The following is a 57,671-nucleotide window of genomic DNA, read 5'->3' as shown; positions in this document are numbered from 1 at the left end:
TTCAAAATATTCTTTATTTTGTAGATTAAAAGCTTTATTTTCTTTATAAAGCAAATCACAAATACTTGAAAAATCTTGATTTAAAAAAATATGATATTTTTCAAAAACAAAGCGTCCTAGCATAGGATTATTGTCTGTTTGTAGTTTTAAAATATGCTCTTTTTTTTCTTCATCACTTAAACTAGAAGCAAGAAAATCCAAAGCTTTTAAAAATTCTTTTTCTTCTTTTACATTTTCTCCAAGCTCAAACAAACAACCCAAAAGCTCTAAATTTTCCTTATATTTTCTTAATTTAAGATAAACAATTTTTAAAAGTTTTAAGGCTTGTATATTTCTTGGACGCAGTTTTAAAGCTTGCAATAAAACTTCCTTTGCGCGCTCTAAAAACCCTGCTTTAAAATATACTTTTGCCAATGCAAAAAAGATAAATTCACGCTCTTGCTTATCCTTACTTTTTTCAAGGGCGATAAGATAAATTTGCGTGGCTTTTTCAAATTCACCACTTTTGGTAAAAATTTCGGCCAAAAAACTCAAATTTCCAAAACTCAAACCCTCATTTCTTAACAAATCTTTGTGGATATTATCCATCTCAAATTTCTTAATAAATTTTTCAAGCTTTTGTTCTTCATCTTTGCTCGCAAATACTTTCCAAATATAATTTGCCACAGCTACAACGAAGATTAAAACAGTTAAAATTATAAGTCCCACTAAGGGATCTCTGTATTCTACGAAGAAAAAATCCATCATCCTGCTCTAAAAATTTTATGCCAAATTATAGCTAAATCTTTGTATAATTTTATTTAAGGTTTTAAAATGATAACTAAAGAAAGTATAGAAAATTTATCCCAAAGACTTAATATTGTTGATATTATTGAAAATTATATAGAAGTAAAAAAACAAGGTTCAAGCTTTGTTTGCGTGTGTCCTTTTCACGCGGATAAAAATCCTTCTATGCATATAAATCCCACAAAAGGATTTTATCATTGTTTTGCGTGTAAAGCAGGCGGAGATGCTTTTAAATTTGTAATGGATTACGAAAAATTAAGCTTTACTGATGCGGTTGAAAAAATTGCAAATCTTTGTAATTTTACTCTAAGTTACACCAAAGAAAAAAATGAAAATAAAAAAGAATTAAGAACTATACTGCCTAGCTTAAATGCTTATTTTAAATCCAATCTCAAACACCATAAAGAAGCTTTGGATTATCTGTATAAAAGAACGCTAAATGATCAAGATATAGCCAAATTTGAATTAGGTTTTGCAGGCTCAAGCGAAGACAGCATAAGATTGTTTCATAACGAAAAAATCCTTTTAGAAGATGCTATGAGTGTGGGTGCTTTAAAAAAGGATAAAAATAATGAATTTTATGCAAGTTTTATATGGCGTATCACTTTTCCAATTTATGATCATAAAGACTTATTGGTAGGTTTTGGGGGACGCACTTTAAATCCTAATGTTGCAGCAAAATATGTGAATTCTCCTCAAAATATATTATTTGATAAAAGTAGAATTTTTTATGCTTTTAATATAGCTAAAGAAAATATAGCCAAAAAAAAAGAAATGATAGTATGTGAAGGCTATATGGATGCTATAGCTTTTCATAAAGCAGGTTTTAACAATGCTGTAGCAGTGCTTGGAACAGCATTAACTGAAAATCATCTGCCTTTAATCCACCGTTATGAAGCTAAAGTGATTTTATGTTTTGATAATGATGAAGCGGGATTAAATGCGGCCACTCGTTCAGCCTTTTTACTTAGTACTCATAAAATAGATGGTAAAGTAGCCCTTTTAGAAGGCGGAAAAGATCCTGCCGAACTTGTTGCTAATAATCAAAGTGCGAAACTTCACACCCTACTTGAAAAAGGGATGGATTTAGGGGAGTTTTACATTAGACGCATACTTTCAAGCTTTTCTTTAAATTCCGCCCTAGATAAACAAAAAGCTCTTGAAAATATACAAAAATACACCTTTAGCCTTGAACCCTTAGTAGCTAGTTCTTATGTAGGTTTGGTTTCAAAACTTTTAGGAGTAGATGAAAAACTCATCGTTCTTACTTCAAATCGAAAACCAAGTAAAACTATCAATTTTAACACCTCTTTCCAACAAACGCAAAATCATAATCCTAAATCCCACATCACCGAGCTTGAACTCTTAAATTATTTAAAAAACAATCCTAACATGCACGAGCTTTTTATAAAAATTAGCGATATTAGATGTTTTAAACATAAAGTATTATTAGAAAAAATTTTAGAACACAAAAGCTATGAAGATAGTGATATAAGAGAATTTGAGAGTAAAAATTTTAGTAAAGATTTAAGTCAAATTGAGTTTTTATGGGGAATTTGTAAGGTTAATTTAGCCTTTTTAAATCATATTAATATCACAAATTCTTATCTTGCTTTAAAAAAACAAATTTTTACCCTTATAGAAAAAAATTTTGTCCTTCTTAGTAAAAATTTAAACGATCATGAACTTGTAGAATTTTTAAAAGAGAATTTGTTTTTACTGAAAAATGAAAAAGATGAAGAGAAACTAGAAGCTTTATTTAAAAATTTGCATAGATTTTTTTCTGCTAAAAATTTGGATATTAAAATTTTAAAAAATAATTCTGAAAATGATTACAATGAAGAACCCTTTTAAGCTTCATTTAGAAAAATAACGAAAAAACTATCCGATTTACCTTTTTTTAAACACAATCACGCTAAAGTATAGAAAAATTTATTAAGGATATATTATGATGCCTTTTAGCGATGAAGAGCTTATAAATCCTGTAAAAGCAAGTTTAGATAAAAGTATGCCTATGTTAGAACGCGATGGAGGCGGTCTTGAATTTTTAGGGATTAAAAATGGTGTGGTTTATGTTCATTTAATTGGGGCTTGCAAAGGATGCGCTTCAAGTGGAACGACATTAAAATACGGACTTGAAAGACAACTTAAAATCGATATACATCCAGAAATTACTATAGTTAATCTAAACGGTGGAGCTGAAGATTTTGCAAAACTATAAAAAACTTGGAATCGAGCATTTTTTACGCAAAGACTTTAAAACAGCAAAAATATATTTTTCTTTAGCTTATGAAAAACGCAAAAACAAACGCTTGTTTCATTTTATCACTCTTTGTGATCTAGCTTTAAAATCTCCAAAAGAAGCGTTATTACTTTTTGAATTTTATTTAGAACATTATCAAATTAAAAATATCGATAAAGATTTAGAAGAAATTTTAAGCACTATAGAGCTTAAAAATGAAAAAAATACCGATGAAACAGAAAATGAAATTCAAGAAGCTCATACTTTAAACTACAAAGATTTTCTAAAAAGTGAAGAGCAAATCGGCTTTAAAAAGAGTTTTGAAAATATTATACATAGCACAAAATTAGTCATTGATAACCGTGATGATTTTTTAGATTTTTTAGAAAAATTACTTGATAATGGCTATAAAGATATGACTTTAAACTATATAGAAAGCGTTATGCCGCACTTTTGGGCAAACGAACGCTTTATAAAACTCCAAGAAAAACTTATAGGATTTAAAAGTGAAATTAAAGCTTGATCAGTCTTTTATTACCGACAATACCTTAGAATGCGAAAAAGATTGCTATTTTTTAAAAACTGCACAAAATATGAATTTTGCTAGTGATGCCTTAGAAAAAGGTGCAAAAATCATTGATGTAGAAGAATGCAAAAAACTTTTAAAAATCGATGAAAATATCAAAATCATAGGAATTACAGGAACCAATGGCAAAACCACCACCGCAGCGGCTATTTATTCGATTTTACTTGACTTAGGTTTTAAATGTGGACTTTGTGGCACTCGTGGAGCTTTTATCAACGATGAGCAAATTGATGAAAAGTCTTTAACCACTTCGCCTATTTTAAAAACTTTAGAATACTTACAACTTGCCACACAAAAAAAATGTGATTTTTTTATTATGGAAGTTAGCTCGCATGCTTTGGTGCAAAATCGCATCGAAGGCTTGAAATTTGCAGCCAAAATTTTTACTAACATTACTCAAGATCATTTGGATTTTCATGGCAATTTTGAAAACTATAAAGCAGCAAAAGAGCTCTTTTTTACCGATGAGAGTTTAAAATTTATCAACAAAGATACTTTAATGATTAAATTTAATGTGCGCAATGCTTTTACTTATGGCATAGAAAATCCTTCTTTGTATCAAGTTAAAGCTTATTCTTTAGAAGATGGTATCAGTGCTATTGTAGCATTAAAAGATCAAAGTTTTCATATTGACTCGCCCCTACTAGGACTTTTCAATCTTTATAATCTTCTAGCCGCTAGTGCTTGTGTTAATGAACTTGTAAAGCCGAATTTAAAAGACTTAGAAAAAGCTATCAGTGGCTTTGGCGGGGTTTGTGGTAGGGTTGAGCAAGTGGCTAATGGCGTAATCGTGGATTTTGCTCACACTCCTGATGGCATTGAAAAAGTACTTGATACACTCAAAAATAAAAAACTCATAGTAGTTTTTGGAGCAGGTGGAGATAGAGATAAAACCAAACGACCTTTAATGGGAAAAATCGTTGAGCATTTTGCAAAAATAGCCATTATCACAAGTGATAACCCGCGTAGCGAAGAACCTAAAGATATCATGAATGAAATTCTATCAGGCTTTCAAAACCCTGATAAAGCTTTGATGATAGAAGATAGAAAAGAAGCTATAAATAAAGCTTTAAAACTTAAAGAAAAAGACGATTTAGTAGTTATTTTAGGCAAGGGTGATGAAAATACCCAAGAAATCAAAGGGATAAAACACCCCTTTAGCGACAAAGCGATTGTGAATGAAATTTTAAAAAATCAAGGATAATAAATGTTTGAAAATATGGATTTTTCTAAGATGGGAGAACTTTTAAATCAAGTTCAAGAAAAAGCAAAAAATATAGAATTAGAGTTAGCCAATCGAGAATTTAGTGCTAAAAGTGGGGCAGGACTTGTGAAAGTCAGTGCTAATGGCAAGGGTGAGATTATCGATGTTAGCATTGATGGTTCTTTACTTGAAGATAAAGAATCTTTACAAATTTTACTCATTTCTGCTATAAATGATGTTTTAGCTATGGTAGCACAAAATCGATCAAGCTTGGCCAGTGATGTTTTAGGAGGATTTGGGAAATTATGAAATTTTTGTTTTTTTTAGTAACCTTTTTAATATCCCTAAGTGCAATCGAGCGTCCTAAATTTGAAGATTTTGCTGCAGGCTACGAAAGAAATAAAGCCAGTATGCTTAATTATGAAGGAATGCCTGCTTTTGCCTTGAGTGAAAATTTACTTGCGGTTTTAAAACAACCTAATGTCAAACTCAATAAATATGTAAAATATGATCCATTTTTAAATCTTTATCTTGTAAGAACTGATTTTAGCTTAATCCCTACACCTATGGGAGATGAAGAAAAACTTACACGCAATGATTGGATAGGAATTTGGGATCCTAATAGAGCTTATATAGGTCACATTAAATATCTTGCGCAAAATATTGATGAAAAAGATCAGCTTGATTTTTCTACCAAAGTGGGGCTTTTAGGCACTCCTTGCTGCGAAATGATGGGAATTGCTCTTAATAATAGCTCCTTTATAGGAAATCGTTACTTAAAGCATTTTATGAAATATAACGATGTATATTGGGGCGATATAGGGGTTGATTTTGCGGTGCGTGAAAATAAAATTTATGTGAATAATGTTCGAAAAAGTGGGCAATTTCTAATCAACGATGAAATCATAAGCGTAGATGGAACACTAGTTAAAGATATAAGAAAGCTAAATGAAAAAATTCTCTTTGCAGATCGTGGAAGCACACTTTATTTTCAAGTATTGCGAGATAATGTGGATTTAAATATTTCTACTGAAGTTTTTGCCAAAGATTTAAGCAAATTTAATCTCCCAAGCAATAAACCAAAACCAAAACCAACCAATTTTAGAAGCAATATAGGTCTAAGTGTAAATTCAAGTCTTATAGTTACAAAAGTAGACGCAGGCTCTAAAGCTGCTTTAGCAGGATTTATGGTAGGGGATAAAATTTTGCGCGCAAACAATGTGACACTAAAAGATTTTAAAGAACTTCAAACCCTACTTGGTACAGGAAATGATTTTAATATTTTAATCGAACGCAAAAGTGATAAACTTCCTTTATTGGGATTAAACAATGATTTAGGAGGAGTTCATTCAGGTGGAGATGGAAAATTTCAATTTTTCATAAGGCTTGTAAAGTGAAAGAACTCTTTATCAAACATTTAGAAAATCATCTACCAAAAGTTCAAAGCTTCCATCCTTTTTTTAATGAAGCTTTGGCAAAGATGCTAAAAGCAGGTGGAAAACACTTTCGTGCTCAATTACTCTTAGGAGTTGTTCAAAATAAAGCACCTCATCTTATCCCCAATGCTCTAAACGCGGCTTTGGCCTTAGAATTTATCCATACTTACTCGCTCATACACGATGATTTACCTGCTATGGATAATGCAGATTTAAGACGCGGAACGCCTACTTTGCATAAAAGCTATGATGAAACTACAGCTATTTTAGTAGGCGATGCTTTAAATACCGAAGCTTTTTTACTTCTATCTAATTTAAATTTAAAAGAAAGCATTAAAATTAATCTGATTAGAACTCTAGCTTTTAATGCAGGAATCAATGGTATGATTTTGGGTCAGGCTATTGATTGTTATTTTGAAGATAAAAAATTAAATTTAGAAGAACTTGAGTTTTTACACACACATAAAACCGCAAAACTTATAGCAGCGGCTTTAAAAATGGGCTGCGAAATTTGCGAACTCGATGAAAAAGAAAGCGAAAAAATTTATCAAATAGGTCTAAAACTTGGACTTATTTTTCAAATCAATGATGATATCATCGATGAAACAATGAGCGAAGAAGAAAGTGGAAAGCCAAGCAAACATGATGAGCATAAAAATTCTTTTGTGAATTTATTAGGACTTGAAAAGGCTATTCAAAGTAAGGAAAATTTGATTAATGAGTGTAAAAATGATCTTGGTGATCTTGATGCTAATTTAGCACACATGATTAAAAGTTTAATGATTAAATATTTATAAAGGTTACAAATGGATCTATCGATATTACAAGAACAAGCAAATACTTTAAGATTTTTAAGTGCCGATATGGTGCAAAAGGCTAATTCAGGCCACCCAGGTGCACCCTTGGGAATGGCTGATATTTTAACGGTTTTAAGTTATCATCTTTCTCATAATCCTAAAAACCCAACTTGGCTAAACCGCGATAGGCTTGTGTTTTCAGGCGGACATGCCAGTGCTTTGCTTTATAGCTTTTTGCATTTAAGTGGTTATGATTTAAGTTTAGATGATATTAAAAATTTCCGCCAACTTCATTCAAAAACTCCAGGCCATCCTGAAATTTCAACTCAAGGAGTAGAGATTGCTACAGGCCCATTAGGACAAGGTATAGCTAATGCTGTAGGCTTTGCTATGGCAGCTAAAAAAGCTCAAAACTTACTAGGAAAAGAATTAATCAATCACAAGGTTTATTGTCTTTGTGGAGATGGGGATTTACAAGAAGGAATTTCTTATGAAGCGTGTTCTTTAGCAGGACTTCATAAACTTGATAATTTAATCATCATCTATGATAGCAATGAAATTTCTATCGAAGGAGATGTAAGCTTAGCCTTTAATGAAGATGTAAAAATGCGTTTTGAGTCACAAGGCTTTGAAGTTTTAAGTATCGATGGACACGATTATGAAGCAATTGATAAGGCTCTAAAACAAGCTAAAAAAGCCAACAAACCTTGCCTTATCATCGCAAAAACAACCATAGCAAAAGGCGCAGGAGAGCTTGAAGGAAGTCACAAAAGCCACGGCGCACCTTTGGGTGAAGAGGTTATTAAAAAAGCCAAAGAAAAAGCAGGATTTGATCCAAATTTAAATTTTTATATACCTAAAGCAGCAAAAATTCGCTTCGAAAGTGCTGTAGAACTTGGAGATTTAGAAGAAGCTAAATGGAAAGATAAGCTCGAAAAATCAGAAAAAAAAGAACTCTTAGAAAAACTTTTAAATCCTGATTTTAGCAAGATAAATTATCCTGATTTTAAAGGCAAGGATTTAGCTACAAGAGATAGTAATGGAGAAATTTTAAATGCTCTAGCTAAAGATTTGGAAGGATTTTTAGGCGGAAGTGCGGACTTAGCCCCATCTAATAAAACCGAACTTTATGGAATGGGTGATTTTGCGGAAGGAAAAAATATTCATTTTGGTATCAGAGAACACGCTATGGCTGCGATCAATAATGCCTTTGCAAGATATGGAATTTTCTTACCTTTTTCAGCAACATTTTTTATCTTTAGCGAATATTTAAAACCCGCAGCTAGGATAGCAGCTTTAATGAAAGTCAAACATTTTTTCATTTTCACACATGATAGCATAGGCGTTGGCGAAGATGGACCAACTCATCAACCTATCGAACAACTCAGCACTTTTAGAGCTATGCCAAATTTCTTAACCTTTAGACCAGCTGATGGAGTGGAAAATGTTAAAGCTTGGCAAATAGCTTTAAATGCAGATATTCCAAGTGCTTTTGTACTTTCACGCCAAAAGCTTAAGGCTTTAAATGAACCTGTTTTTGGTGATGTAAAAAACGGGGCGTATTTACTTAAAGAAAGTAAAGATGCTAAATTTACGCTTTTAGCAAGCGGAAGTGAGGTTTCTCTTTGCTTAGAAAGTGCAAATGAATTAGAAAAACAAGGCTTTGCTTGTAATGTAATCTCCATGCCTTGTTTTGAACTCTTTGAAAAGCAAGATAAAGCTTATAAAGATAGGCTTTTACAGGGTGAAGTTATAGGGGTTGAAGCAGCACATTCTAATGAGCTTTATAAATTCTGCGATAGGGTTTATGGCATAGAAAGTTTTGGAGAAAGTGGTAAAGATAAAGATGTATTTGAGCATTTTGGTTTTAGCGTTCCACAAATTTTAAATTTCATTCTCGATAAGTAAAATGGAGGCAAATTTCAAATTTCAAAAAGAAGAAAATAAAGTTTTTATTTTTGGAATTTGGGATAAAACGAGTGTGTCTAAGATTAAAATCAAAGATCTATTGAGCCAAATTTCTCAAACAAATTGTATTTTTGATTTTAGTCAATTAAATGAAATCGATATGGCTGGAGTGAGATTTTTTCTTGCTCTAGAGCATGATTTGAAAAAAAACGATATCTTGATTTTAAAACAAGGATTAAACACACGCTTTAAAAGCCTTTTTGAGCTTTGTGAAAAAAACTATCAAAGAATTAATGAAAAACAAGAGAAAAAATTCAATTTTACAGACTTTTTTATTTCTTTAGGAATTTTAAGTTTTGATCTTTTAAAGATTTTGCAAAAATTTATTAACTTTACGGGTGCTTTTTTTACCAGTCTTTTTTTATGTATAAAAAATCCTAAAAATTTCCGCTTTATATCTTTTTTATATCATATTGAAAATTCAGCTTTTAAAGCCTTGCCTATTGTTATTTTAACCGCTCTTTTAGTCGGGGTTGTGCTTGCATATCAAGCTGCTTATCAGCTTGCACAATTTGGAGCTAATATTTTCATAGTAGATTTAGTAGGAATTTCAGCCACTAGAGAACTTGCTCCTTTAATCGCCGCGATAGTCATAGCAGGTAGAAGTGCAAGCTCTTATACGGCACAAATTGGGGTCATGAAAATCACAGATGAGATCAATGCTATGAATACCATGGGCTTTCGCTCTTTTGAATTCATCATCATTCCGCGGGTCATGGCTTTAGTTATTGCCATGCCTTTAATCGTTGCTCTAAGTGATGCGATCAGTATATTAGGAGGAATGGTAGTAGCAAAAATAAATCTTGATATATCCTTTGGAGAATTTTTAAGGCGCTTTAGGGAAGCTGTGGAAATGAAACATATCATTATAGGGCTTGCAAAAGCTCCTATTTTTGGTTTTTTAATAGGACTTATTGCTTGTTTTCGGGGATTTGAGGTTAAAAATACCACTCAAAGTATAGGAATTTATACTACAAAAAGTGTTGTAAATGCTATATTTTGGGTAATAGCATTTGATGCTTTATTTTCTGTGGTTTTAACTATAATGGAAGTTTAAATGATTATAAAAGCGCAAAATATTATCACCCGATTTGGAAATAAAGTTGTCCATGATGGAGTCAGTTTTGAAATTAACAAAAACGAAATTTTTGGGATTTTAGGAGGAAGTGGAAATGGCAAGTCTGTACTCTTAAAACAAATGCTAATGCTTGAACATTTTGATGAGGGAGAATACGAAATTTTAGGCTTTAAGCTAAAAAACATTAGCGAGGAAGATGCTTTAGCGCTGCGTAAAAAATGGGGTGTAGTATTTCAGTTTTCTGCACTCTTTAGCTTTTTTAGCGTTTATGAAAATATAGCTATCCCTCTTAAAGAATATACGAATTTAGATTCCATTGCTATAAAAGAACTGGTATTGATGAAACTCAAAATGGTCGGTTTAAATGAAGCTGTTTTAAAACAGCTTCCAAGCGAGCTAAGTGGCGGAATGCAAAAAAGAGTTGCTATTGCTAGGGCTTTGGCTCTTGATAGTAAATTACTTTTTTTAGACGAGCCTACTTCTGGACTTGATCCGCATAGTAGTCGTGAATTTGATGATTTGATACTAGAACTTAAACAAAGCTTTGATCTTAATATTGTTTTAGTAACACACGATAAAGAAAGTATGAAAAATCTGCTCGAGCGTTTTATCATCTTAGAAGATAAAAAAGTTGCCTTTTGTGGAAATTATGAGGAGCTAAGGGCGCAAAATGAAAGATTGTTTAAAAGATTTATGGAGTAAAAGTGGAAAATAAAGCAAATTATTTTTTTGTAGGGCTTTTTGTTTTTGGAGTTTTTTTTGCTAGTATTGGTTTCATGCTTTGGCTTGGAGGATACTCAAAAGAAGAAAGTTTTGAATACTATGAAATTCATACACAAGAATCTGTTGCAGGCCTTGGAATCAAAGCTCCTGTAAGGCTTTTAGGAGTAGAGATAGGAAATGTGGAAAATATCAGTATTTATGATAAAGAAAATTTAGGGGTAAATATTTTAATTAAAATCAAAAAAGGAACCCCTATAAAAGAAGATACTTTTGCAACTTTGCAATTTCAAGGCATTACAGGACTTAAATTTGTACAACTTCAAGGAGGTTCTAAAAACAGTCCAAAACTTCAAGTAAAAGGTAAAGAAGAATTTCCCGTGATTCAATTTAAAGAAGGTTTTTTTGCTGCTATAGATAGACAAAGCGAGCACATCTTTTCTTTGATAAAAAGAGCAGATGATAAATCAAAAGAGCTTTTTAGTGATAAAAATATAAAAAATTTAGAAATACTTTTAGATAATTTAGCACAACTAAGCACCACTTTAAATAAAGATTCTAAAACATTAAATCACAATATCGCAAACACTAGCTTAAAACTTGGAGAAATGGCAGAGAATGTAAGCTTAAGTGCAAAAGGTTTTAATGCAAGTTTAAAGGATATCCAAGAAGGAGCTTTAGCGCTTAGCTCTTTTGCAAAAAAAGCCAATGTTAAACTTGATTCTTACGATGACTTACGACTTTCCTTAGCAGAAAATTTAGAACTTTTGAAAAAAGTGCTTATAGAAAGCAATATCTTGATACAAAATCTACAAAAAAGTCCATCGGATTTAATTTTTAAAGAAACTAAACCCAAACTAGGACCAGGAGAAAAACAATGAAAAAATTCATATACATTACTATCTTAGCCTTTATATTTAATGGATGTTCAATTCCAACTAGCACTCTTGATAAAACGCAAAGCTTTATACTTAAAAATGATGAACTTCCTCTTCAAGCCAATTTTATTAAAAGCGATAAAATTCTTAAAATTCAAAATGCGTCCTTGCCTTTATATCTTCATTCAAGATCAATTATTTATGTGCAAAAAGGTATAAGCAAGGCTTATGCGTATCATTTTTGGGCAGATTTACCCAATAATCTTTATCAATCCTTGCTGCTATCCAAATTTGAACAAAGTCAAATCTTTAAAGCCCTGCTTTCCCAAGGAAGCTCTGTGGGAAGTGATTATATACTTGAAAGCAGGATAGATTCTTTTGAACAAGTGGTTGATGAAAATGAAAATTATGTAAGCATTTCTATTAGTATAAATTTCATCGACGCAAAAGAAAGTAAAATCATCGCTCATCGCCTGTTTTCAATCAAAGAAAGGGTTAAAAAAATAGATATTTTTGATGTCTATCAATCCTTTGAAAAAGCTTTAAATTCTCTAGGAAATGAAATAGTTTTATGGATCAATGCCACACTTGATGAAAAATAGGAACACTTTTTGCTTTTTAAACCTTTAGCAATATTTTTTGAAAGGTGTAAAATGAAAAATGAATTGGATGTTTTTAAAAAGCACTTGGGTGAAATACAAGGCGTAAGTGAGTTTAAAGCTACACAAATTTGCTCACAAATAAATGATGCAAATGATTTTATCGGTGCTCTGCAAATACTTGATTTAACGCTTAAAAAAATTGAAAAAAGTATCACAGAAAGACTTGATGAACAAAACGATGATTTACAAAAAAGAACCTTAGATGCAACAAGTTCTCAACTTATCCAAAACTGCTCTTTTATGGGTACAGCACTTTTTGGAAATATTTTTAATGTATATGTAGGTCAAAAACTTTTTGAATTTGAAATTTCAAATCCTCTTTTAGTTTTAGAAAAAGCAGGGTATGAAGGAGTTTTAGCTTATATTCAAGATAAAAGGGATGAAATTAAAGATATTTTATGCGAATTATCAAGTGCTATTACCATGGGAATAAGCATGGATAATATGAATTTTTCTGACTCTGCAACAAACTTTAAAAATCTTTTCAGATAAGAGTTAAAACTCTTATCGCTTTAAACATACTCATTAAAATTAATCTTAAGAGGTTTTCATATTTTAGCTTAAAGAGATATTCCGCTCTTTTTCAAGCTAGGTTGAAAAAAAGGGGGAGGGAAGCAACCTAGCCTGTGAGATCTTTGAAGATCTCTTTAAACTAAAATATTACATTATGTTTTAGTTTAATTTATAGGAATAATCATTTTTAAAATAATATTTTAATTTAAAATTACTTAAATATTTATAAAAAAATAATTTAGTAACTTAAATTATTGAAAAATTTTTGTAAAAATTTCCCAATTTTTACAAATAAAACTCTTATAAGCTAGATAAAATTTCTGCGCGCCCATTAATAATAGCCACACAATGCTCATAATGAGCACTATTAAGCTCATCCACACTTCCTGCACCCCATTTTCCATTAAAATGCTTTGGAGTTCCATCCTTTTGGCATATCATAGGTTCTATACAAAAAACCATTCCATTTTTAATTTTTGGACCACTTTTTGCGCTTGCGCCTTTTTCTAAATAATTTAAAATTTCAGGTTCTCCATGAGGTTTGCGTCCTATACCATGGCCACAATATCCACGAAGCGGAACAAAACCTCTTAAATCTATAAATTCTCCCAAAGCTGCAGAAAGCTCTTTAAAACGCATACCCTCACGAATAATATCTATAGCATGATATAAAGCGTCTTTAGCACAAGAAATCAAAGCCTCATCTGTGGATGAAATTTTACCTATAGCTATAGTGCGCGCTGCATCACCATAATATCCATCAATCAAACTTCCCACATCAAGTCCTAAAATATCACCCTCTTTGATGATTTTTTCATCAGGAATTCCATGGATACAAACCTGATTTAAAGAAGTGCAAATTGCACCAGGAAAACCATAAAGCCCTTTAAATGAAGGTTTTGCTCCAAGACTTAAGATAAAATCTTCCGCCATCTTATCGATTTGCTTAAGACTCATACCCGCTTTAATCTCGTTTTCTAAAAAATCCAAAGTCTTAGCGACGATTTGATTTGCTACTCTTAATTTTTCTATTTCTGCTGGTTTTTTTAATTCTATCATTGTATTTCCTTATAAATTTAGCCAAATTTTAGCAGTATTTTCTAAAGACTTGACATCACTTGAAGCATAAAAATGTAATTTTGCTTTCTCTTCTTTTAACAAAAGTTTTTGCCTTTGTTTTAAAAACTCTACTATAGCATCTCCTGAATGAATAAGCTTTGTCTTTGAACCAAAATAAACACTCAAGGAATTTGCTAGCAAAGGAAAATGAGTACAAGCAAGTATCAAAGCATCAGGAGTTTCAATCCCTTTAAAATAATACCGCATAGCACTTTGCAACAACTCTCCTTCAAAAATACCCTCTTCAACCATAGGCACAAAAAGACCCGTAGCTAAAGCGTCTACATTATTAAAACCTTGTTTTTGCAAACGATTTTGATATTCTTTTGACTGAATTGTTGCCTTTGTGGCAATAACTAAAATTTTTTTATTTTTATCTAACAAGGCTTTTTTAGTAGCCTCAACACCCGCATCAATAACCCCATAAATAGGAAAATCAGCTTTTAATCTTAAGGCATCTAAAGCATAAGCACTAGCAGTATTGCACGCAATAATAAGCATATCGATATTAAATTTTGAAAAAAAATCCAAAGCCTCAAGACAAAATTTGACTATAGTATCTTTATCTTTAACCCCATAAGGAACGCGGGCAGTATCTCCATAATAAATAATTTCGTCAAAAAGTCTTGCCTCATAAAGTGATTTTAAAACACTAAGTCCACCTACACCACTATCAAAAACGCCTATTTTCATCTTAATATCTTCTAGCACCTATATATCGATTTTTCCAATAAGAACTATTTAAATCCACTTCTCTTACTCCACCCTTTGTAGAAAGATGGATAAATTTACCCTTACTCATATAAATTCCCACATGCATACCATTTGGTCCTCTACCTGTTTTAAAAAAAACAAGATCTCCTGTTTTTAGTTTTGATTTAGAAACTTTTATACCCGAGCGTAGTTGCTTTGTTGTAGTGCGTGGTATGCGTGTATTAAACTGAGCTAGGGTGCTTTGAGCAAAACCCGAACAATCGGCTCCTTTTTTTGTTGTTCCGCCTAAAACATAAGGAGTTTTTTTCCATTCATTAGCAATCATTCTTAATCTTGTTTCTTTATCAACATTATAATTTGTTGGGGTATGACTTGCATTTTGAGCTAAACTGCATCCACCTATATAAAAAGCAATCACAACAAGAAAGAAAATAACAAATCTCATAAATTTCCTTAAGGACGCGTGGTAAAAAATTTAAGATAAATAAAACCCCAAATCCCAGAACAAAATGAAGCAATCAAAATAGCAAGATTATCTGCATAATTAAAAATATCGCTAACTTCATACGCCAAGCCATCGATAAACAAACTCATTGTAAAACCAATTCCTGTAAGTATACAAACCCCATAAAGTTGTTTCAAATTTGAACCTTGGGGCAAGGCTGCAAATTTAAAGCGGATTGCCAAATAAGAAAACAAAAATACACCCACTTGTTTACCCACAAAAAGCCCCAAGAAAATACCTATACTTACACCTGAAAAAATTGCTCCTATATCGATATTGGATAAATTTACTCCAGCGTTAGCAAAAGCAAATAAAGGCAAGATAACAAAAGCGAGCCAAAATTTTAGACTTTCATAGATTTCTTCTAAAAATGCTTCTCCATTTTTAGTTTGCATCGGTATAAAAAATGCTGTAATAATTCCAGCTAAAGTTGCATGCACACCACTTTTTAAAACACTAATCCAAAGAATAACTGAGCAAATAAAATAAAAAGACTTTCTTGTTATTCCTAAAATATTTAAAATCAACATCATAAAAATAGCAATACCCACAACTACGAAAGCAGCCACAGAAAGCTTGGTTGTATAAAAAATCGCAATAATTAAAATAGCACCCACATCATCAAAAATAGCCAAAGAAAGTAAGAAAATTTTTAAACTTGATGGAATATGTTTGCCACACATCATCAAAATAGCTAAAGCAAATGCAGTATCTGTAGCCGTTGGAATAGCCCATCCTTTTAAAGTGTAAGCATCGCCTATATTGACTATAGCAAATATTAAAGCAGGTATAAGTATACCACCCAATGCCCCCATAAAAGGCAAAACAATATTTTTAGGATTTTTAAAATCTCCGTGCAAAAATTCCTTCTTAAGCTCAAGCCCTATAGCAAAGAAAAATATAGATATAAGCCCATCATTTATCCAAAGTAAAAAAGGCTTGTTAAGCTCAAATTCACCTACACTAAATCCGACTTTTAAATTTAGAAATTCTCGATAATGTTCGCTAAAAGACCCGTTTTGCACAAGCAAAGCAAGCAAAGTGCAAACTATAAGTAAAACGCCGCCAAAAGCCTCATTTAAAACTAAAGTTCTTAATTTATGTACTATATTATTCATTTAATAATCTTAAGATAAATAAAACCAACAATGGCACTTAAAAAACTAGCTACTAAAATAGCAAGTTTATCCGCATATTCAAAAATATCACTATTTTTATAAGCCAAACCATCAATAAACAAGCTCATCGTAAAACCGATGCCTGTTAAAATACATATACCATAAAATTTTCCATATTTAATATTTTCAGGTAATTTTGCAAGCTTTAATTTTATAGCCAAATAACAAAATCCAAAAACCCCTAGTTGTTTTCCTAAAAATAGTCCTAAAATAATCCCAAGACTTACAGGAGAAAATACTGAACCAAGATGCATATCTCTTAAATCAATACCCGCATTTGCAAAAGCAAATAAAGGCAAAATAAAATAAACCACCCAAGGGTTTAAATCCTTATGTACTTCATGAAGATAGGGTTTTTTATTTTTAGTATCAAGAGGGATAAATAAAGCTATGATTACACCCGCTAAAGTTGCATGCACTCCACTTTTAAGCATAGCTATCCACAACACAACACCTACCAACACGTACAAAGAAAGATGGGTGATGTGATAATAATTTAACAAAAGCAGAGCAAATATACAAAACAAACAAATAATAATTGCTAAAGCTGAAAGCTGATCTGTATAAAACAAAGCAATAATAACAATAGCACCCAAATCATCAAAAATAGCTAAAGAAAGTAAAAACAGCTTAAGACTAGAAGGAATTCTATTTCCTAAAAGCATTAAAATACCTACTGCAAATGCTATATCTGTAGCTGTTGGGATAGCCCATCCTTTCATAGCAAATTCATGAGAATAATTAATAGCAGAAAAAATCAAAGCAGGGACAATCATACCTCCCAAAGCTCCAAATATAGGTAAAGAAACCGATCTTATATTTTTAAGTTGTCCGCGTAAAATTTCATATTTTAATTCAAGTCCTATACAAAGGAAAAAAATAGCAATCAAACCATCATTTATCCATAAATCCAAAGATTTAGCAATCTGAAAATGATCAAATCCTATAGTAAAATTAGCATGAAAAAAATCTGTATAAATAACGCTTAAGGAAGAATTTTTAAAAAGTAAAGCCAAGAGAGTAAAAAATATGAGCAAAATGCCTGGAAAAGTTTCACTTAAAATTATTTTCTTTACAGCTTGCATTTACGCCCCTTGATTATAAAATTCAATATGTTAATTATTATAACCAAAAAATATTAAAGAAATGATTATTTTAACAAGATATATCCTTATTTAGGGTGTAAAGCACACCCTAAATTTAAAGATACTTAAGCGTAAATATCTAAACCGCTAGAGCTAGAAGTTTGCAAAGCAGAAGCCCCCGATGCACTCTCCATACCTTTGATAAGCTCATTCATCAACACTTCATTTGTATCCATTGATTTTTTCAAAACTGAAGTATTTACCGCTGTTAATAAATTAGCATTACTCATAGTTGCGTCTGAAATCATAACACCCTCCTAAGTATAATTTATGTATGAAGACTTAAGTAGTATCGGAAAAAATTTTAAACACTTAACCCTTTAAATTCGATAAAAATAATTTTTATTTTTGTTTAATATGGTTTGTATTATACTTCTATCAATATTGATAATAAATATTATTTTTTATATTTTTTAAGGAAATGTATGAAATTTTTTAAAATTTTGTTTTTTTTCTCTATGCTCTTTCTAGCAAATTCTGTTTTTGCTAGAGTTGATGATTATGTAGCAGAAGCTAATACTATTAAAAATATATTAGAAGAGAGTATAAAAAGCTATGAAAAGGGCGATAATTTAAAGGCTAAAAAACTTAGCGAAGATGCTTATTTTCAACACTTTGAAAATATGGAAGGTTCCATTGGAAGAAATATAGGCAAAAAAGCCATCACCATGGAAAGAAAATTTACAAATTTGCGTCGCTTGTATAAAGATAAAGCGCCCATAGAGCAAATTGATGCTTTAATTGAAAGTCTTTATTATGATTTAGATGAAGTTGCACCGATTTTGCAAAATGGTTATCGCTTACAAGCAGAAGCAAGTGATATAAATTACGATAAAGCAGCAGCTGAAAAATCAAGCATACAAGCCAATGCCAAGCGTGAAGCAGAAGCAGAAGCTTTGATTGCCCAAATGATGGGTATTGATAAAAATGATTTAGCAAAAACTAATTCTTCTTCTAGTACCCAAAACGAAACTATAAATGATAGTATAAATAATGATTTACAAGCGGCTGCGGCTATGGATGCAAGATTGCAATTTGTATTAGATAATATATCTACTAAATTCTCTCAAGCAGCCAATGCTTTTAAAAATAAAGATTATCAAACAAGTAAAGATTTTTTAAATGATGCTTTATTTAATGATTATCGCAATACCAAAGTTGAAGTTTTGATCAACAAATTCACCAAAGCAGGTAATGATCAAAAAATCCAACAAGCCATACGAACTCTCATACGCCAAATCAACAACGCAAATATTGATGAAAAAAACCTAAGAAATGATTTAGATTCGATAGAAGAACAGCTTTTTGATATCTTTTTGCAAATTCCAAATTCGGAGCTTTCAAATTTGAAAATCGAAGGGTTTGATGATGAAACAAAGGGTAAAGATTACACCAAGGTTTCTAATGATATCAAACTTGCTTTAGATGAAATTTTAAAAAATTATGATGGCTTTAGTGCTTCTATAGTAGATGATTTACAAGGAATTTATCTAGATATTTTTGAAGCAAGCGGTATGGAAAATAAAATCGGTGCTGTAGATAGCGGCTTAAAACTTAAAATCGAAAGTTTATTTTCCAAAAGCGTAGCTCTTATCAAAGCAAGTACAGATAAAAAAGAGCTTGAAGCTACCTTTAATGACTTAGAACAACTCATAGCCAGCAGCGTGGATAAAATTCAAGATTCTACTCCTTATTCGCTGTTTATATGGGCTTTAGGTATTATTTTGCGTGAAGGCTTGGAAGCTTTGATTATCGTTGTAGCCATTGTTTCTTATCTTGTGCAAAGTGGTAATAAAAATCGTCTAAATATCGCCTATAGTGCTCTTTTTACAGGAGTGATTTTAAGTTTTATTACCGCTTTTGGAGTTTCTTGGCTATTTAAAGAAAATGCAGGTCAAAGTAGAGAGCTTATAGAAGGTATTACCATGCTTATAGCCGTATTACTACTCTTTTATGTGGGCTTTTGGCTACTTTCAAACGCACAAAATAAAAAATGGACAAGCTTTATCAAACAAGGTGCTATAGATGCTATATCAAATAATAGCGCAAAAACCCTTTGGATTACCGTATTTTTAGCTGTTTATAGAGAAGGTGCAGAAACTGTGCTTTTTTATCAAGCCTTGCTTTTTGATGCTAAAACAAGCACTGATTTTGGTGCTGTTTTTGGCGGACTTGGACTTGGAATTTTAATACTTATTGTTTTATATTTTCTTTTAAAAGCAGGAGCCATTCGCATACCTGTAAAACAATTTTTCTATATCACTTCTTACATTATTTTTTACATGGTTTTTGTTTTTACAGGCAAAGGCATAGCCGAACTCATAGAAGGAAAAGTCATCATTCCTAGTCTTATACCTATGAATTTTGAACCGATTTTATGGCTTGGAATTTATCCTTACTATGAGACTTTAATCCCTCAATTTACAGTTTTAATTATGCTAATTATTGGCATTTTAATAACAAAACAAATTTCAAAAAAAGGAGTAAAATCATGATAAAAAAAGTTTTATCAGTAGTTGCTGCAGCTGCGGTTATTAGTACAAATTTATTTGCAGGCGAAGTGCCAATTGGCGATCCAAAAGAACTTAATGGCATGGAAATAGCCGCTGTTTATTTACAACCTATTGAAATGGAGCCAAGAGGTATTGATTTAGCTGCATCTTTAGCAGATATTCACCTAGAAGCTGACATTCACGCACTTAAAAACAATCCAAATGGTTTTCCAGAAGGTTTTTGGATGCCTTATTTAACTATAGCTTATGAACTTAAAAATACCGACACAGGTGCGATTAAACGCGGAACTTTGATGCCTATGGTGGCTGATGATGGTCCTCACTATGGTGCAAATATTGCTATGGAAAAAGATAAAAAAGGTGGCTTTGGCGTAGGAAATTATGAACTTACTTTTTATATCTCAAATCCAGAAAAACAAGGTTTTGGACGCCATGTTGATGAAGAAACAGGCGTGGGTAAGTGGTTTGAGCCTTTTAAGGTTGATTATAAATTCAAATACACAGGCACACCAAAATGATTTTACACTCGGATTTTCCGAGTGTTTAAATATTTTTATTTTTATTGAAAAATTAAAATAACAATGTTTAAAGAGTAAATTATGAGTATATATTTTGTGCATTTTCTTTCTAGTATCTTGCCCTTAAGCATTTTAATGGCTTTTATTACGCCCGATAAAAGATATATTTTTAAAAGCTTTTTAGCTCTTTTTTTAGGCTTTTTATTTGGATATTTTGCTTTTTTTATTGCAGCACAATTTCTAAAAACTGAGAATTTGATATTTAATTTCAATTTTATTTTTATAGCCTGTTTGCTTTTGAGTTTTGTGTTTTATTTTTGGCAAAAAATAGAAATTTTAAGTTTTATTTTACTAGGAATTTTGAGTTTTTGCATAGCTTTGCATTATTATAATTTAACTCAAGATTTTCCTATATTTAATGGTGTTTTAATCGATAGCGAAGCCATTTCTTCTTTAGGTTTTATTGCTTTAGCTTTATTAATTTGTATTTTAATTTTCTTCTTTTTAAAGTGGCAAAAGAATATCAACAAAAAAGCAAGTTTTATACTTTTTTTAATCCTTATTTTTATAGAAGGAGATAAGGTTTTAGCAAATATATTGCTTACACTGATGCGAAATTCTTTCATAGAAACTCATACTTTTTTAGTAAGTTTTGTTGGAAAAAGTAATTATTTTGGTGTTTTTGGAATTTATGTTTATTTATTTTTCATCATTTTTTTAGCATTTTTAAGTTTGCAAATTCGCAAAAAAAATATTGTAAAAAAGCAAATTTTAGATATTGTTTACCGCAAAAATGAAGCAAAAAATACTCTCATAAATCGCTATTTTTCTAGTGTTTTTATCTCTTGTATTTTGAGTTTTTGTATCATCTTATACTTTTTTATGGTAAGTTCTAAACCCTTAAGCATAGACGAGCCTACAGAACTTTTACCTGATAAAAATGGCAAATTTATCTTTGATGTAGCGCTTTTAAGAGATAACAAACTTCATCGTTTTGCTTATATAAGCGAGCAAGGCAAAGTGATAAGGTTTTTCCTCATCAATAAAAGAGAAGATAGGGATTCTCCTGTGGCTGTTTTTGATGCTTGTGCTATTTGTGGGGATATGGGTTATATTAAAAAAGAAGGGGAATTAATTTGCATTTCGTGCAATGTGCGAATTTTTCTACCGAGTGTAGGAAAAACAGGGGGTTGCAATCCTATCCCATTAAAATACGATTATGATGGTGAAAAAATCACCATAGATGTTAAAGATGTTGTAGCAGGATCTAATTATTTTAGTCAAATTAAAGATATACAAGTGCAAGATCCTGTTTCAAAAGATAAGATCATTAACACTCAAGCACCTTTTTCTTACAGCTATAAAGGTATAACTTATTATTTTTCAAATGAAAAAAACTATGAGGAATTTAAGAAAGATCCTATGAAATATGTAGAAGATACAGAAGCTTTATTTTTAATCCAAAGGAGAAATAATGCTAGTTAAAATGATAACTCATTCTATCTTTAGAAATAAAATTCAAAAATTTCTAGCTTTTCTTACTTGTTTTTTGGCTACGCTTTTGCTATGTACAATGTTAAATATCACTCTAAGTATAGGCGATGAAGTAACTAAGCAACTTAAAAGTTATGGATCTAATATACTGGTTTTGCCTAAAGGCTCAAGCCTTAGCATAGAAATAGGCAATGAGCTTTACGAACCTTTAAAAAATAAAAACTATTTAGAAGAAAAAAATTTATATATGCTAAAAGATATTTATTGGCGAAACAATATCACAGCCTTTGCTCCTTTTTTAGAAGGAAAGATAGAAATAAAAAGCAATAATTCCTCAAAAAAAATACTCCTTTATGGTACTTATTTTCAAAAAGCGATTGAAATAAAAGATGATGATGATTTTATCACAGGTATTAAAAGTCTTTATCCTTATTTGAAAGTGCAAGGCAAATGGGCTAAAGATGACAGCAATGAAATCATGCTAGGCGAAGATTTTGCTAAAAATAACGATCTTAAAATCAATGACACGATACAACTCATAGGAGAGAATAAAATTTCAAAAGAAGTAAAAATTGTAGGAATTTTACTCCACGCCAATCCTAAAATGTCAAACAAAATCATCACTCCTTTAAATTTAGCTCAAGAATTATTAGAAAAAAAAGGCTTATATGCAAGTGCTGAAGTAAGAGCTTTTACCATACCTGAATCAGCCCTTTCTGAAAAGGTACGCCGAATGGGCGAGGAAAAACTCGATCAAATAGAATACGATAAATGGTATTGCTCAGCTTATGTAGGATCAATTGCTAGTCAAATTAGCGATGGCTTGCCAGGAGCGGATGCAAAAGCACTCAATGCCATAAGCGATGCACAAAGTTTGGTTGTTAAAAAAATTCAGTCTTTGATGGCTATTACTTGTATTATTTGTCTTATTGTTGCAAGTATTGCTATATCAAGTTTAATGAGTTCTGAAATTCACCGCAGAAAAAAAGAAATAGGGCTTTTAAAAGTACTGGGGGCAAATACATTTCAAATTTACTTACTTTTTGCAGGTGAAAATTTGATCATAGCTTTAGTTTCTGCTGTATTTGGATTTATTTTTGGCATAGGACTTTCAGAGCTTATCAGCCTTGGAATTTTTGGATATTTTATAAACATTGCTTTTATAGCCTTGCCTTTAAGTCTTGTATTTGCAGGTTTGATAGCTATACTTGGATGCTTGCTTCCTATAAAAAATATTGCAAATCTTTCTCCCGCAGGAGTTCTTTATGGTAGATAAGTTTTTTTTAAATGAGCTTTTTAAAAGCATTGCTTTTTCTTATCAAAGACTTTTTATTATTGTCTTAAGTGTTTTTATAGGAGCACTAACTTGCTCGGCTTTTTTAAATATTTATTTTGATATTGATACAAAGCTTTCTAAAGAATTAAAAGCTTATGGAGCAAATGTTATCATCGAGCCTAAAAATGATAAAGAACTTATCTTAAATCAAGACTATGAAGAAGGAAAAAAGAATTTAAAAGCTAGAGCCTTAACTCCTTTTTTGTATACATTTTTAAATTTGGGTAGCACTAGTGGAGTAGTTTTGGGTACAGATTTTAGAGCCTTAAAGATAACTAAGCCTTTTATAGAAGTTAAAGAAGGGAGCTTTTCTCTAAGTGATTTTGATGAAAATTCAGCTTTTTTGGGTATTAATTTATCCAAACAACTAGGACTTAAAGTAGGCAATGAACTTCAAATTTACAACCCAGAAAATGGCAAAACTACCAAGCTTACGATAAAAGGCATACTCTTAAGTAATGATGAATTAGACAGCATAGTTTTAGCGCCTTTAAGCGTAGTACAAAATTTAAGCGATACCTTTGGAATTCAGTATGCTAATGCGGTTGTTTATGGGAATTTTGATGAGATAAATACAAAAACAAAAAATATTAGCAATGAAAGCATTAATGCAAAACCTATTTCATCAGTATCTTTAAGCGAAGGCCTAGTTTTAGACAAAATAAAAGCTTTAATGTTTTTAATCATACTTGTTGTCTTAATCATAGTCACAACAAGTGTAAACACCACTCTAAGCTCGATTATATTTTCGCGTAAAAAAGAAATTGCCTTGCGTTTAGCCTTGGGTGCTAAAAAAAGTGAAATTTTCAAGCTTTTTGCTTGTGAATATTTTATCATTAGTCTTTTTGCTAGCATTATAGGAGCTTTTTGTGGGATATTTTTAGCAAATATATTTGGATATTTGATTTTTAATGCAAGTATAGATTTTAGATTTAAGGCTATATTTATGGCTTTAATTGTTTCTTTGTTTTTTGCTTTTTTAGCTGCCTTTTTTCCTATAAAAAAAGCATTAAAAATCAATGTCTGTGAAAATTTGAAAGGTGAATAATGAAAGAACTTATACAAATTAAAAATTTAAGCAAAAAATTTGGTAAAGTAAAAGCACTGGATAATATAAATTTAAATATTTACAAAGGAGAATGGCTTGCCATCATGGGTCCTTCTGGAAGTGGAAAATCAACGCTTTTAAATATATTATCTCTTATGGATGATCCAAGCAGTGGTAAATACATTTTAGATAATGAAGATTTAGAACAAATAAATGAAGAGCAAAAAATCACTTTGCGCCGAGAAAAAATCGGGCTTATTTTTCAGCAATTTCATCTCATTCCTTATCTTAGTGCCTTAGAAAATGTTATGCTTTCGCAATACTATCATTCTAGCGTAGATGAAGAGGATGCAAAAGCTATACTTGAAAAAGTAGGGCTTTCACATCGCCTTAGCCATTTACCAAGCCAACTAAGCGGTGGAGAGCAACAAAGAGTTTGTATAGCAAGAGCATTGATTAACAATCCTGAAATTTTACTTGCTGACGAGCCTACAGGGAATTTGGATGAAGCCAATGAAAAAATCGTTCTTGAAACCTTGCAAAAATTAAAAAATGAGGGTAAAACCATAGTCTTGATCACACACAATCCCGAATTAGCAAAATTTGCAGATCGCACCCTTATCTTGCAACATGGAATTTTAAAATGAAAAAAGTATTTTTATTTTTCATAAGTCTTTTTTTGCTCAATGCCTGCTCTTTTGACACAAATCAAGACCAAGGTAAAATTGGCCAAATAGGAGCTGAAATTTCAGCCAAAGATACTTTAGGAAAGGCTGTTAAACTAGCTGATGATAAAAGCAATATAAAAGTCTTAGTTTTCTTTCAAAATGGATGTCCTTCTTGTTTGCAAGAGCTGCCTTCTTTGGATAAATTTATACAAGAACACCCAAATAAAATCAGCGTTTATGCTATAAATTCGGTAGATAAAGTTGAAGTCGTTCAGGTTTTGGCCGAACAATTAAATTTTAAAAATATCAAAGTTTTAACCGATGATCTTAAAATCACCAATGATCGCTACGCTGTATTTGCAACTCCAACCACCATCATACTTAAAGATGGGATTATAAAAGAAAGAATTTTAGGAGAAAAACCATGGCAAACTTTCGAATCCAAACTTATCTCTTTGCTTTAATTGTAGCTTTATTTTTTATAGCTTGCGATAGTGGAGAAAATTTTAAAGCTTTAAATAGCAATAAAATTTATAATTTCTCTTATAATGGTTTTGAAAAAAGTTTAAAATTAGACGATCAAACACAAAATTTTGCATTAGTATTTTTTACTAAAGATTGTGGGGTTTGTAAAGAGCAAATTCCTATTTTGCAAGATTTAGCTAAAAATTATGATTTTAATATTTTTATAGTACTAGGCGATGCTAAAGATGCAAAGGATGCTAAAGCTTGGGCAGATGAAAAGGGTTTGTCGCATCTGGCTTTATTTTATGAAAAAAAAGCAGCCAAATATCTCTCAGGTGCAGTTGGAGAAATATACGGAGTACCTGTACTTAGCTTTTTTAAAGAAGGCAAGATAGATGAAAAATTCATAGGCTTAACGCCTTATGGTGTGCTTGAAAATGAGATTAAAAAGTTAAAAATTTAATTTTGCTATAAATCAAGATTATAATTAAAATATCTCGAGGTGATTATTTTATCACCTTTTTTTCACGCTTTTCTCTTAATTTTTTAATCTCTTCTAAAAGCATAAATTTAAGCTCTTTAAGTCCAGTTTTTTCAAGGCTTGATACTTTGATTAAAAAGCTTTGTGGATTATCAATACTTTTTAAATATTCTTCTAAATTCGCTATATTTTGGGCGATCTGCTCGGCAAAATCTTCACCCAAATTCACACTATCACTTTTTGAAATCATTATGCCAAACTCACGTCCAAAAAGCTCATTTGAAAATTTCTCAAGCTCTTTTCTTAACACTATAAATTGCTCTTTTAAAGGCATTTCTCTCATAGGATCTAGTACAAAAAGTAAAAAGCTAGTCCTTTCTATATGTTTTAAAAATGCAAGCCCTAAGCCTTTGCCCCCACTTGCACCTTCGATAATCCCTGGAATATCAGCCATCACAAAAGAATTATACTCATCCACATCTACAAGCCCTAGTTTTGGTGTGAGCGTGGTAAATTCATAATTTGCGATTTCAGGCTTTGCATTTGAAACTACACTTATAAGGGTGGATTTTCCCACATTTGGAAAGCCTACAAGTCCTACATCGGCGATAAGCTTAAGCTCAAGTCTTACTAAACGACTTTCGCCTTTAATGCCTGGCTGTGCATAATCAGGGCGCTGATTGGTTGCATGTTTAAAATGCGTATTTCCAAGCCCTCCTTTGCCACCTTTTAGAAAAAGTTCTCTTTGCCCCTCTTTTGTAAGATCTAATAAAACTTCATTAGTCTGCGCATCAATAACTTGCGTTCCCTCAGGGACAATAAGTTCTAAATTTTCACCCTTTTTTCCATTTTTGTTGCGTCCCATTCCACCTGCGCCATTTTGCGCGCGAAGCTCTCTTTTACCTTTAAAATTTACAAGTGTATGTGTATTATTATCGCAAACGAAGATGATATCCCCGCCATTTCCTCCATCGCCACCATCAGGCCCGCCAAGAGGAACATGCTTTTCACGACGAAAACTCACCGCGCCTTTGCCACCATCGCCCGAAGCTAAAGTAATCTTAACACTATCAATAAACATTATAATTGCCTTTGATTTTAAATTTATAAAGCTAAATTAGAATAAATTATAGAAGTTAAATTTATAAATTTAAAGTTTCTAAGGCGTAAAAACGCCCTAAAAACTTATGCAGGATATACAGAAACTTTTTTTCTGTCTTTGTCTTTTCTTTCAAATTTCACAAAACCATCAATTAAAGCAAAGATAGTGTGATCTTTTCCTATGCCTACATTATTTCCTGCATGAGTTGCAGTTCCTCTTTGGCGAATAATGATATTTCCTGCTCTAACAAATTCACCACCAAATTTTTTAACACCTAAGCGACGACCTATAGAATCGCGGTTATTTTGAGTTGAACCCTGACCTTTCTTGTGTGCCATTCTTTACTCCTTAAGCTTTAATATCTTTTACTACAACGCGAGTGAATTGTCTTCTAAAACCGCGTTTAAGTTTAGAATCTTTTCTGCGTCTTTTTTTATAAATCACAACTTTTTTATCTTTTCCGTGATTAATCACTTCCAAAACAACTTTTGCACCTGCTACGAAAGGCGCACCTACCTTTAATTCTTTATCATTGATAGCAAGAACTTCACCTACTTCAATACTTGCTTTGCTTTCAGCTTCAAAGTGATCTAGCTTTAACTCATCGCCAACGCTAACTTTATACTGCTTTCCGCTGTGTTTAATAATAGCATACATTGCTTTTTCCTTAATAATTTGGTAAGTACCACAAAGCACCGAAATTCGGATTTAAAAGCTTTAATGGCTAGAAAAGTTTTAATTTTACAAAAATTTTCTTTAATATTTGATGAATTTAAGAAAGACTTTAGAGTTTAAAATAAACCCTAAAGCAATTTAAAAGCCAAGATTGACCCCGCCATTTTCATGAAGTTTATAAGTATTTTCTTTCCCTTCTTGTTTGTTATCTTCTTCTAAAGTATCAAAAAATAATGATTTTTCCATTTCTCTTTGCATAAATAACGCAATGTTTTCCCAATTTTTTTGCTCTTTTTTGCTGTCGCCAGATAAAGTAAAAGTTGTATTGAAGGTTTTAGAAAAAACAAGCTCTCTTGTAGGATAAAATATAAGCTTATAGGCTATATTTATACTTACTTTTGTATTATTTTGATAGCTTATCTTACTTTGTTTTGCTTGAGTAATATCTAAAATCTCAAATTCTAAAATATAATCAGCACCCAAAACATTGCCTAATTTATAGCTTTCTTCGCTAGAACCATCTTCGCTTTTTATAATTTTATTTTCATCTTTAAAATCATGCTCTCTTTCCAAAAGAGTAAAATTCTCATCCTGTGAAAAAGCATCATACAAAGCTCTTTTTAAATATGATTCTTCTTTGTTTTTATCGTTTAAAATTACTAATTTAGGTTTATTATCGTTTTGATACAAAGATTTAAAAGCTGAAATTTCAACTTGCCAAAGCGTTCCGTTTTGATCAATTTTATCTACTTTATAAGTATCGATATAACCCTTACTTACATTTTGAAGGACACTTTTAGATTTTTGTGAAATTTGTCCTAAATGAGAGAAGCTTAAATCAATACTTTGAAGCTCTTGTCTTAAATTGACATTAGAAACTCCTTTAAATTGTGATAAAGCGTCTATTAAAGCATTATTTAAAGCTTCTTCCTTGCTTTCTCCTGTTCCATTACCTTGCACCACTTTTTGAAATTTATTTCTTTGGTGTGGCAAGGTTTTAAGACTCTGAACAGGATCTAAAGAACTTAAATTAACATCCTCTAGCGGAACATAATCATAAATAATAACATCATCTTGCGCCCACATAAAACTCAAGATGGTTAAAAATAAAAAGATTTTTTTCATTACCAAGTTACCGATTTACTTGAGCCTGTTTTATCAATCGTTCTTTCATCTTCCCAATAAGCAAGTCCTGAATTTAAATCCGTAACGCTTAGATAAAAGAAATACTCTGCTTGTATATCGCCATTCTTAAGCTTGACATTGTCTTGGCGGATCTTTCCGCTGATTGAAAAATCAGGTGCAACCAAAGTTCCTTTGCTAGAAATGGTGTTTTGATTAAATTCATCATTATCTCTTAATTCTCTTACTGCTTCACTCATTTCATCCCTAGCTCCACCCGCTGCAACAGCTGTTGTTAGGACAAATTTACCTGATTTTCTAAGCGCTATAGTGATCTTACTAATGAGCTTATCTGTATCAATGCGTTGGGGAGTATCATTGATAATTTTACCTATAGCAATAACCTTTCTTTGACCTGGTTGAATATTGGCAAAAGCAGGATCGCTTAACATACTATCTATCATAATTTGAGCAGTTTTTTCAAAATCTTCCCTATCAAGTCCTAAGGTTAAAGCATCACCTTGTTTTTTTTGACTTGCATAACCATCAGTATAAACAGGCGCTCCACAAGCTGCAAAAAATACTGCGAAAAATGCGCTAAAGATTATAAAAATATTTTTTTTCATTATTTCTCCTTTTTTTGTAATTATACTCTTTTAGTTTTCAATTTTGTAAACCCTAGCGGGAAATTGAGAAGCAAAAGAACGCACTACAATCAATACATTTTTATCAATATCCACTTCACTAGAATAAATTTTTTGATTTTTATCATCATAAATTTGTACCGATCCATCATTTTCAATCATCATAATTTGTATATTTTTAGGTAAAAAATTCCAAAATCTTAAATCACTTCTTGTGGTTGCAATGCTAAAAATATTTGTAGCAAGACTTAAAATTCCACTCTCATCATTTTTAGCCACAGCCATATTTAAACTTGTTTTTAAAGTGCTTGAGATTAAAGATTTGATGATGATTGAAGTCAAATTGGCTTTAAATTCACTCGCAACAATTTGATCAAAATCAAAAGCATTAGAAGTTGTAAATTTCTGATGATTGTTTGCAATATTTAAATTTTCATAAGAAGCATTACGCTTTTTTAAAATAGGTAAAGCAACACTAGCAGTCGTAATATAATCATCAAAGATAAATGGCAAGGTTAGATTAAATTCATCCAAAGCAGGACTTAATCCATTTTCATATATTATAAAAATATATTTTTTTAATTTTTTTGGATTTAAACTGCTTGAATATTGATCAAAAATCTTAAATTCTTTTTCTATTTCTTTATTTAAATTCAGCACATAAACTTCTTTAAGTAAATCCGCTGCTTTTTTATAATCATAATCCATAAAGAAAAATATAGATGAAATATAAGTTACATAAGGATTGGTATAATCTTTTTGTGCATTAAAGTCTTTAAAAAGATTTTCATATTGTTTTGAAACAATTTTTATATTATTATCGATATTTTGCCTTAATTTTTCTTCCTTGCTAGCCTCTTGATATGCTTTTTTAATTTCGGAAGCAAAATACTCTTTTGCCTTTTCTTGTCTCATCAATGCGCGGTTAAATTCCACCCTAGCATTAACAAAATCTCCCAAACTCATAAAATTTAAACCCTTATAAACATTAAGCATGGTTCTTTCATACCAAGCACCTTGATAATCATTTACACCCTCATTTATCAAAGTAGATGCAAGTGCTCTTGTGCTTTTCTTGGATAAACTTTGCAAATCCACATCGTATTTATAAGAATCTTCAACCTTATCAAAAATAGAATTACTTAAGTTAAAATCCTTACAATCTCTTGCGATATAACCTGTATTTAAACCTGTAAAAATCACATCTTTATTTTGACTGATCTTTTCTTGTTGCTCTTGAAAAAATTGCTTATTGCAAGTTTGAGAGAATAAATTTTGTTGATAGAATACATTTTGTTCTTGATGAGTAGAGCATGCTGAAAAAATTATCGCTAAAATAGAAAAAACAATTGTTTTATATTTCATTATAATTCCAAAAATAAAAATTATAATTTTAATATATCATAAAATTGATAATAGCCCAAAAAAGGGCTATTACATTAACATAGGAGCGATTACAAAGCCTAAAGCTACAGCAATTGCAATAGCTAAAACTCCTGGTACAAAGAAAGAGTGATTAAATATAAATTTACCAATTCTAGTCGTTCCTGTATCATCCATTTGCACAGCACCAAGTAAGGTTGGATAAGTTGGAAGCACAAAAAGTGCCGAAACTGCTGCAAAACAAGCTACAAGCATATAAGAATCCTGTGGATTTGTTGCGCTAATTCCTAAAGCAGTAACGATTACAGGCACAATAGCCTTTGCAGTTGCTGCTTGAGAATATAAAAGCATGCTTGCAAAGAAAAATGCAACTGCTAACATAGCAGGGGTTTGTTTAACCCAGTCGCCTGCTACTTCTTTAATAGAAGCTTCGTGTCCAGCAACAAAAGTATTTCCAAGCCATGCTACACCAAAAACGCAAACACAAGCAGTCATACCACTTTTAAATACACTGGTATCAAGAATTTTACCTGGTTCAACTTTACAAAGCCAAGTGATCAAAGTTGCTGCAGTAAGTAAAAAGCTCATAATAGCTGCATCTCTTGGAACCACAACAGGATCAATCCATTTAATATTGCTTGAAATTGCGGTTGCATAAAGTACAACTGCCAAAACAGTGATCAAAAAAATTCCTACTGAAAGTTTAGCACCTGGTTTATCTTCACCATGTAAAATAGCTCCTGCATCTTTAACAAGTCCTGCTTTTAAGCGTTCTTGATAAACGCTATCTTTGCTTAAATCCATAGGAGTGATTAAACTCACTATAAAAGCTGTAAGCATACAAGCTATAAAAGTTGTACTGATCCAAATTCCAATTAAAGTTGGATAATTCCATCCTAGTGGTTCTAAAACCCCGCTCATATAAACCACAGCTGCACTCACAGGAGAAGCAGTGATTCCAATTTGCGAAGAAACAACCATTAATGAAAGTGGAACACTAGGTTTTATATTTTGAGATTTTGCAACATCAACTACAACAGGCATTAAAGAAAATACTGCATTTCCTGTTCCTGCTAAGATAGTAAGCAACCATCCGCAAGCTGGAGCAAGATAATTAATAAATTTAGGCTTGGATCTTAAAATTTTTTCTGTAACCCTAACCATATAATCAAGCCCACCAGCTTGTTGCATCGCAGAAATAGCTGCAATAGCTGCAGCTATGATTAAAATTACATCCCAAGGAATATTTCCTGGTTTCATTCCCAAAACAAGTCCTAAAACAACAACACCAAGTCCTCCTGCATAGCCTATAGCAATACCACCTAGACGAATACCAATAAAAATCGCCCCAAGAAGAACGATTACTTGCAAAATTATCATTATATCCATATTAAATCCTAAAATGCTATTTTTTAGCTTCCATATGTGGATTTAACATATTTGCAGGAGTTAAAATTTCATCAATTTGCTCCTTGCTTAAAAGTCCTCTTTCAAGTGCGATATCAGCTACTCTCTTACCTGTACTCATAGCCTCTTTAGCAATACTGGCTGAATTTTCATAACCTATATAAGGATTTAAAGCAGTTACGATCCCTACTGAGTTATAAACAAAATCAGAACAAATTTTTTCATTAGCACTAATACCATCTATACATTTATCTGCTAAAGTATGCATTGCTTTTTCAAGCATAACAATAGAATTAAATAAACTATAAGCAATTACAGGTTCAAAAACATTAAGCTGCAATTGTCCGCCCTCGCTTGCAAAAGTAACGGTTACATCCGCTCCAATTACAGCGTAACAAACTTGATTTACCACTTCAGGGATAACAGGATTTACTTTACCTGGCATGATAGAACTACCTGGTTGCATTTTTGGCAAATTGATTTCATTAAGACCGCATTTTGGACCACTGCTTAGAAGTCTTAAGTCATTACATACTTTAGAAAGTTTTGTTGCAACGCGTTTTAAAACACCTGAAATTTGGACATAAGCTCCTGTATCTTGAGTTGCTTCGATAAGATCTTCTGCCACAGTGTATTCAAAGCCGGTTACTTCTCTTATTTTTCTTTCTACTACTTTTGGATAATTAGGATGAGAATTAATACCTGTTCCTATAGCTGTTCCGCCTAAATTGATTTCTAAAATCAGTTTTCTAGCTTCTAAAACTCTTTGTATATCTTCACCCATCATTACTGCAAAAGTTTTAAACTCACGACCCAAAGTCATAGGTACTGCATCTTGAAGTTGGGTTCTACCCATTTTTAATACATCTTTAAATTCTTCTGCTTTTCTCTCATAAGCTTTTTTAAGATGTTCCATAGCTTTTGCTAAATCACTTAGATAATCATGCAAAGCAAGATGCAAAGCAGTAGGATAAGCATCATTTGTACTTTGACTTAAATTCACATGATCATTTGGATGAAGATATTGGTATTCACCTTTTTTATGACCCATAAGCTCAAGTGCTATATTGGCTATCACTTCATTGGCATTCATATTTGTACTTGTTCCAGCTCCACCTTGTATCATATCAACTACAAATTGATCGTAATATCCGCCCTCTAAAATTTTATCGCAAGCTTTAATAATAGCATCTTGGATATCTTTATCTAAAAGACCTAATTCATAATTTGCCATAGCAGCTGCTTTTTTAACCCTTGCTAAAGCTCTTACAAAGCGTGGGAAATCCTTTAGCCTCTCGTGTGAAATATTGAAATTTTCCACCGCTCTAAAGGTTTGCACTCCATAATAAACCTCATCAGAAATTTCTAATTCCCCGATAAAATCGTGCTCTTTTCTTGTTCCCATTTGAAACCTTTCTTAATTTAATTTTTCATACAAGCTTTATTACTTGTACTCATATCAGTATAATCATATTGTAATTTTAGTTAATAATTGGTTAACAATATTTATTCTTTAGAAATACTATAAAATAGATTTTTAGGATAATTTAACTCTTTTTATATTTAATTTTTATTTATTAATTAATTTTATTTATTTCAGTAAAAATTAATATATTTTTCTTGGCTTGTTTGATAAAATATACCTTTAATTTATTTTTGGAAGTTTTTATGAAAGAAATTACTATAAACATTGAAGATATCAAAATAAATAATGATTGGAAAGAGTTTTTAAAAGAAGAATTTAGCAAAAGCTATTTTTTAGAAATCAAAAAACGCTATATACAAGCTTTAAACAATAAAGCCATTATCTATCCTCCTTCAAATTTAACCTTTAATGCTTTTAATCTTACTCCTTTGAGTGAGCTTAAAATTGTACTTTTAGGACAAGATCCTTACCATCAACCCAATCAAGCTATGGGGCTTAGTTTTTCTGTGCCTTGTGGGGTTAAAATTCCTCCTAGTCTTTTAAATATTTATAAAGAATTAAAAGCAGATCTTAATATAGAACCTTCTAAAAGCGGGGATTTAAGTTCTTGGGCAAAACAAGGAGTTTTACTTTTAAATTCCATTCTTAGCGTTGAAGCGGGAAAGCCTGCAAGTCATAGCTCGTGGGGTTGGCAAGAATTTAGTGATGCGGTGATTTCAAAGTTAAGTCTTGAAAAATCAGGACTTATTTTTATACTTTGGGGAAATTATGCAAAATCCAAAAAAGCTTTAATCGATACAAAAAAACATTTTATTTTAGAAGCAGCACATCCTAGTCCACTAGCTAGAACAGGCTTTTTAGGTTGTAAACATTTTTCAAAAGCTAATGAAATTTTAAAAAATTTAGGAAAAAAACCTATAAATTGGCAATTGACTTAGAAAAATTATATAAATGTTTTTTAATAATTTAAAAATACTAAGCCCGATTTCATATTTTATTCAAAAATAAAATAATTAATATAGATTTTTATAATTTATCGTTAAAATATATAAAAATTTTAAGGAGATAGAAGTGAAAACGATAGGCATTATAGGTGGAATGAGTTTTGAAAGTACCATAACCTACTATAAAACTATAAACGAAACCATTAATAATCAACTAGGCAATTTAAATTCTGCAAAAATTTTACTCTATAGTGTCAATTTTGAAGAAATAGCAAATTTGCAAAAAAATGGCGAGTGGGAAAAAGCTGCGCAAATTTTAGGAGAATGTGCTAAAAAATTAGAACTTGGTGGAGCTGATTTTATACTTATTGCCACCAACACCATGCATAAAATTTTTGATCAAATTCAAAAAAATATAAAAATTCCTCTCATTCATATTGCTCAAAGCACAGCCAAAATTCTAAAGCAACAAAACATACACACCATAGGCTTACTAGGCACCCAATATACTATGATGGAAGATTTTTATAAAAATGCATTAAAAAAAGAAAATATAAATACAATCACCCCAAATCAAAGCGATATGCAAGAACTAAGCGACATCATCTTTAATGAACTTTGCAAAGGACAAATGAAAGAAAATTCTAAAGAAAAATACTTAAAAATCATCCAAAAACTAAAGGACGAAGGTGCTCAAGGTATAGTTTTAGGCTGCACAGAAATTGGATTGTTGATTTCCCAAGAAGATACAAATATCCCAATTTTCGATACAGCCTTAATTCACGCCCTTGATGCTGTAAATTTAGCTTTAAAAGATTAATCTTTCTTTTTAGAGATAGGACAAACTCCCAAAGGACAAGCTTGCTTTCCTGTCCAAACCCTTATAGGGCACACACCAAAAATACCTGTAAGCAAAGGAATAAATCCTATCAAAGCCCACCAAGACGCATAATAAACCCCTACACTAAAGATAACCAATGCTAGGATTATTCTTATTATTCTTTCTAGTTTACCCATTTCTTCTCCTTTTGTATAATTTAATCAAAGTATAAACAAAAAAAATTTTCTTGTCAGTGATAAAAGTCACTAAAAAATAATTAATCTAAAAAAGATACAATAAAAATTAAATTCACAAAGGTAGTCTATCTTGGATAAGGAAAAAATTTTAAAAGAATATTTTAAAAACTATAATCTTGAAAACAAAGACTTTGAAGCTATGGTGGAAAAATCATACTTTAAAGAATTTGACAAAAATACAATTTTAGATGATTGTTTAGGATTTGTGATAGTTTTAAAAGGAGGATTTCGTGCATTTATTTTAGGTCAAAACGCCAAAGAAATCACCGTTTTTAAACTGAAACAAAATGAAGAATGTGTCATTTGTTCTCATTGTATCTTTGAAACTATATCTTACAATCTCACCCTAGAAAGCTTTGAAGATACTCAAATTTTAATTGTTCCTGTAAAAATATATTCTCAACTAAAAGATAAATATCCTTTAATAGCAAACTATACTCTTAATCTTATTGCCAAACGCTTTAATTCTTTGATTAATATTTTAGAGCAAGCTCTTTTCACCCCTCTTCATCATAGGGTTAAAATGTTTCTTAAAGAAAACGCAAAAGAAGGAAAAATCACTTTTACACATGAAGAAATAGCCTTACATTTAGGCAGTACTAGAGAAGTTATTTCACGAATTTTAAAAACAATGCAAAAGGAAGGTTTTATTCAGCAAAATCGTAAAGAGATTACACTTTTGAAAGATTTATGATAAAAATGCCCATATAAATATGGGCAAAATTGCAATATTTTGAAAAGATTTAATCCTAAATCGGTTAAATCTTTAAGAACTTTATAGCTTATTGTCTTTTTCTAATTGATTGATATTAAGCATGATAAATTTATAGCTTACATAAATCACCAAAGGCCAAACCAATAAAAACAAAGCGTGTAGCATTTTTTCTCCTTGATTAATATAAATGTTCGCTGTCTTTCATTTCTTCACGAGTGATTTTTACTCTATCCATTGCATTCCAAACATAAATAATATAAGCTAAAACAAAAGGCACAAGCAAAGATACATAAGCCATTACACTAAGAGTATAATAACTCGAACTCGCATTGCGTATAGTTAAAGAACTTTGCAAATCACTAAGTGAAGGATAAAAAGCGCTTGATCCAAGTCCTATGCTTAAAAATAAAGCAAAAACAGCCAAAACCGATCCAAAACCTAAAGTAAAAATCGTTTTAGAACATCCTTTTGAACCTTGTACCATACCCAAAAGCACAAATACAACTCCAACGATAAATAAAATAGCAAAAAGAATATTATCTAAAAAATTGTATAAATATACATTTTCAGTCATACTCACAATGCCCTTTTCGTCCACTCCAAAACCCTCTTTGATAAAAATCCACGCAAGAAATCCTAAGAAAAAAGGCAAAAATAAAATACTGTTTATACTCAGTTTTCTAACGGCTTTTGCTTTGATATTTTCATCTTTGATATTATTCATAAAATAAGCAGCACCCAAAATTCTAGATAAAAACACCAAAGCAATACCCAAAAGATAATTAAAAGGATTAAACAAAAGTTCCAAACCGCGTAAAGAATTTTGCCAAGAAACAAAATTATGCTCATTTAATACAAAATGCGATCCACTAAAAAAACTGCTTATTGCAACCCCGATTAAAAACACTCCTAAATAACCATTGATTTTAAGAAAAACTTCATAGGTTTTAGAGCCATAAACATTATTTTCTTTTTTACGATACTCATAAGCCACAGCCTGTAAAATAAAACAAAATAAAATACAAAGCCAAGCCCAATAAGCTCCGCCAAAACTTGTACTATAAAAAAGCGGAAAAGCAGCAAAAGCAGCACCGCCAAAAAGCACAAGAGTAGTAAAACCAAGCTCCCATTTACGACCTAGTGAGTTTACAAGCATTGTTTTTTCAAGTTCGTCAGAACTTAATTCATCAATTAAAGTTTGACCCCCTTGAACAAAAAACATAAAAACCAAAAGTCCGCCTAATAAACTTAAAATCACCCACCAATAAATTTGTAACCCCTCAAGTTCTAAACCGAAAAACATTATTTTTCTCCTTTACCCATAAGAGTACTATGTCCAGCATACGCATCAAAACCTTTTTTGATTTGAGTAAGCATGATCTTAATCTCTGCAATCAAAAGTGCAGTAAATAAAACCGCAAAAATCCAGAATGAAATTTGAACATTGACTTTGCCAAGTTCGGTTGCTGCTATATGAACAGGCATTAAATCTTGTATAGCCCAAGGTTGCCTACCTACTTCAGCCACTATCCATCCTGCCTCTGCTGCGATATATCCTAAAGGAATACACAATAAACAAAGCCAAAGAATTTTTCTAAATTTCTCAATATCATTTGCCATAGTAAGATAAAGCGTTGCGATAAAAAGTAAGAAAAATAAGCTTCCAAGAGCTACCATGATATGAAAACTATAAAAAGTTAAAGCCACAGGTGGGATAGCATCTGTTGGTTTTTCTAAATAACCATAACCAAAATCTTTAAAATTTGCCTCTAAAATACTTTTGTGAGTTGCCATGGCTGCTGTATCGTTATTATCTTTAGCTAATTTATAATCTTTTAAAGCCTGTATAGCGATTTTTCCTTTATCGATGCGTTCTTGCATAGGCTCTATGCCTCTATCTTCGTTTCCGTGTATTAAATCCTCAATGCCTGGCACAAAAGAATTAGGATCACGATTTCCTAATATAGATAAAGCATAAGGTATAGTAATATCAAATAAAAACACACTTTCGTTATTATCTATAGTTTTTTTAGGATTTAAAATTCCAAAAGGAACAAGTCCTGCACGGTGCTCACCTTGATAAACCCCTTCCATAGCCGCAAGTTTCATAGGTTGCGTTTGGGTAACACGATAAGCACTCTCATCTCCGCTAAAAAATAAGAAAACCGAACAAACAAGCCCAAAACTAGCACCCACAACTAAACTTTTCTTAGCTTCGATAATATGACGCCCTTTTAATATAAACCAAGCCGAAATTCCCATCACAAATAAAGCAGAAATCACATAACCACTGCCTATGGTATGTAAAAATTTAGAGATCGCTACAGGAGAAAGTGCAACTTCAAAAAAGCTTTGCATTTCATTTCTTGCTGTATCGGGATTAAATTGCATTCCCACAGGGTATTGCATCCAGCCATTTGCAACCAAAATCCAAAATGCTGATAAATTACTGCCTATAGCCACACACCAAGTTGAAATAAGATGGAATTTCTTAGAAACTTTATCCCAGCCAAAAAACATAACAGCAAAAAAAGTAGCCTCTAAGAAAAAAGCCATTATACCTTCAACTGCCAAAGGAGCACCAAAAATATCACCCACAAACCAGCTATAATTTGCCCAGTTGGTTCCAAATTCAAACTCCATAATAATGCCCGTAGCTACGCCGATAGCAAAATTGATAGCAAATAAAGAAAGCCAGAATTTAGTGATTTTTTTCCATCTTTCATTGCCTGTTTTTACATAAATGGTTTCCATAATAGCAATGATAAAAGATAAGCCCAAAGTCAAAGGCACAAATAAAAAATGATAAAGCGCGGTTAATGCAAACTGCGCTCTTGACCAATCCACACTGCTAAGTTCGTTCATTATTTCTCCTTAATAAGATTTTCTATGACAAAATTACTTTTTTCATTATCATTTTTAAAAATAGAATTGAAATTTACGTCAAAAACAAAAAGTTTAAGCACAATAAGCATTATAAAAAGTTTTATAAAAATAATTTTCCATAAAGTTTTTCCAAGGGTAAGGTTTTTAAACCCTTCTTTATAAAAGTTAAAAATTCGCACAAAAAAGAAATAAAAACATTTTAGATACATTAAATTAAACCTTATAAAAATAATGAAAAATTTAAATTGGAAAAAAGCTTGAAATTATAATGAAATTTATGTTATTAAATCCTTAAAACTTGCTTTTATAATTGTCAAAACTTTAGCCAGTTTTGACTATAAATTCTAAAATTTGGTATTTAACTAACAAAAATATTCTAGAAAATGACAAAACAAAAAAGATTTTACTCTCATTATAGTTATATTTTTATATTATATTTATATTTTTATATACTCTATATGTTACCAAATTGCACAAAATGATACATAAGAAGCCTTATGATTTTTCTTAAATTTTAATTTCATTATATATATTTTAAGAATTTGTTAGAATGAAGAGAAACTTTAAATAAAATAAAACAAAGGAGAAGACACATTATGTGGCAACAAATTTATGATCCGTTTAATAGCATTTGGCTCAGTGCCTTATTTGCTTTTTTACCTATTCTTTGCTTTTTAGCTTGTTTGGTATTTTTCAAGTTAAAAGGTTATCAAGCGGGTTTTTTAACCGTGGTTTTGGCAAGCGTTATAGCTTTATTTGTTTATGATATGCCTTGGAATTTAGTAGGTGCTAGTTTTGTACAAGGCTTTACAAATGGTATGTGGCCTATAGCTTGGATTATTATCGCGGCTATTTTTCTTTACAAACTCTCTATCAAATCAGGTTCTTTTGAAATCATTAAAAAAAGCGTGATGAGCATCACTCCTGATCACAGAATTCAAGTGATTTTGATAGGTTTTTGTTTTGGTTCTTTCTTAGAAGGTGCTATAGGTTTTGGTGGTCCAGTAGCTATCACAGCAGCTCTTTTGGTGGGACTTGGTTTGCGTCCTTTACAAGCAGCAGGACTTTGTCTTATAGCCAATACCGCACCTGTTGCTTTTGGTGCTGTGGGGATTCCTATTATCGCTATGGCAAATTTAGTAGGAGTTGAAGCTCATTCTGTTTCTGCTATGGTGGGTAGAATGCTTGTTCCACTTAGTCTTACTATACCTTTTTTTATAGTGTTTTTAATGGATGGTTTAAAAGGGGTAAAAGAAACTTTCCCTGCTATTTTAGTTGCCGCATTAAGCTTTACAGCAACGCAATTTTGGAGCTCAAATCACTTAGGCGCTGAACTTCCTGATATTATTTCAGCTATTGTGTCTTTAGCAGTTACAACTATCTTTTTAAAATTTTGGAAACCAAAAAATATTTTTAGACTAGATGGAGAAACTCATTTTAGCGAAGATAATACCCTAAATTTTGGTGATGTGTTAAAAGCTTGGACACCTTTTATTTTACTTATAGTTTGTATTATCATTTGGACTCAGCCTTGGTTTAAAGCTATCTTTGATAAAGATGGTTTTTTAAGCTATACAAGCATTAGCTTGCAATTTAGCAATCTTACAAGCGGTATTTTAAGTCCTTCTATCACAGGTATAGGCGAAGCTAAACCTCTTTCTTTAGGACTTGGAATCGATCTTATCAATGGTAAAAGTGTAGCTCAAGCAGGAACTGCGATTTTACTTGCAGCTTTTTTAACCATAGCTATTTTAAGAATAAAAGCTGAAGATGCTGCTGAATGTTTTTGGGCAACCCTAAAAGAAATGGCTATCCCTTGTCTTACTATAGGTTTGGTTGTAGCCTTTGCTTTTATCTCTAAAAATAGTGGTATGAGTACTACTTTAGGACTTGCTTTTGCTCATACAGGAGATGCTTTTGCATTCTTTTCGCCTATTATAGGTTGGATTGGAGTTTTCCTAACAGGATCAGATACAAGTGCTAACTTACTTTTTGGAACCTTGCAGCAAGTAAGTGCGCAAAAACTAGGCGTTAGTGAAGCTTTATTCTTAGCAGCAAACTCTGTAGGTGGAGTAGTAGGAAAAATGATCAGCCCTCAAAGTATAGCTATTGCTTGCGCAGCCGTTGGACTTGTAGGCAAAGAATCTGATCTTTTCAAATTCACACTCAAATATTCTATAGCTTTTATCATTTTAATAGGAATTTGGACTTGCATTATCGCATTCTTTTTACAAGGAATCATTCCAGAGGTAGTAGCCAAATAAAAACAAACTTGCAAGATTTATTCTTGCAAGTTTAAGCAAGTTTTAAATGAAAAAATTTTGAAAATATTTTTATCATTGATTTAATTTTGATTTTATTTTTCTAAAGTTAGAATAATTGTTTATATTAAATCTCTTAAAATGAAGGAGAAGAAATGAAAAAGGTGTATTTTTACGCCACATGCTTAGGAACTGCTGCCATGCAAGAAAGCGTTCTTAATGGTATTAAACTTTTACGCCGAGAAGGAGTGGAAGTTATTTTTAAAAAAAACCAAACCTGTTGTGCTCAACCCTCTTTTAATTCAGGATATTTTAATGAAAGTCGCGAAATAGCCTTATACAATGTAGATTTATTTGACAAAGATTATCCTATCGTTGTACCTAGTGGATCTTGTGCGGGTATGATGAGTCATGATTATAAAGAGCTTTTTAAGGATAGACCTGAATTTTCTAGAGTAAAAGATTTTAGCTCGCGTGTTATAGAACTTTCACAATATCTTGATGAAGTTTTAAATGTAAATTATGAAGATAAAGGAGAACCTATTAAAGTGACTTGGCATTCTAATTGCCATGCTTTAAGAGTTCAAAAAAGTATACAAGCAAGTAAAAATCTCATTAGAAAACTTAAAAATGTTGAACTTGTAGAATTACAATATGAAGAAGAATGTTGCGGTTTTGGGGGAACTTTTTCTGTAAAAGAACCTGAAATTTCAAATGCTATGGTAAGAAATAAGATTAAAGATATACAAAATACCGGAGTAAAATACCTCATCAGTGGAGATGGTGGCTGTCTTTTAAATATAGATGGAACTATGCGCAGAATGGGTTTAGATGTTAAAGGCATACACTTGTATGAATTTTTATTTAAGCGTTTGGAAGGAGAGAGATTATGAGTCAAAAAATTCCACACGAAGAAATTGTTCATATTAAATTAAACGACATTCAAATGCGTGAAAATTTGATGACTGCTATGCATACTTTGCAAAAAAATAGACTTGGGGTCATTGATGCAAGATTTAGGGATTGGCAAGGATTAAGAGCCAAAGCAAAACAAGCTAAAAACAATGCCTTAATGAGCCTAAAAGATAGGCTTTTAGAATTTGAAAAAAACGCTACAAAAAATGGCATACAAGTGCATTGGGCAAGTAGCGATAAGGATGCTTGTGAAATAGTCTATGAAATCATGCGTGAAAAAAATATCACCAAGCTTTTAAAAGGCAAGTCAATGGCGAGTGAGGAGATAGGATTAAATCATTATTTAGAAAAAAAAGGTTTAAAAGCCATAGAAACCGATCTTGGAGAGCTTATTTTACAACTCAATGAAGAACCGCCTTTGCATATAGTTGTCCCTGCTATTCATAGAAATCGCCACGAAATAGGTCAAATTTTTAAAGATAAACTTGGTGCAAAATTAGAAAATGACGAACCTGAAAGCTTAAATGCCATAGCAAGAGATCATTTAAGAAAAGACTTTGAAGGCTTAAAATTAGGACTTAGTGGTGTAAATTTTGCCATGTCAAGAGAGGGGGCTTTTTGGCTTATAGAAAATGAGGGAAATGGTAGAATGTGTACCACAGCACCCGATATTCACATCGCACTTTGTGGTGTAGAAAAAGTTATGGAAAGCTTTGAAGATGCAGCAACTATGGTTTCTTTACTTACTCCTTCAGCCACAGGACAATTTATACCTACTTATAACAACATTATCACAGGCCCACGAAAAAATGGGGATTTAGATGGCCCAAAAGAAGTGCATGTGATTTTATTTGATCACAATAGAACCAAAATGCTAGCTCATAAAGATTATTATGAGGCTTTGCGTTGTATTCGATGTGGGGCTTGTATGAATTTTTGCCCTGTTTATGATCAAATCGGCGGACACGCATACCAAACCACCTATCCAGGACCTATTGGTGAAGTAATCAGTCCAAATATTTTTGGTATAGATCACACAGGTGATATTTTAAATTTCTGTTCGCTTTGTGGACGCTGTTCAGAAGTTTGTCCGGTGCAAATTCCTTTAGCTGATCTGATTAGAAAACTAAGATGCGATAAGATAGGACAAGGAGAAAATCCACCTATGGGTGCAAAAAATATCCATCATAATGCAATGGAAGCCTTTGCATTTAAGCAATTCAAAAAAGCAGCAACAAAAGGTGAAAGATGGCGTTTTGCACTTTCAAAAGCGCATTATTTTAATTGGTTTGTGCAAAACTTATCAGGAGCTTTACCAGTGATTAAAAAATGGTATGCTTTTAAAGAATTACCTCAAATCAAAAAAGATCTATATAAAGAAATTCAGGCTATAGAAGGAGTAATTTATGAGTAAAATCAATGAAATTTCTAACAAAAGCAAAGAAAAAATTTTATCAGCACTCAATGAAGCTTATGAAGCAAAAGATTTTACTTATCAAGCCAGTATAGATCCTGTAGAGCATATTCAAACAAAAGAAGATGCCTTAGCTGAAATGAAGCAAAAAATGAGTGATAATAAATACATTGTTGAAAACGCTACTAAAGAAACTTTGGAAGAAAAAATCAATGAAATTATCACAAAATATAATTACAAAAAAATGATATATGGCACTGATTTAGGCTTAGATTTAAACAAAATTCAAGCCGAAGAAAAAATTTGCTTTGATAAGGAAATTGAAAATTTACGATATGAAGTTTTTCATAGCGATTTTTCTATAGTTCATGCAAGAGCTGGAGTAAGCTCTCATGGCGTTGCTTTGATACCTTCAAGCAAGGGACAACCTAGAATGCTAAGTCTTGCACCTAAGCTTTGTATAGTGTTATTAAAAAAAGAAGACATAGTAAAAAGCCTTAGCGAAGCTTTAAATTTGGTAAAAAAAGAAAATGAAATTTTACCTACAAATATTTTATTTATCGCAGGTCCTTCAAGAACAGCAGATATAGAATTAATCACTGTTTTTGGCGTTCATGGGCCTCAAATTGCTCATATTGTTATTTATTAAAAAGTTTTAGCTCTAGTGTTATTTACTAGAGCTAAAACCAGCTTAAGTTAAATAAATATTATACGAGATATATTAAAAATTTCATATTTTAAATATAGTTAAATGGGAATATTTATATCCTATTTAACTATATATCATTTTTAATATTGATTTAATATAAAATACGATAACATACCTCAATATCAAAACATACAAATAATTGAGATTTATTTGGAGAAAACTTTGGATAAATTAATTCCTGCTTGGGATGAAAAATACAGCATAAATGATGAGAAAATAGACGCGCAACACCAAAAACTTTTTGAATTAGCTGCTAAAATTGAAAATGCTGTTTATAAATTCGTTCAACGCGATGAGCTTAAAGAAATTCTTACCGAACTCTTTAATTATATGAAAGATCACTTCAGTAATGAAGAGGATTATATGCAAGAGATTTCTTATCCTTATTTAAATGAACATAAAATAATGCACAAAAACATTATCCACGATATGTCGCATCTTATCCAAAATATAAAGACTACCAATGATTTAAAAGAAAAACTTTATACTATAATGTCAGATTGGCTATTAGAACATATTTTACATCATGATGTTATGATAGGAAATTGGCTTTCAGAGCAATTATTAGCCAAACAAGAAGAAGAGCTAGAAAAACTTCAACAAGAGGATCTTCAACAAGAAAAACAATATGAAAACAATCCAAATCCAAGCCCTCCTCAAATCAAAAAAGAATACGATTTTATCTATTCTTGCCCTTGTAGAACAAATCACTTTCTTTCCTATATAGAGCATCTTGATATTATTTGTCATAAAAAACAACTAAGATGTAAAAAATGTCAAAAAAATCTATTTTATGTAAGAAGTGAAATCAAAACTGAAAAAAGGAATAATGATGTTTCCAAAGTGGGATGATAATTATAGCGTTCATAATGCCAAGATTGATGAGCAACACAAAAAACTTTTTGAATTAGCAGGTAAGGTTGAATTTATGTTTGATCGACCCGTGTATAAAGATGATATCAAAGCTCTATTGGCTGATTTTTTTAACTATATGAAAGATCATTTTAATGATGAAGAAAAATATATGAAGCTTATAGGATATCCTGGCTTAGAAGAGCATAAAAAGATACATAAAGAAATCATCCAATCCATGATAGACCTCATTAAAAACATAAAATCAACCAATGATTTAAAAGAAAAACTTTACACGGTTTCTAAAAAATGGCTCTTAGAACATATACTTTATGAAGATATGAAAGTAGAACAATACAGACGCTCTTCTTTATCCTCTGAAGATGATAGTGAAGTAAGTTTTGAAGAAGTAAAAGAAGAAAAAGATGATGAAACAGCTTTATATTTTTATACTTGCGAGTGTGTTGGACAAATTCACGATGTGCCTTTTGGAATTCATCAAAAAATACAATTAAAAGGTGCTAAATTTAAGTGTAAAAAATGCAAGATGGCCATACAATTTTATAAAAAACATTCCGAATCTTTTGAATAATAACTATTCTATAGTAGAATGAAATAAAAAATAATTGATTCTACTATGGACAAAAAAATAAAATATTATATCTCAAATAAAACAAAGTATTCTTATCCTATTTTAACCAAGGATGTTCAATGCTCTAATTGCAAAAATTTTTACTCGATAGAATTTGCTTCAAATTTGAAAAAAATAGAAAAAGAATGCCCATCTTGCAAAACAAAAATGGACATTAAGCTTAAAGATTAGTTTTTTGCCTTGCTTACAATATTGATGATATTTTGAGCAACTTCATCAGCAAGTTCTAAGTGCGAAGTAAAGCCTACGCAAGAGCAATTTATCTCACCTAAAACATATTTATCGTTGCCTTTTTCATCATTATCTAAAATAAAATCAGCTGTCCAAATAAGCGGTAAATCATAATTACCCAATTTTGCACGCACCTTAGGAAGTTCTCCTAAAAACATATCTACCAAATTTTGCCAATCCTCGGGTTTATCATAGCGGTATTGCGCCCCACTAAAAAGCGTTGCAGAAAAAGCATCGGCATCTTCAGCTGGTTTTTTATGCACTACATTTACAGGAGTGTTATAAAGCATTAAAAGTCTTATCTCTCCTTCTTTAATGCGTGGTAAAAAAGTCATATCTACAAGCATACCATTATCACCTATGATATATTGCTCACAAAAATCCATAAATTCACCCAGTTCTCTATGCTCTACATGATTGTCTTTTGCTTCGGTACATTTGATTTTAGTATCTAAAGGCAAAATATCTCCTTTTACTTCGCCCTCTACACTCACACGCCAAATTCCCTCTCCTGTAGAGCCACGATTTTGTTTTAAAACCCTTTCGCCTTTAGCCAAACTTTTTGGAAAATTTTCTTTAAAAGTCTTGATATCATAGTATGCATAAGTATCACTTGGCACAAGATCTGTATCTGCAAGTTTTGTTAAAGCGTCTTTGGCTCCATAACCTATCATCGCATCAGGATGAGGCATACCCACAAGACCTTCTTGGCAAAGTTTTCTTAGCATATCAAAATACTCATTTTCTTCTTTAAGATTGCCAGGATTAATACGCGAAACATAACCATCAAAATTTTCTTTTACATAGTTATAAATTTCATTCTTTTTGCCTACTTCAAAAAAAATCACCTCGGCATTCCAACCCTTAGCTTTTAAAGCATTTACCATAGGCATAGTATCTTTTCTATAGCCATCTTCACCCTTATCGCTACCGCCTCTAACCTCAAAAAAGACTATATTTTTTTTCATTGCACTGCTCCTTTTAAGTTAAAATATAAACAATTATTTCATAAAAATGTTATAAAAGTTAAACGAATAAGAGGCTTTTTCTCCTATAAGATATAAAAAATTTAGAATTATTTTAATTCTAAAAAATTCGCATTCAATCTAAGCACAGTATCACTTATCACTTTACCTAAAAAATTGGAACTTTGACTCTCTAAACGATTTAAAAATCTATCGATTCTACCCTCTTCTTTCCAAACAGGATTTAAAACTTTAGCAAGTTCTTGAAGTTCTTTTTTTGCATTTTCATAATTGCTTAATTCATCAATAAGTCCTAAATCTTTTGCATTTTGTGCTAAAAACACCCTTGCATTTGCCCAATCTTTTCTTTTATCTAATTCCAAATCGCGTTCTTTGGCTACAAATTCTGAAAAAAGATCATAACTTTCATCAATCAAATTTTGCAAAAATTCTCTCTCTTCTTCACTCCAAGCCCTTGTAAAAGTTCCTGCACTCTTAAATTCCCCTGCTTGTATGGTTTGTTCTTTAATCCCTATTTTCTTAGCCAACTCACTCAAATCAGCACCCTGCATAATCACACCTATAGATCCTATAAAACTAGCAGGATTTGCCAAAATTTTATTTGCTCCTACTCCAGCCAAGTAACTCCCACTCGCCATAGTCCCACTTGCATAAGCTATAACAGGTTTTTTAGTCTTTAAATCCTTAATAGCCAAAGCTAGCTCCATACTTGGAGCAAAAGCACCCCCAGGAGAATCTATCACAAAAAGCACGCCTTTAATATTATCATTATTTTTAGCACTGATAATTTTTTCCAAAAGTTCTGAGCTATCTAATATCTCGCCTTTTAAGTCAATGCGTTCTAAATTTGCATATGATGAGCTTGAATTTGAGCTTGGTACCAAAAGCCAAATCACGATCAACAATAAAACAAAAGTTTTAAAATAAGTATTGATAAATTTTATCACGCTACCCAAACCCTTAAAAAATGATTTTAAAATTTGCATTCTTTTCCTTTTATAAATAATTTTTGCACTTCTTTAGCATTTAAAATAAATTGCAATGGCGCTTGCTCCTTGTTGCATTCTCCTAATTCAAATACACTAAAATCAGCCATTTTTCCTTGCTTGATTTCACCTAAATTTAAATTTAAAGCTTTAGCTGGATAAAGCGTTGCCATTTGTAAAAGCTTAGGAGCTAATTTTAACAAATCAAAATCTGTATGCACAAGCAAATTAGCACGCATTTCATCTAAAATCGATAAAGAAATATTAGAACTTAAACCATCTGTACCCAAATGGATATTTAAGCCGCTTTTTAAAGCCTTTTTTAAATCAAATGTTTTTTGACTTAAAAGACGATTTGAAAAAGCACAATGGGTAATAGAATGTAAATTTTTATCAAGCAAATCCATTTCTTTTAAATACACACAATGGGTAAAAAGCGTCCTAACACCTTTAAATAATTGAATAAATTCACTAGCTTTATAAAGAGGCTTAGGATCTGGCGTAAAGTTTTTAAACCATTCTTTAAACCCTCCTTTTGCCTCTTTAAGCCAAGCATTTTCAGCCTTACTTTCTAAAAAATGCGTACTGATTAATAACTTTTGCTTTTTAGCAAGATTGATTGCAAATTTTGCAAGCTCTGGATGAGTTGAATAAGCAGAATGCACAGAAATAGCAGGTATAAAAAACTCATCTTTAAATTTTAAAGATTTTTCAAATCTTGTTAAAAACTCTTGTTTTTTATCTTGAATTTGGGCTTCATTTATGCCTAAAATTTCATTAAAAAATACAACACGCATTCCATTTTGACTTGCTCTAACACAAGGATTTAAATCGCTGCCAAAGCTTGAAATTTCACCTATAGTACCTATACCGCTTTTTTGCATTTTTTGAATGTTTTTTAATATAAGCTCTTCTTTAGCTTGCTCATTTAACATAGAACGAGAGTTAATCACGCTTTTAAGCCAAATTAAAAATTCTCCAAAATGCAAAGTGGTCGAATTTGCGCTAAATTCTAAATGGGTGTGCGGATTGATAAAAGCAGGCAAAATGACGCAATTAGGGCTTGTTTTTATAAGCTTAGCCTCTGGGTATCGTTTTTTTAATTCTTCTAATTCGCCTAATTCTAAAATTTCATTCTCAAAAACAAAGGCTTTGTTTTCTAAAATACTAAATTGCTCGTCACATAAAAAGATATATTTTGCACTGATTATATACATTCTTTTTTCCTTGAATAAAATCACATTGTAGCGAAAATTTATTTTAAAATGTTATAATAAAAGGTTAAAAATAAAAATTTTAAGGCAAAATTATGAAAGTAATGGTCATCCAAGGCCCAAATATCAATATGCTAGGCGTAAGGGAAGTTAGAATTTATGGTGCAATGAAAATGGAAGACATTCATACTCAAATGAAGATGGCAGCTTCTCAAAACAATGTTGAATTAGATTTTTTTCAAAGCAATTTTGAAGGCGAAATTGTAGATAAAATTCAAGAATGTCTTGGTACAGTAGATGGTATAATCATCAATGCTGCAGGCTATACTCATACTTCAGTAGCCATTCGTGATGCGATTTCTGCAGTGGCTTTACCTACGATAGAAGTACACATCAGTAATGTTTATCGCAGAGAAGAATTTCGTCAAAAAAGCCTTATAGCTCCTGTATGTTCTGGATCTATAGTAGGATTTGGTCCTTTTGGTTATCATTTAGCTTTAATGGGCATTATTCAAATTTGCGAGCAAGTAAAAAATTTGCATGCTGCGCAAGCACAGCAAATGCAAGCTAGGGCTCAAAATTAAAAATGCTAAAAATAAAAGGAGCAAGACGACTTGAAACAAGCCGTTTTTTTCCTTATTTTAGCCAAAACAAAAAAGAATTTAAATACCTTGCTCTAGTAGGTCTAGGAAGCAATATAGAGCCAGAAAAAAAAAGGTTTAACAAGCTTTTTCGTGTAATGATGGAGGATAGAAGGTTTAAAATTTTAGCCACATCTCCATTTTTGATCAATGAAGCTTTTGGTTTTAAAGCTCAAAAAGATTTTACGAATGCAGCAATGCTTATACAAACAAACCTACACGCAAGAGCTTTTTTGAAAGTTTTACTTTTTTATGAGCTTAAATTTAAAAGAAAAAGAACTTTCAAAAACGCTCCTAGAACACTTGATTTAGATCTTTTATATTTTTCACAAAAAGTCAAGCGTGATGAGGGGTGTATGGTGCCTCATATAGGGGCTAATCAAAGAATAAGTGTAATTTTGCCCTTGGGCTTAACAAAAGGATTGTAAATGGGACAACTTATCCATACCTTTACTGTAGAAGATACAGAGCAAATTATCCCGAAAGTAAAAGAGGATTATGGCGACAAAGCTTTAATTATTACCAATAAACAAATTCGTCCCAAAACACTTAACCGCGCTGCTCTTTATGAAGTAATGGTTGCTATAGAAGAGAGTGATTATGAAGAGCATTTGAAAAAAATGGGAAAATCCTTGCCTCCTAAAAAAACTATCGCTAAAACTTTAGAAAAACAAAATCTTGAAGAAAAAGTCAATGCTTCAATACCACAAAATAACGAAGATGAAGATGTGATTCTTGATTTTTCAAATACTAGGGCAAATTTAGCAAAAACCAAAACTAGCGACACTAATTACCAAGACTTTCCACAAAGTAAAATCAATCCTAATCCCACCATGGGTTTTAACGATTTTAAAGAACGCTTAAGTGAAGTAAGCAATGAAATTTCAAAAGTAACCAATACCCCTTTGGTAGATAATTATGCACCCAATCCAAACTATAATAAAAAAATAGAGAATTTTGAAAAACAAATCAATAAGCTTAATGATAAAATCGATTTACTCGCAGACATGATGTGGGATGAAAAAGCAGAAGCTCGCAACAATCTTATCATTCCTCCTGAATTTGCAACCATTTATAAAAAAGCCAAAGAAAGCGGTATGCTTGAAAAGCATTTAGAAGCTATCATGAAAGCCACTATAGAAAATATGCCTGCGGCCATGAAAACAAACAAAGACGCTGTGCAACGATATTTTTATTCTCTTTTGAGAAATATTTTACCTTGCAGGGTAGAAAGTGAAATCAAAAAACAAAAAATTATGATGCTTGTAGGCCCGACAGGGGTTGGAAAAACCACAACTTTAGCAAAGCTAGCTTTTCGTTATGCTTATGGAGATAAGCGCTATAAAACAGGTATAATCACTTTAGATACTTATAGAATCGGTGCTGTAGAACAACTTTTCCAATATGCAAAAATGATGAAACTTCCCATCATCGATAGTATAGAACCAAAAGATTTGGACGAGGCGATTAAAAGTCTTAATAACTGCGAAGTAATTTTAGTCGATACTATAGGAAATTCGCAATACGATCAAAACAAACTTGCCAAAACAAAAGAATTTCTTATGCATTCAAATGCTGAAATTGATGTTAGTCTAGTCGTTTCTGCTAATACCAAGCATGAAGACCTGATGGAAATTTACAAAAATTTTTCATTTTTAAATATCGACACCCTTATCATCACCAAATTTGATGAAACTAAGGTTTTTGGAAATATTTTCTCTTTAATTTATGAAACTAATATCCCACTAAGCTTTTTCTCTACAGGACAAGAAGTGCCTGATGATATAGAAGTAGCCAATAGCGATTTTTTAGTTCGCTGTATCTTAGAAGGTTTTAACAAAGGAAAAGATAATGAATAATCAAGCCAATAAACTCCGTAGCCTTATGAATCAAAATGGAGGAAAAAAATCACAAAACACTCATTTTATAGCGATTACAAGTGGAAAAGGTGGAGTAGGTAAAAGCACCATTAGCGCAAATTTGGCAAATGTACTTGCTAATAATGGATATAAAGTAGGACTTTTTGATGCAGATATTGGCTTAGCAAATCTTGATGTTATTTTAAATGTTCGCATTCAAAAAAATCTTTTACATGTTTTGCGCGGAGAATGCTCTTTAGAAGATATTTTGATCGAAGTAAAGCCAAATTTATGGCTCATCCCTGGTGAAAGCGGTGATGAAATTTTAAAATACAACGATAAAAACATTTATGAAAGATTTTTAAATCAAGCAAGTATTTTAGATGAGCTTGATTTTCTTATCATCGACACAGGTGCAGGAATAGGAGGAAATATACTGAATTTCTTAGAAATGTCAGATGAAGTTGTAGTAGTAACCGTTCCTGATCCTGCTGCGATTACCGATGCATATGCAACCATTAAAACCACCTCTAAGACAAAAGAAAATTTACTGATGCTATTTAATGTTGTCAAAAATGAAAATGAGGCTTTAAAAGTTTTTGAAAATATTAAAAAAGTTGCTGATGCAAATATAAAAAATCGTTTAAATTTAGAATTTTTAGGACACTTGAGCGCTTCAAAAGATGTAAGTGGTAGCATTAAAAAACGCACCTTGTTTACAGATGAAAATTCTGCTTCAAGTGACGAGCTTAAAGCCCTAGCTTCCAAGCTTTTATATAGGTTGGAACGGAAAGTGCTTGATAATGTCACAAGTCGAAGTTTTTCAAATTTCTTTAGGAAAATCATCGAACGATTCTAAGCAATAAAGAGAAGATATTATGAGACCTGAAAATTATGTAGCATTTTTTACCGTTTGCGGATTTTTTATAGGATTGGCTTTTAGTATTATTAGTATAGAAGAAGCTTTTGATATTTTAATTTCTACTTGTTTTATTACTTTTATGTTTTATGTTTTTATACACATTGCTATTATGAATTTTATCGATATTAAAAAAATCAGTGGGCGAATTTTCAATAAACATGATTATGAAAAGACTAGCAATAATATTATAAATGACTTAGTCATTCGTGAAAAGAAAATGGATATAATCTTAGAAAAGCTTAACGAAGAAAGAGAAGAGCTTAAGAAAAACGAATCAAAAGAAAGACGCAAAAATGCAAAAAGAGCCGCCTAAAGCCTATGCTCAAATGATAAAAGATGAACAAGATCAGCTAGTTTTATCCTATATGCCTGCACTTCGTGCAATGGCTTTTAGACTAAAAGAACGCTTGCCTTCTAGCATTGATGTAAATGATCTAATTAGCATTGGCGTTGAAGAAATGATCAAGCTTTCACGCCGCTACGATAAAGAGCAAAATGATAGTTTTTGGGGATTTGCTAGAAAGCGTGTTAATGGCGCTATGCTTGATTTTTTACGCTCTTTGGATGTAATGAGTCGCAATAACCGTAAAATCATTAAAGATATTGATATTTTAATCGACGAATATTTTAGAGAACATGAAGAAGAGCCTGATGATGAATATCTAGCTAAAAAGCTTGATTTGGATGTAGAAAAGATTAAAGAAGTGCGCACCGCACATGCTATTAGCTATACTTTACCCATTGATGATCAATTAGAGCTTTATAATGAAGATGATACTTTAGAAAAATTAGAAAAAGAACAACTTTTAGAAAAAATTCACGAAGTATTAGAAGATCTTAAAGAACGCGATCAACTCATCATACAGCTTTATTATTATGAAGAACTCAGTCTTAAGGAGATTAGTGAAATTTTAGAGATTAGCGAGAGTAGAATTTCACAAATTCATAAAAAACTTTTAAAAAAACTTAGAGAAAGGCTAGTGTAATGGCAGAAATACTCTCCCAAGAAGAAATTGACGCTCTACTTGAAGTTGTCGATGATAATACCAATACGCCTACAGCCTCTGAAAAAGATGGAAAAGATGAAAGAAATATAGTTGTATATGACTTTAAGCGTCCAAATAGGGTATCTAAAGAGCAGCTTAGGACAATTAAAGGTATACACGATAAACTAGCAAGAAATTTAGCTTCTCAAATTTCGTCCATGATGAGAAGTATTGTTGAAACCAAACTTCACTCGGTGGATCAAATGACTTATGGTGAGTTTTTGATGTCGCTACCAAGCCCTACAAGCTTTAACGTTTTCTCTATCAAGCCTCTTGATGGAAACTGCGTTTTAGAGATTAACCCAAGCATTGCTTTTCCTATGATAGATAGACTTTTAGGAGGTCAAGGCGATAGCTATGAGGCTTCGCGAGAGCTTACTGATATAGAGCTTAATTTGCTTGATTCTATTTTGCGTATCATCATGCAAAGACTTAAAGAAAGCTGGGCTACAGTAACTGAAATTTATCCTAGTATAGAAGCTAAAGAATCAAGCCCCAATGTTGTACAAATCGTATCGCAAAACGAAATCGTTATCATGGTGGTGATGGAAATCATCATAGGAAATTCAAGCGGTATGGTAAATATCTGCTATCCTGTTGTCCATTTAGAAAGTATCTTGAGTCGTTTAGCAAACCGTGATATTATGATGGGTGAAACCTCAGCCAAAAAATCACGCAACAAAGAACTTAAAACTTTAATCGGTCGTGCCGAAGTGGTATATGAGGCAATTTTAGGAAAAACCTTAATTAATGTTCATGAATTTTTAGAACTTAAACAAGGCGATATTTTAAGGCTTGATAGAGAAGCAGACGATAAAGCTATAGTAAGTATCGATAAAAAAGATGTTTTCTTAGCACAAATTGGATTGCATCGTTTTAGAAAATCTATTAAAATTTTAGAACTTATACGCACAGATAAAGATGAAATCAAAGAAATTTTGGAAAAATACGAAGAAGAGCGTAAAGCTAAAGCCAGTGTTTATGATGAGCCTGAAGAGGAGGAAGAAGAAATATGATCAATGAATTTTTAAAATTATTTACAAACGAATGCACAAGCACCATAGAAGGACTTACAGGAAAAAGTGCAGAATTTAGCGAATATAAAGAATTTGATGTTTCATCACAAGATACACTCAAACCGCCTCTTGTTTATGCGGTTTTTAACATCAAAGAAGGTGGCAAAATAGGTATATTAGCAGGTGCTGTACTTATGAGTGCTATTGGTGAATGGATGATGGGCGAAGAAGAAATTTCTAAAAACGATCAACTAGGCCCTGATGAAATGGACGCTGCTAAAGAAGCAATTCAAAACATCATTTCGGCTTTTTCTACCACTTTAGGTGCACAAAAAGACATACCAAAAATGGATTTTGAAATCAGCTCTTGCGAATTTGTAGCAGAAAATGTTGATTTTAAAGATTTTACAAAACTTTATTTCTTTGATGTCAAAATAGAAGACTTAGAAGAGCAAATTTCTTTAATTGTAGATCAAACTCTTCATAATATTTTAAGCGGCAAAGCTGCAGATGATGGCCATGCACACTCTAGCTCAAATTCAGAAAATAAAGGTTTTGAGATAAGTGAAGAACTTAAAAATATCAATCTCATCATGGATGTGCGTTTGCCTGTTCGTGTGCGTATAGGCAATAAAAAAATGCTTTTAAAAGATGTTTTAACTATGGATATAGGCTCAGTTGTGGAGCTTAATCAACTTGCAAACGATCCGCTTGAAATTTTAATTGGGGATAAAAGAATTGCTTATGGCGAGGTAGTAATTGTCGATGGTAACTTCGGCGTTCAAATTACAGAAATTGGTTCTAAAAAAGAAAGATTAGAACAACTAAGATAAAAAGTTTTAGCCTGCAAATTAAGAATAATAAATATAAATAAATTAAAACTAAAACAAACTAAAAGGGCTGAAATCAAAATGTAAAGATTTTGGAGTGTTTAACTTAAAAGGTTTTAGCTCTTTTTTAAGAGCAACAATTAAAGCATAACCGCCTTTATTATATCTATCCCAAATACTAAAAAATTGATTTTTGGAACTTATATATTCTCCATGACTTGGATCAAGCACTTGTAAATAATTACCTTTATGATTAATAATTACCACAAAATGTGGAAAGCGTGGATCATCTTCAATTTTTACAAGCATTGGAATATTTACAAGTTTATCCAAGTTTTCTCCATTGATTTGATATGAATTGCTTTGAAAGCCCAGTTTTTTAACTGCATCGTTTAAATCTGCAAAGCTTACCATATCCGTATAAAGTTCTTGTCCGCTCATAATCTTTAAAAGTTCAAGTTCATCAAACTTTTTATCATCAAGTATATTGAGTAAAGTTGCTAAAGATGAAGCACCACAAGATTGCTCATAAGTTTGTCTTATTACTCTTTCGTTTTTAATTTCTTGATAAGACTTAACTACCCATTCGGCTTTTGTACTCAAAGCAAGAATGGGTAAAAAATAATAAAATTTTTAGAATTTTTTCCATAAGCTTATCCCAAATATGCTATCAGGAGAAGCAGAGCTTCCTCCAAAACTAGCATTAACAGAAACTGCGGTATCTGAATTAATGCTATAAGTAGAACCTAAACTCAAAGTTGGAATAGAACGCACTTCAGAATTTTGATAGCCATTGATTTTTTGTTTCATTTGAAATCTTTGTTCTGCTCCTAAATCTAAAGTAATTTTAGGACTTAGAATAATAGATAAATCCCCACCCACATAAATACTATTTCCATACTCTATTTTAAGGGTTTTAAATTTTCTTGATTGGTTATAACCAAAGCCGGTATAAATGCTATATACAACAGGATCGCTATATCCCCTTAAACTAGCTTGTAAGCTTTGTGATTTTAGATAAAAGTTTTTGGTTTGATTGATTGCTTTTTCTCTTTGAACGACTGCAGTTTGAAAGGTAATTTGTGGAATTAAATCTGCAATGCTATCGCCTGTATAAATAAAACCTAGCCATAGATTATCAAATCCTATGCGATCTTTATGGGAATATGCATTTGTAAAAAAGTTTGTATATTCCTGCCTTGCATAACTTCCGCCCCCTGAAATAAGTATGTCAAGCTTAGGTGTTAGGGTATAAATGAAAGTTTGAGTTAAAAACACCTGCTTTGTATCATTCCAAATTGTAGGATCTCCGCCTATTGTTATATTAGGATAAAGAGAATACGAGTTTGCATTTCCTGTGCTAAGCAAAGAAAAGCTTGTAATGCTTCTTAAGCCTATTTGCTTTTTAAATAAACTGTCTATATTTAGCTCATCACTAGCAAAAACACAATTAACTAAAACCATAAATGTTAAGAAAATTTTTTTCATTGTCAATCCTTACATTTTAAATAATCAGCTCAAGTTAATTTTAAAATTTAATCCTTGATATTGAAAAGTTTATTATTCTAAATAAAGTATTTTAAAATCTTTAAATATTTTTACTTGCTTAATATAATTTAAGATAAAATGAAAATTTATTACAAAAGCAAACAAACCGAGAATAAAATTTTAAGTATTTAAAGAAAATTCACTTAACTTTCAA

The 57,671-nt window shown here is 31.6% G+C and carries 62 protein-coding genes and 1 pseudogene (1 of these 63 running past the window's edge); 39 read left to right on the top strand and 24 right to left on the bottom strand.

The window, feature by feature from the left end; all coding sequences use genetic code 11:
* Positions 1–744 carry the 5' portion of a CDC27 family protein gene (locus FOC43_RS07915; protein WP_002783043.1) on the bottom strand. It extends 240 nt beyond the left edge of the window, so the window shows 744 of its 984 coding nt (coding positions 1–744); its start codon is at positions 742–744; the stop codon falls past the left edge of the window.
* Between the two features lie 69 nt (positions 745–813).
* On the opposite strand from FOC43_RS07915, the gene dnaG reads away from it, so the two are divergent.
* The 13 genes from dnaG to FOC43_RS07850 all read left to right on the top strand — a co-directional run bounded on the left by dnaG (position 814) and on the right by FOC43_RS07850 (position 12,849).
* The gene (gene dnaG / locus FOC43_RS07910) at positions 814–2,640 is read left to right on the top strand and encodes a DNA primase (protein ID WP_002778871.1); all 1,827 of its coding nucleotides are present in this window, start codon (positions 814–816) and stop codon (positions 2,638–2,640) included.
* Positions 2,641–2,734: 94 nt separating this feature from the next.
* Positions 2,735–3,007, top strand: coding sequence for a NifU family protein (locus FOC43_RS07905; protein WP_002778869.1), 273 nt, complete (start codon positions 2,735–2,737; stop codon positions 3,005–3,007).
* Positions 2,994–3,551, top strand: a complete 558-nt coding sequence (locus tag FOC43_RS07900; protein ID WP_002781959.1) for a hypothetical protein — start codon at positions 2,994–2,996, stop codon at positions 3,549–3,551. Before FOC43_RS07905 ends, FOC43_RS07900 begins: the two co-directional genes overlap by 14 nt.
* A complete protein-coding gene (locus FOC43_RS07895; RefSeq protein WP_002790243.1) occupies positions 3,535–4,818 on the top strand; it encodes a UDP-N-acetylmuramoyl-L-alanyl-D-glutamate--2,6-diaminopimelate ligase in 1,284 nt (427 codons plus the stop codon). Before FOC43_RS07900 ends, FOC43_RS07895 begins: the two co-directional genes overlap by 17 nt.
* Positions 4,819–4,821: 3 nt before the next feature.
* A complete protein-coding gene (locus tag FOC43_RS07890; RefSeq protein WP_002778864.1) occupies positions 4,822–5,127 on the top strand; it encodes a YbaB/EbfC family nucleoid-associated protein in 306 nt (101 codons plus the stop codon).
* Complete coding sequence (locus FOC43_RS07885; RefSeq protein WP_002778863.1) at positions 5,124–6,215, top strand: PDZ domain-containing protein; 1,092 nt, start codon at positions 5,124–5,126, stop codon at positions 6,213–6,215. The genes FOC43_RS07890 and FOC43_RS07885 overlap by 4 nt, the downstream gene beginning before the upstream one ends.
* On the top strand, positions 6,212–7,051 hold the full coding sequence (locus FOC43_RS07880; protein ID WP_002778862.1) for a polyprenyl synthetase family protein: 840 nt from the start codon (positions 6,212–6,214) through the stop codon (positions 7,049–7,051). The genes FOC43_RS07885 and FOC43_RS07880 overlap by 4 nt, the downstream gene beginning before the upstream one ends.
* Positions 7,052–7,060: 9 nt before the next feature.
* Complete coding sequence (tkt, locus tag FOC43_RS07875) at positions 7,061–8,959, top strand: transketolase (protein ID WP_002797823.1); 1,899 nt, start codon at positions 7,061–7,063, stop codon at positions 8,957–8,959.
* A 1-nt stretch (position 8,960) separates the two neighbouring features.
* Entirely contained in the window at positions 8,961–10,076 is a 1,116-nt protein-coding gene (locus FOC43_RS07870; protein ID WP_002781966.1) for an ABC transporter permease, read from the top strand.
* Positions 10,077–10,799 carry an ABC transporter ATP-binding protein gene (locus tag FOC43_RS07865; RefSeq protein ID WP_002778858.1) on the top strand — a complete coding sequence of 241 codons (723 nt, stop codon included), beginning with the start codon at positions 10,077–10,079 and terminating at the stop codon, positions 10,797–10,799. It begins immediately after the preceding gene.
* A gap of 2 nt (positions 10,800–10,801) precedes the next feature.
* Positions 10,802–11,698: an MlaD family protein gene (locus tag FOC43_RS07860; RefSeq protein ID WP_002781970.1), complete on the top strand. Its 897-nt coding sequence runs from the start codon at positions 10,802–10,804 to the stop codon at positions 11,696–11,698.
* Complete coding sequence (locus tag FOC43_RS07855) at positions 11,695–12,297, top strand: ABC-type transport auxiliary lipoprotein family protein (protein WP_002778856.1); 603 nt, start codon at positions 11,695–11,697, stop codon at positions 12,295–12,297. Before FOC43_RS07860 ends, FOC43_RS07855 begins: the two co-directional genes overlap by 4 nt.
* 51 nt (positions 12,298–12,348) lie before the next feature.
* Positions 12,349–12,849 carry a flagellar FLiS export co-chaperone gene (locus FOC43_RS07850; RefSeq protein WP_004284528.1) on the top strand — a complete coding sequence of 167 codons (501 nt, stop codon included), beginning with the start codon at positions 12,349–12,351 and terminating at the stop codon, positions 12,847–12,849.
* Positions 12,850–13,170: 321 nt separating this feature from the next.
* Here FOC43_RS07850 and map read toward each other — a convergent pair whose 3' ends face one another.
* The 6 genes from map to FOC43_RS07820 form a co-directional block, all read right to left on the bottom strand.
* Entirely contained in the window at positions 13,171–13,929 is a 759-nt protein-coding gene (gene map / locus FOC43_RS07845) for a type I methionyl aminopeptidase (RefSeq protein ID WP_002778854.1), read from the bottom strand.
* A 9-nt stretch (positions 13,930–13,938) separates the two neighbouring features.
* Positions 13,939–14,682 (bottom strand): glutamate racemase, encoded by a 744-nt coding sequence (gene murI / locus FOC43_RS07840; protein WP_002778852.1) that lies wholly within the window; start codon positions 14,680–14,682, stop codon positions 13,939–13,941.
* A gap of 1 nt (position 14,683) precedes the next feature.
* The gene (locus FOC43_RS07835) at positions 14,684–15,148 is read right to left on the bottom strand and encodes a C40 family peptidase (protein ID WP_002778850.1); all 465 of its coding nucleotides are present in this window, start codon (positions 15,146–15,148) and stop codon (positions 14,684–14,686) included.
* Positions 15,149–15,156: 8 nt separating this feature from the next.
* Positions 15,157–16,326, bottom strand: a complete 1,170-nt coding sequence (gene nhaA / locus FOC43_RS07830; RefSeq protein ID WP_002783063.1) for a Na+/H+ antiporter NhaA — start codon at positions 16,324–16,326, stop codon at positions 15,157–15,159.
* Positions 16,323–17,471 (bottom strand): Na+/H+ antiporter NhaA, encoded by a 1,149-nt coding sequence (nhaA, locus tag FOC43_RS07825; protein WP_002778847.1) that lies wholly within the window; start codon positions 17,469–17,471, stop codon positions 16,323–16,325. The genes nhaA (FOC43_RS07830) and nhaA (FOC43_RS07825) overlap by 4 nt, the downstream gene beginning before the upstream one ends.
* 125 nt (positions 17,472–17,596) lie before the next feature.
* Positions 17,597–17,779 (bottom strand): putative motility protein, encoded by a 183-nt coding sequence (locus tag FOC43_RS07820; protein ID WP_002778846.1) that lies wholly within the window; start codon positions 17,777–17,779, stop codon positions 17,597–17,599.
* Positions 17,780–17,956: 177 nt separating this feature from the next.
* Between FOC43_RS07820 and FOC43_RS07815 the strand changes: the two genes are divergently transcribed.
* The 8 genes from FOC43_RS07815 (at position 17,957) to FOC43_RS07780 (ending at position 26,036) form a co-directional block, all read left to right on the top strand.
* Entirely contained in the window at positions 17,957–20,026 is a 2,070-nt protein-coding gene (locus tag FOC43_RS07815) for an FTR1 family iron permease (RefSeq protein ID WP_002794680.1), read from the top strand.
* Positions 20,023–20,562: an iron transporter gene (locus FOC43_RS07810; protein ID WP_002778842.1), complete on the top strand. Its 540-nt coding sequence runs from the start codon at positions 20,023–20,025 to the stop codon at positions 20,560–20,562. The genes FOC43_RS07815 and FOC43_RS07810 overlap by 4 nt, the downstream gene beginning before the upstream one ends.
* A gap of 81 nt (positions 20,563–20,643) precedes the next feature.
* Positions 20,644–22,047 carry a Fe-S-containing protein gene (locus FOC43_RS07805; protein ID WP_002781331.1) on the top strand — a complete coding sequence of 468 codons (1,404 nt, stop codon included), beginning with the start codon at positions 20,644–20,646 and terminating at the stop codon, positions 22,045–22,047.
* Positions 22,034–23,332 carry an ABC transporter permease gene (locus FOC43_RS07800; protein ID WP_072212046.1) on the top strand — a complete coding sequence of 433 codons (1,299 nt, stop codon included), beginning with the start codon at positions 22,034–22,036 and terminating at the stop codon, positions 23,330–23,332. The genes FOC43_RS07805 and FOC43_RS07800 overlap by 14 nt, the downstream gene beginning before the upstream one ends.
* Entirely contained in the window at positions 23,322–24,440 is a 1,119-nt protein-coding gene (locus tag FOC43_RS07795; protein WP_002778827.1) for an ABC transporter permease, read from the top strand. The genes FOC43_RS07800 and FOC43_RS07795 overlap by 11 nt, the downstream gene beginning before the upstream one ends.
* Positions 24,440–25,087 (top strand): ABC transporter ATP-binding protein, encoded by a 648-nt coding sequence (locus tag FOC43_RS07790; RefSeq protein ID WP_002790587.1) that lies wholly within the window; start codon positions 24,440–24,442, stop codon positions 25,085–25,087. The genes FOC43_RS07795 and FOC43_RS07790 overlap by 1 nt, the downstream gene beginning before the upstream one ends.
* Positions 25,084–25,572, top strand: coding sequence for a TlpA family protein disulfide reductase (locus FOC43_RS07785; protein ID WP_002811135.1), 489 nt, complete (start codon positions 25,084–25,086; stop codon positions 25,570–25,572). The genes FOC43_RS07790 and FOC43_RS07785 overlap by 4 nt, the downstream gene beginning before the upstream one ends.
* Positions 25,533–26,036, top strand: coding sequence for a TlpA family protein disulfide reductase (locus tag FOC43_RS07780; protein WP_002778823.1), 504 nt, complete (start codon positions 25,533–25,535; stop codon positions 26,034–26,036). Before FOC43_RS07785 ends, FOC43_RS07780 begins: the two co-directional genes overlap by 40 nt.
* Positions 26,037–26,079: 43 nt before the next feature.
* Here FOC43_RS07780 and obgE read toward each other — a convergent pair whose 3' ends face one another.
* The 8 genes from obgE to aspA all read right to left on the bottom strand — a co-directional run bounded on the left by obgE (position 26,080) and on the right by aspA (position 33,792).
* Positions 26,080–27,135: a GTPase ObgE gene (obgE, locus tag FOC43_RS07775; RefSeq protein WP_002778822.1), complete on the bottom strand. Its 1,056-nt coding sequence runs from the start codon at positions 27,133–27,135 to the stop codon at positions 26,080–26,082.
* Positions 27,136–27,239: 104 nt separating this feature from the next.
* The gene (gene rpmA, locus FOC43_RS07770) at positions 27,240–27,494 is read right to left on the bottom strand and encodes a 50S ribosomal protein L27 (protein WP_002778821.1); all 255 of its coding nucleotides are present in this window, start codon (positions 27,492–27,494) and stop codon (positions 27,240–27,242) included.
* A gap of 10 nt (positions 27,495–27,504) precedes the next feature.
* A complete protein-coding gene (rplU, locus tag FOC43_RS07765; protein WP_031263676.1) occupies positions 27,505–27,813 on the bottom strand; it encodes a 50S ribosomal protein L21 in 309 nt (102 codons plus the stop codon).
* A 156-nt stretch (positions 27,814–27,969) separates the two neighbouring features.
* On the bottom strand, positions 27,970–28,956 hold the full coding sequence (locus tag FOC43_RS07760) for a hypothetical protein (protein ID WP_002786390.1): 987 nt from the start codon (positions 28,954–28,956) through the stop codon (positions 27,970–27,972).
* Positions 28,956–29,579, bottom strand: a complete 624-nt coding sequence (gene lpoB, locus FOC43_RS07755) for a penicillin-binding protein activator LpoB (protein ID WP_002778802.1) — start codon at positions 29,577–29,579, stop codon at positions 28,956–28,958. Before lpoB ends, FOC43_RS07760 begins: the two co-directional genes overlap by 1 nt.
* Before the next feature lie 30 nt (positions 29,580–29,609).
* Positions 29,610–30,962 carry a hypothetical protein gene (locus FOC43_RS07750; protein ID WP_002792566.1) on the bottom strand — a complete coding sequence of 451 codons (1,353 nt, stop codon included), beginning with the start codon at positions 30,960–30,962 and terminating at the stop codon, positions 29,610–29,612.
* A gap of 69 nt (positions 30,963–31,031) precedes the next feature.
* Positions 31,032–32,369 (bottom strand): anaerobic C4-dicarboxylate transporter, encoded by a 1,338-nt coding sequence (locus FOC43_RS07745; protein ID WP_004284551.1) that lies wholly within the window; start codon positions 32,367–32,369, stop codon positions 31,032–31,034.
* A gap of 16 nt (positions 32,370–32,385) precedes the next feature.
* Positions 32,386–33,792, bottom strand: coding sequence for an aspartate ammonia-lyase (aspA, locus tag FOC43_RS07740; RefSeq protein WP_002778788.1), 1,407 nt, complete (start codon positions 33,790–33,792; stop codon positions 32,386–32,388).
* 263 nt (positions 33,793–34,055) lie between these two features.
* On the opposite strand from aspA, the gene ung reads away from it, so the two are divergent.
* Both ung and FOC43_RS07730 read left to right on the top strand, forming a co-directional pair.
* Positions 34,056–34,751: a uracil-DNA glycosylase gene (gene ung / locus FOC43_RS07735; RefSeq protein ID WP_002778786.1), complete on the top strand. Its 696-nt coding sequence runs from the start codon at positions 34,056–34,058 to the stop codon at positions 34,749–34,751.
* Positions 34,752–34,884: 133 nt separating this feature from the next.
* Complete coding sequence (locus FOC43_RS07730) at positions 34,885–35,577, top strand: aspartate/glutamate racemase family protein (RefSeq protein WP_002781345.1); 693 nt, start codon at positions 34,885–34,887, stop codon at positions 35,575–35,577.
* Here the strand turns inward: FOC43_RS07730 and FOC43_RS07725 are convergent.
* Complete coding sequence (locus tag FOC43_RS07725) at positions 35,574–35,774, bottom strand: YgaP family membrane protein (RefSeq protein WP_002778784.1); 201 nt, start codon at positions 35,772–35,774, stop codon at positions 35,574–35,576. The two genes, FOC43_RS07730 and FOC43_RS07725, sit on opposite strands and share 4 nt — an antisense overlap.
* A 130-nt stretch (positions 35,775–35,904) precedes the next feature.
* Here FOC43_RS07725 and FOC43_RS07720 point away from each other — a divergent pair, with 130 nt between their 5' ends.
* Entirely contained in the window at positions 35,905–36,528 is a 624-nt protein-coding gene (locus FOC43_RS07720; protein WP_002778783.1) for a Crp/Fnr family transcriptional regulator, read from the top strand.
* Positions 36,529–36,727: 199 nt separating this feature from the next.
* Here FOC43_RS07720 and cydB read toward each other — a convergent pair whose 3' ends face one another.
* Genes cydB through FOC43_RS07705 form a run of 3 tightly spaced genes read right to left on the bottom strand, consistent with a single transcriptional unit; the run spans position 36,728 to position 39,644 of the window.
* Complete coding sequence (gene cydB, locus FOC43_RS07715) at positions 36,728–37,852, bottom strand: cytochrome d ubiquinol oxidase subunit II (RefSeq protein WP_002778781.1); 1,125 nt, start codon at positions 37,850–37,852, stop codon at positions 36,728–36,730.
* A complete protein-coding gene (locus FOC43_RS07710) occupies positions 37,852–39,414 on the bottom strand; it encodes a cytochrome ubiquinol oxidase subunit I (protein ID WP_002778780.1) in 1,563 nt (520 codons plus the stop codon). Before FOC43_RS07710 ends, cydB begins: the two co-directional genes overlap by 1 nt.
* The gene (locus FOC43_RS07705; RefSeq protein WP_002778778.1) at positions 39,414–39,644 is read right to left on the bottom strand and encodes a DUF4492 domain-containing protein; all 231 of its coding nucleotides are present in this window, start codon (positions 39,642–39,644) and stop codon (positions 39,414–39,416) included. The genes FOC43_RS07710 and FOC43_RS07705 overlap by 1 nt, the downstream gene beginning before the upstream one ends.
* Before the next feature lie 387 nt (positions 39,645–40,031).
* Here FOC43_RS07705 and FOC43_RS07700 point away from each other — a divergent pair, with 387 nt between their 5' ends.
* From FOC43_RS07700 to FOC43_RS07670, 7 genes are all read left to right on the top strand, one after another.
* Positions 40,032–41,699 carry an L-lactate permease gene (locus FOC43_RS07700; RefSeq protein WP_002781351.1) on the top strand — a complete coding sequence of 556 codons (1,668 nt, stop codon included), beginning with the start codon at positions 40,032–40,034 and terminating at the stop codon, positions 41,697–41,699.
* A gap of 152 nt (positions 41,700–41,851) precedes the next feature.
* Entirely contained in the window at positions 41,852–42,589 is a 738-nt protein-coding gene (locus FOC43_RS07695) for a (Fe-S)-binding protein (protein WP_002778775.1), read from the top strand.
* Positions 42,586–44,025 (top strand): LutB/LldF family L-lactate oxidation iron-sulfur protein, encoded by a 1,440-nt coding sequence (locus FOC43_RS07690; protein WP_002778772.1) that lies wholly within the window; start codon positions 42,586–42,588, stop codon positions 44,023–44,025. Before FOC43_RS07695 ends, FOC43_RS07690 begins: the two co-directional genes overlap by 4 nt.
* Entirely contained in the window at positions 44,018–44,674 is a 657-nt protein-coding gene (locus tag FOC43_RS07685; protein WP_002778771.1) for a LutC/YkgG family protein, read from the top strand. Before FOC43_RS07690 ends, FOC43_RS07685 begins: the two co-directional genes overlap by 8 nt.
* A 222-nt stretch (positions 44,675–44,896) precedes the next feature.
* Positions 44,897–45,586 carry a hemerythrin family protein gene (locus FOC43_RS07680; protein WP_002778769.1) on the top strand — a complete coding sequence of 230 codons (690 nt, stop codon included), beginning with the start codon at positions 44,897–44,899 and terminating at the stop codon, positions 45,584–45,586.
* Positions 45,567–46,178 (top strand): bacteriohemerythrin, encoded by a 612-nt coding sequence (locus FOC43_RS07675; RefSeq protein WP_002778768.1) that lies wholly within the window; start codon positions 45,567–45,569, stop codon positions 46,176–46,178. Before FOC43_RS07680 ends, FOC43_RS07675 begins: the two co-directional genes overlap by 20 nt.
* 45 nt (positions 46,179–46,223) lie before the next feature.
* A complete protein-coding gene (locus tag FOC43_RS07670) occupies positions 46,224–46,409 on the top strand; it encodes a hypothetical protein (RefSeq protein ID WP_002778767.1) in 186 nt (61 codons plus the stop codon).
* On the opposite strand, the gene FOC43_RS07665 is transcribed toward FOC43_RS07670, so the two are convergent.
* From FOC43_RS07665 to mqnF, 3 genes are all read right to left on the bottom strand, one after another.
* Positions 46,406–47,437, bottom strand: a complete 1,032-nt coding sequence (locus FOC43_RS07665; protein ID WP_002778766.1) for a Cj0069 family protein — start codon at positions 47,435–47,437, stop codon at positions 46,406–46,408. The genes FOC43_RS07670 and FOC43_RS07665 overlap by 4 nt on opposite strands.
* A gap of 107 nt (positions 47,438–47,544) precedes the next feature.
* Complete coding sequence (sppA, locus tag FOC43_RS07660; RefSeq protein ID WP_002778765.1) at positions 47,545–48,441, bottom strand: signal peptide peptidase SppA; 897 nt, start codon at positions 48,439–48,441, stop codon at positions 47,545–47,547.
* Entirely contained in the window at positions 48,429–49,658 is a 1,230-nt protein-coding gene (mqnF, locus tag FOC43_RS07655; protein ID WP_002778764.1) for an aminofutalosine deaminase family hydrolase, read from the bottom strand. The genes sppA and mqnF overlap by 13 nt, the downstream gene beginning before the upstream one ends.
* Before the next feature lie 92 nt (positions 49,659–49,750).
* On the opposite strand from mqnF, the gene aroQ reads away from it, so the two are divergent.
* From aroQ to fliY, 8 genes are read left to right on the top strand one after another with little or no spacing between them, the layout of a single operon-like run.
* Positions 49,751–50,239: a type II 3-dehydroquinate dehydratase gene (gene aroQ / locus FOC43_RS07650; RefSeq protein WP_002778762.1), complete on the top strand. Its 489-nt coding sequence runs from the start codon at positions 49,751–49,753 to the stop codon at positions 50,237–50,239.
* Positions 50,240–50,241: 2 nt separating this feature from the next.
* The gene (gene folK, locus FOC43_RS07645; RefSeq protein WP_002778760.1) at positions 50,242–50,724 is read left to right on the top strand and encodes a 2-amino-4-hydroxy-6-hydroxymethyldihydropteridine diphosphokinase; all 483 of its coding nucleotides are present in this window, start codon (positions 50,242–50,244) and stop codon (positions 50,722–50,724) included.
* Positions 50,725–52,155, top strand: a complete 1,431-nt coding sequence (gene flhF, locus FOC43_RS07640) for a flagellar biosynthesis protein FlhF (protein WP_002778758.1) — start codon at positions 50,725–50,727, stop codon at positions 52,153–52,155.
* Positions 52,148–53,014, top strand: a complete 867-nt coding sequence (flhG, locus tag FOC43_RS07635; protein WP_002778756.1) for a flagella biosynthesis ATPase FlhG — start codon at positions 52,148–52,150, stop codon at positions 53,012–53,014. Before flhF ends, flhG begins: the two co-directional genes overlap by 8 nt.
* A 19-nt stretch (positions 53,015–53,033) precedes the next feature.
* Positions 53,034–53,390, top strand: coding sequence for a hypothetical protein (locus tag FOC43_RS07630; protein WP_002778754.1), 357 nt, complete (start codon positions 53,034–53,036; stop codon positions 53,388–53,390).
* On the top strand, positions 53,371–54,063 hold the full coding sequence (locus FOC43_RS07625) for an RNA polymerase sigma factor FliA (RefSeq protein WP_002778752.1): 693 nt from the start codon (positions 53,371–53,373) through the stop codon (positions 54,061–54,063). The genes FOC43_RS07630 and FOC43_RS07625 overlap by 20 nt, the downstream gene beginning before the upstream one ends.
* Positions 54,063–55,139, top strand: a complete 1,077-nt coding sequence (gene fliM / locus FOC43_RS07620) for a flagellar motor switch protein FliM (RefSeq protein ID WP_002778751.1) — start codon at positions 54,063–54,065, stop codon at positions 55,137–55,139. The genes FOC43_RS07625 and fliM overlap by 1 nt, the downstream gene beginning before the upstream one ends.
* Positions 55,136–55,972: a flagellar motor switch protein FliY gene (gene fliY, locus FOC43_RS07615; protein ID WP_002778750.1), complete on the top strand. Its 837-nt coding sequence runs from the start codon at positions 55,136–55,138 to the stop codon at positions 55,970–55,972. The genes fliM and fliY overlap by 4 nt, the downstream gene beginning before the upstream one ends.
* Positions 55,973–56,020: 48 nt before the next feature.
* Here fliY and FOC43_RS07610 read toward each other — a convergent pair.
* Both FOC43_RS07610 and FOC43_RS07605 read right to left on the bottom strand, forming a co-directional pair.
* Positions 56,021–56,618 (bottom strand): annotated as a pseudogene (locus tag FOC43_RS07610) (C39 family peptidase).
* Positions 56,603–57,457 (bottom strand): hypothetical protein, encoded by an 855-nt coding sequence (locus FOC43_RS07605; protein ID WP_002832132.1) that lies wholly within the window; start codon positions 57,455–57,457, stop codon positions 56,603–56,605. The pseudogene FOC43_RS07610 and the gene FOC43_RS07605 overlap by 16 nt, the downstream one beginning before the upstream one ends.
* Positions 57,458–57,671: the final 214 nt, after the last annotated feature.

Origin of the sequence: Campylobacter coli (assembly GCF_009730395.1) — a bacterium.
Taxonomy (GTDB): domain Bacteria; phylum Campylobacterota; class Campylobacteria; order Campylobacterales; family Campylobacteraceae; genus Campylobacter_D; species Campylobacter_D coli.
The sequence above is the reverse complement of the archived record's forward strand: the minus strand, read 5'-3'. Positions and strand labels throughout refer to the sequence as shown.

Bases quoted from the DNA above. Each gene is read 5' to 3' on its own strand.
- dnaG (WP_002778871.1), top strand. From the start codon at position 814: ATGATAACTAAAGAAAGTATAGAAAATTTATCCCAAAGACTTAATATT.
- FOC43_RS07905 (WP_002778869.1), top strand. From the start codon at position 2,735: ATGATGCCTTTTAGCGATGAAGAGCTTATAAATCCTGTAAAAGCAAGT.
- FOC43_RS07890 (WP_002778864.1), top strand. From the start codon at position 4,822: ATGTTTGAAAATATGGATTTTTCTAAGATGGGAGAACTTTTAAATCAA.
- FOC43_RS07885 (WP_002778863.1), top strand. From the start codon at position 5,124: ATGAAATTTTTGTTTTTTTTAGTAACCTTTTTAATATCCCTAAGTGCA.
- tkt (WP_002797823.1), top strand. From the start codon at position 7,061: ATGGATCTATCGATATTACAAGAACAAGCAAATACTTTAAGATTTTTA.
- FOC43_RS07870 (WP_002781966.1), top strand. From the start codon at position 8,961: ATGGAGGCAAATTTCAAATTTCAAAAAGAAGAAAATAAAGTTTTTATT.
- FOC43_RS07865 (WP_002778858.1), top strand. From the start codon at position 10,077: ATGATTATAAAAGCGCAAAATATTATCACCCGATTTGGAAATAAAGTT.
- FOC43_RS07855 (WP_002778856.1), top strand. From the start codon at position 11,695: ATGAAAAAATTCATATACATTACTATCTTAGCCTTTATATTTAATGGA.
- FOC43_RS07850 (WP_004284528.1), top strand. From the start codon at position 12,349: ATGAAAAATGAATTGGATGTTTTTAAAAAGCACTTGGGTGAAATACAA.
- map (WP_002778854.1), bottom strand. From the start codon at position 13,929: ATGATAGAATTAAAAAAACCAGCAGAAATAGAAAAATTAAGAGTAGCA.
- murI (WP_002778852.1), bottom strand. From the start codon at position 14,682: ATGAAAATAGGCGTTTTTGATAGTGGTGTAGGTGGACTTAGTGTTTTA.
- FOC43_RS07835 (WP_002778850.1), bottom strand. From the start codon at position 15,148: ATGAGATTTGTTATTTTCTTTCTTGTTGTGATTGCTTTTTATATAGGT.
- nhaA (WP_002783063.1), bottom strand. From the start codon at position 16,326: ATGAATAATATAGTACATAAATTAAGAACTTTAGTTTTAAATGAGGCT.
- nhaA (WP_002778847.1), bottom strand. From the start codon at position 17,471: ATGCAAGCTGTAAAGAAAATAATTTTAAGTGAAACTTTTCCAGGCATT.
- FOC43_RS07820 (WP_002778846.1), bottom strand. From the start codon at position 17,779: ATGATTTCAGACGCAACTATGAGTAATGCTAATTTATTAACAGCGGTA.
- FOC43_RS07815 (WP_002794680.1), top strand. From the start codon at position 17,957: ATGAAATTTTTTAAAATTTTGTTTTTTTTCTCTATGCTCTTTCTAGCA.
- FOC43_RS07810 (WP_002778842.1), top strand. From the start codon at position 20,023: ATGATAAAAAAAGTTTTATCAGTAGTTGCTGCAGCTGCGGTTATTAGT.
- FOC43_RS07805 (WP_002781331.1), top strand. From the start codon at position 20,644: ATGAGTATATATTTTGTGCATTTTCTTTCTAGTATCTTGCCCTTAAGC.
- FOC43_RS07795 (WP_002778827.1), top strand. From the start codon at position 23,322: ATGGTAGATAAGTTTTTTTTAAATGAGCTTTTTAAAAGCATTGCTTTT.
- FOC43_RS07790 (WP_002790587.1), top strand. From the start codon at position 24,440: ATGAAAGAACTTATACAAATTAAAAATTTAAGCAAAAAATTTGGTAAA.
- FOC43_RS07785 (WP_002811135.1), top strand. From the start codon at position 25,084: ATGAAAAAAGTATTTTTATTTTTCATAAGTCTTTTTTTGCTCAATGCC.
- FOC43_RS07780 (WP_002778823.1), top strand. From the start codon at position 25,533: ATGGCAAACTTTCGAATCCAAACTTATCTCTTTGCTTTAATTGTAGCT.
- obgE (WP_002778822.1), bottom strand. From the start codon at position 27,135: ATGTTTATTGATAGTGTTAAGATTACTTTAGCTTCGGGCGATGGTGGC.
- rpmA (WP_002778821.1), bottom strand. From the start codon at position 27,494: ATGGCACACAAGAAAGGTCAGGGTTCAACTCAAAATAACCGCGATTCT.
- rplU (WP_031263676.1), bottom strand. From the start codon at position 27,813: ATGTATGCTATTATTAAACACAGCGGAAAGCAGTATAAAGTTAGCGTT.
- FOC43_RS07760 (WP_002786390.1), bottom strand. From the start codon at position 28,956: ATGAAAAAAATCTTTTTATTTTTAACCATCTTGAGTTTTATGTGGGCG.
- lpoB (WP_002778802.1), bottom strand. From the start codon at position 29,579: ATGAAAAAAAATATTTTTATAATCTTTAGCGCATTTTTCGCAGTATTT.
- FOC43_RS07750 (WP_002792566.1), bottom strand. From the start codon at position 30,962: ATGAAATATAAAACAATTGTTTTTTCTATTTTAGCGATAATTTTTTCA.
- FOC43_RS07745 (WP_004284551.1), bottom strand. From the start codon at position 32,369: ATGGATATAATGATAATTTTGCAAGTAATCGTTCTTCTTGGGGCGATT.
- aspA (WP_002778788.1), bottom strand. From the start codon at position 33,792: ATGGGAACAAGAAAAGAGCACGATTTTATCGGGGAATTAGAAATTTCT.
- ung (WP_002778786.1), top strand. From the start codon at position 34,056: ATGAAAGAAATTACTATAAACATTGAAGATATCAAAATAAATAATGAT.
- FOC43_RS07725 (WP_002778784.1), bottom strand. From the start codon at position 35,774: ATGGGTAAACTAGAAAGAATAATAAGAATAATCCTAGCATTGGTTATC.
- cydB (WP_002778781.1), bottom strand. From the start codon at position 37,852: ATGTTTTTCGGTTTAGAACTTGAGGGGTTACAAATTTATTGGTGGGTG.
- FOC43_RS07710 (WP_002778780.1), bottom strand. From the start codon at position 39,414: ATGAACGAACTTAGCAGTGTGGATTGGTCAAGAGCGCAGTTTGCATTA.
- FOC43_RS07705 (WP_002778778.1), bottom strand. From the start codon at position 39,644: ATGTATCTAAAATGTTTTTATTTCTTTTTTGTGCGAATTTTTAACTTT.
- FOC43_RS07700 (WP_002781351.1), top strand. From the start codon at position 40,032: ATGTGGCAACAAATTTATGATCCGTTTAATAGCATTTGGCTCAGTGCC.
- FOC43_RS07695 (WP_002778775.1), top strand. From the start codon at position 41,852: ATGAAAAAGGTGTATTTTTACGCCACATGCTTAGGAACTGCTGCCATG.
- FOC43_RS07690 (WP_002778772.1), top strand. From the start codon at position 42,586: ATGAGTCAAAAAATTCCACACGAAGAAATTGTTCATATTAAATTAAAC.
- FOC43_RS07685 (WP_002778771.1), top strand. From the start codon at position 44,018: ATGAGTAAAATCAATGAAATTTCTAACAAAAGCAAAGAAAAAATTTTA.
- FOC43_RS07675 (WP_002778768.1), top strand. From the start codon at position 45,567: ATGTTTCCAAAGTGGGATGATAATTATAGCGTTCATAATGCCAAGATT.
- FOC43_RS07670 (WP_002778767.1), top strand. From the start codon at position 46,224: ATGGACAAAAAAATAAAATATTATATCTCAAATAAAACAAAGTATTCT.
- FOC43_RS07665 (WP_002778766.1), bottom strand. From the start codon at position 47,437: ATGAAAAAAAATATAGTCTTTTTTGAGGTTAGAGGCGGTAGCGATAAG.
- sppA (WP_002778765.1), bottom strand. From the start codon at position 48,441: ATGCAAATTTTAAAATCATTTTTTAAGGGTTTGGGTAGCGTGATAAAA.
- mqnF (WP_002778764.1), bottom strand. From the start codon at position 49,658: ATGTATATAATCAGTGCAAAATATATCTTTTTATGTGACGAGCAATTT.
- aroQ (WP_002778762.1), top strand. From the start codon at position 49,751: ATGAAAGTAATGGTCATCCAAGGCCCAAATATCAATATGCTAGGCGTA.
- folK (WP_002778760.1), top strand. From the start codon at position 50,242: ATGCTAAAAATAAAAGGAGCAAGACGACTTGAAACAAGCCGTTTTTTT.
- flhF (WP_002778758.1), top strand. From the start codon at position 50,725: ATGGGACAACTTATCCATACCTTTACTGTAGAAGATACAGAGCAAATT.
- flhG (WP_002778756.1), top strand. From the start codon at position 52,148: ATGAATAATCAAGCCAATAAACTCCGTAGCCTTATGAATCAAAATGGA.
- FOC43_RS07630 (WP_002778754.1), top strand. From the start codon at position 53,034: ATGAGACCTGAAAATTATGTAGCATTTTTTACCGTTTGCGGATTTTTT.
- FOC43_RS07625 (WP_002778752.1), top strand. From the start codon at position 53,371: ATGCAAAAAGAGCCGCCTAAAGCCTATGCTCAAATGATAAAAGATGAA.
- fliM (WP_002778751.1), top strand. From the start codon at position 54,063: ATGGCAGAAATACTCTCCCAAGAAGAAATTGACGCTCTACTTGAAGTT.
- fliY (WP_002778750.1), top strand. From the start codon at position 55,136: ATGATCAATGAATTTTTAAAATTATTTACAAACGAATGCACAAGCACC.
- FOC43_RS07605 (WP_002832132.1), bottom strand. From the start codon at position 57,457: ATGAAAAAAATTTTCTTAACATTTATGGTTTTAGTTAATTGTGTTTTT.